This is a genomic window from Myxococcus sp. CA033 (genome assembly GCF_013336625.1).
GTDB lineage: Bacteria > Myxococcota > Myxococcia > Myxococcales > Myxococcaceae > Myxococcus > Myxococcus llanfairpwllgwyngyllgogerychwyrndrobwllllantysiliogogogochensis.
Map to the genome: position 1 here is coordinate 807,403 of NZ_JABUMU010000002.1, position 56,824 is coordinate 864,226.

A 56,824-nucleotide genomic window follows, 5' to 3' on the forward strand; every position below is an offset into this window, starting at 1 on the left:
GAGCATCGACTACTCCTTCTTCGTCGAGGGAAAGCAGGTGGTGGCCGGCAAGCCCAAGAAAGGCCTGGACCTCAAGGCCAACGGCAGGAGCGAGCTGGTCTTCCCCGCCAACGTGAGGTTCGCGGACATCGCCCCCGTCGTCGAAACCTTCCTCAACAAGGACCGCGCCGCCTACAAGGCCCAGGGCAGCGTCGGCGTGCAGACGCCCATCGGCGTGCTGAACTTCCCGCTCGAGAAGGAAGGCACCTTCGACGTGCCCAAGATTCCGCAGGTGTCCTTCCAGCCGCCCCGCATCACCAACATCGGCCTCACCAGCGCCACGGTGGAGTTCCCGCTCTCCATCACCAACCGCAACAGCTTCCCCCTGCCCGTCGCCGGCATCACCGGTGCGCTCAAGGTCGCCGGGGCGGATGTGGGCACGCTGTCCACCGGCAACCTGGGCATGCTCGACGGCAGCGGGACGAAGCAGGTGACGTTGCCGCTCACCATCCACTTCGCGCGGGCGGCCTCCGCGGCCATGGCCCTGCGCTCGGGCGGCAACGCCAAGCTGAGCCTGGATGGCAAGTTGACCTCGGACGCCCAGTCCGTGCCGCTCAACCTGAGCCAGCTCGTCAACATCGTGAAATAACGCCCGTCCGGGCAGCAAGCGGGCGGGAGGCAACCTCGTGGTTGTCCCAGGGCGCCCTTGCCGTTACGGTTGGGCGCCCTTTGGGACACACGCCATGCGCCGCATCCTCTTCAAGTCCAAGATTCACCGCGCGACGGTGACGCAGGCCGACCTGGATTACGAAGGCTCGGTCACCATCGACCAGAACCTGCTCCGCGCGGCGGACATCATCGCCAACGAGAAGGTCGCCATCTGGAACGTCACCCAGGGCACGCGCCTGGAGACGTATGCCCTGGAGGGCGAGCCCGGCAGCGGAGTCATCTGCATCAACGGCGCCGCGGCCCACCTCAACAAGCCGGGGGACCTGGTCATCATCGCCACCTTCGCGGAGGTGGAGGAGTCCGAGGCCCGCGCCTGGAAGCCCACCGTCGTCTTCGTCGATGCGAAGAACCGCATCGTCCCCGGACAGACGGAAGAGATTCCGGGGCCGGCTCGCCGCCTCGCCTGAACCGGCGGTCCAGGCCCTCCGCCGGCTTTCCCCTCCGCGCGCCTTTTGCCATGCTCCGCCCACCTTTAGAGGGGGGCCGATGGCCCCGGAGGAATCACCACGATGAGGCGGATGTGGGTGGGAGCCAGCGTGCTCGCGCTGGGACTCTCCGGTTGTTCCGCAGTGGGCTCTTTCCGGCCCAACCCCAACGATGAGGATCCGCTATACGGAGCCATCCCCGTCGTCAAGGCGCCCCTCCAGGCGCGCTGTGTGGCGCATGGGAAGTCCTCGGTGCGCTCCAGCTGCGACGAGGCGCTCTACCTGGCCACGGAGTACACCCGGCGACTGTCCGTGGGTGACGAAGTCTGCCTGGAGGGTGGCTACGGCGAGGAGCCGGGTTATGCCTGCAAGGCGCGCGCGGCCGTCATCGACACGTCCCCCAACCAGATAAAGCTCGAGGTGCGAGGAGCCAAGCCGGACTCGCGCTGGTTCAACGTGGAGATGCGGCACGCCTGGTACGAAGAAGGCGCGCTGGTGGACCTCTACCTCGCCGAGCGGGGTTATTAGAGGACGCGGGAAACCCACCCCCTGGAGGAGCGTCGACAATGGGCTTCTACGACAGCGTGGCCGAGCGGCTGGCCTTCATGAAGAAGCTGACCCCGGCGGAGCTCAAGAAGCTCGGCTCGGCTCGGCTGTCGGACATCGTCCTCCAGGAGACGAAGCGTGCCCGGGTGCGGGTGGCGGAGCTGGAGAAGCGCTACCCCCGCGCGGAAGTGAAGGAGCTGGCGCAGCGCCTCATTGACGAGAAGAAGAACCTGGCCAGCATGGTGGGCGGAGTCAGCGGCGTCTTCGGACTCATCGCCCTGCCGGCGGACCTGCTGTTCATGGCCTATCTGCAGATCATCCTGCTCACCGACCTGGCCACGCTCTACAAGGTCAACCTCAAGACGGAGCGCGCGCGCGGGGAGATGCTCGACCTGTTCGGCTACGCCAACGGATTGGGGCCCATCCAACGCTCCAGCCCCAAGGTGTTGGGGAAGCTCGCCGCGCTGATGTTGGAGAAGGGCGGCCTGCACACGCTGGGGCGCGCCATGCCGCTGGTGGCCGCGCCGATTACGGCCTACTTCAACAACCAGCACATCCAGCGCGTGGGTGAGCAGGCCGTGCGCTTCTACGAGGGCTTCGACAAGGCCCACGCCAAGGCCAAGGCCCACCGCCCCCAGCAGACGGGCTGACGGCCACACGCGGTGAGGATCCACGGGGGCCTGGTGACGGGCGCCCCGATTAATTCAACGGGTCCGATATGCCCTTTTCACCCCTTCGTTCCCGTTCCCAGGCGGGGCGAAAGCCCCCATCCATGGCGGGCGACCGATGAACCCCCAAGGCCGGACGGGGGCGGCGCCCGAAAGGCGGAGGCACGAAGATGTCCGAGCTTTCGGCGGAAGTGCGTGTGCAGGTGGCGCGGTTGCGGAACCTGGTCATCGACGTGGCGCGCTGCGGCGCCCTCAGCAGCCCTCTGGGCGCCCTGCCTCACCAGGAGCTGGACCCCATGGAGGTACAGGCCATCTGGTGGCTGAAGGCGGAGAGCCTACTGCCCGTCAACGTGCTCGCCGACCGCCTGGGTGGTATCGCCCTGCCCCGTCTGAGCCGGCTGTTGGACCGCCTGGAGGACGCCAAGCTCGTCCAACGTGAGCGCTCGGTGCGGCATGATCGCCGCCGCGTGCGCGTGCGCCTCACCGAGCAGGGCCGCGCCCTGGCGGAGCGCGCGGACACGGTGGTGCAGGAGCGCATGGCGCGCCTCCTGATGCCGCTGGGTGGAGAGCAGCGCAGCGCGCTGATGGACCTGCTCGAGGGCTGGGTGGAAGCGCTGGGCTGCTGGAACCGCGCGGAGGAGATTGCCGCCGAGGAGACCGACGCGGACGGCACGCGCGCCACGCCTCACCCCCGGCTCACCGCCGTGGAGGACGTAGGCGTCACCGCCAACGCGGCCTGACGGTTCGCGTCCCGGCGTGGAGGAACATCGCGGAGTACGCTGGAGGCCCTCGTCGTCCTGGAGTGGCCCATGCGACTCGGCAACGCCTCCACGCCGCCCAACCTGCTCATCATCCTGACGGACCAGCAGCGCCAGTTCCGTCACTGGCCCAAGGGCTGGGCGGAGCAGCACCTGCCCTCGTTCCAGCGCCTCGCGCGCACCGGGCTGAGCTTCGAGCGGGCCTTCACCAACACCTGCATGTGTTCGCCCAGTCGGGCCACGCTGTGGACGAGCCTCTTCCCCGCGCAAACCGGCGTCGTCGACACGGGTGAGCAGTCCCTGCCTCCCGACATCACCACCCTGGCCCAGGTGATGGCGAAGGCGGGCTACCAGGTGGGCTACCGGGGCAAGTGGCACCTGGGCAATCCTCCTCCGACGCACGGCTTCGGGCCCTGGGATGGACCGGACGCGGGCACGTCCCTGCAAGCAGGGAGCACGCAGGGCGCGGGCGGCTACAACAACGACGCGCGCTACCTGGGCACCGTCACCGGCGCCTCGGAGAATCCTCCGGGCACCCCACTCAATGGGCCCAGCATGCTCGACTTCCTCGAGCGCGTGGACCCGAGCGTGCCGTTCTGCCTCGTCGCCTCGTTCGTCAATCCGCATGACGTCTACGTCGCGCCGTTCAACTACGAGGCCGCGGGCTACAACCCCACCGACTGGGAGTCACTGCCCCAGCAGCCCCCGGCGTCGTGGAACGAGGACCTGTCCACGAAGCCCTCGGTGCAGTCCTGGTTCCAGTCGAGCGCGCAGAACTGGAATGTCCCCACCTGGAGCGACGCCGAGCGGACGAGCTACGCGCGCTTCTATGCGTACCTCCAGACGCTCGTCGACCAGGACATCACGACGCTGCTCCAGGCGCTGGAGCGCCGCGGCCTCACCGACAACACCCTCGTCGTCCGACTCGCCGACCACGGGGAGATGGGGCTGTCCCACGGGCTCGTCGAGAAGACCTTCAACGCCTACGACGAAACCATCAACGTCCCGCTCATCATCTCCAACCCCGTGCTGTTCCCCTCGGGCGTGGTGACGAAGGAGCTGGTCAGCCACATCGACCTGCTGCCCACGCTGGCCTCGGTGGCCGGCGTGCTGGGGGACTTCCAGGGCCAGTTCAAGGGCATCGACCTGTCGCCGCTGTTCACCGCGCCCACGACATCCCTCCAGGACTCCATCCACTTCACCTTCGATGACACGGCGCTGGCCCAGGGCATGCCCACGACGACGCCCGGCCACATTCGCGCGCTGCGCACGAAGCAGTGGTTGTACGCCGCGTACTTCACGCAGGACGGCTCCGCTTTCGAGTACGAGCTGTATGACCTGGACGCGGACCCCGATGAGCTGACGAACCTCGCCAACCCTCGGAACATCACCCCGGACAGCAAGCGCCAACTCCTGAAGCTGAATGAGCACCTCATCCGGGTGATGAAGACGAACGGAACCACGCCTCCCGGCTTCACCTGGCCCAAGCAGCCCGTCGTCTGACACGGAAGTGATGTGACTCCGGGCTTCGGATAAGCCCGTCGAGTCGACTCCGGACCGAGCGCTCTTCCTCCGCGGAGAGCGCCCTCCGCCACGCCATCCGCTGTGAGGCCGACGCCGCGACGTGCGCCCGGCCCCCGGACGCACCGCACCGTCCCCATGGGCGCACCCGACCTCGGGAAGGCGCGAGGACCGGCGCGTAAATGCAACTTGATTACTTTTAGATATCAGTTGCATATTTGCGGGGCTCGACGACGAACTGGGGTCGGGCGCGACATCGCGTTACCCGTCAGCCACCGAGCAGGAGCGGCTTTCATGAACAGATTCATCTGGAGCGTGGGCGTGACAGGACTCGCGCTCGCGGGCCTCACGTCCGTGCTCCTTCGCCGCCCCGTGGAGCCTTCCTTCACGCAGGCAGCCACCGCGCGGGCACCGCTCCGTTCCGAAGCTGGCCCGCCTCTGAGCCCCATGCATGCGGCGGAGCCCACGGAAATCCCCGACGCCGACCCGCCTTCCACACTCGCGGCATCCGGGATGGAGGAGCCCCGCGTCCCCTCGCCTCCTGTCCGAGCGCGTCGGCCGACTTCGGAGTCACGCCTTCGCCTCGTCCAGGCACTGCGCGGTGCGCCCTCCGAGCCGGGCGCGCGCCGCGAGGCCGTGCTCGCCTCGCTGGTCGCCTCGGGGGAGAGCCAGGCGCCCTGGACGCATCAGGCTCGCGAGGCCCTGGACCTCTGGCGCCAGCAGGTGACGACGAGCGTGCTGCCCGTCCAGGCCCAGGCGGCGCGCTGCTTCGTCGCGGGCTGCGTGACGCGCGTCACCTTCCCAGACGCCCCCTCCTTCGACGTGGCCTTTGGCCTCACACCCGAGCTGCGGCTCCCCGGTGGAAGCGCGCACCTCCAACTCCCCGCCGAACACCTCGCCTCGGGCGAGGTCTCCGCCGCCTGGGTCGTCCTCCCTCCAGACGCCCCCTGAACCCCTTCGCCACGGATTCACCCCAGCAGTCCCACAAGGAGAAGTCCCTCGATGAAGCCCCAGTCCCTGTTCCAGAAGTCCCTGCTCGCCACCAGTGTCGCGCTCCTTCTCACCGGCTGCGGAACCACCGCCGCCGAGGAGGAGGTCACCCAGTCCGAGCTGTCCACCGACGAGTCCGCGCTGCTCGGCCTGCTGCCCTCCTGCGAGGAGCCCGAGGAACTGGCCGAGGTCGTCGAGCACGCCTGCATCCACGCGGAATTGGGCCCCTTCGAGCCCGTCACCGCCGCCGCCCTGGGCGCGCCCGTGCTGGTGGACGTCAGCACGCCCCACACCGCGTACAACATCACCCTCCCGTCGAGCGCCACCTCGTGGGGCTGGGCGGGCCGCGTGTCCTTCCTCCCCGACGAGTCCGGTGAGTTCGCCTTCCTGCTGTCACGCCATCGCGGCCTGCGCATCTACGACGCGGCGACGGGCCTCGAGGTCGCACGCGAGTGCCGCTACCAGGTTCCCACCGAAGTATGCGGCGCGCTGAAGACGGCCATCGTCGCGGACCTCGAAGCCGACACCGAGTACCACCTGGAGTTCCGCTCCATCCTGAGCCGCAACGCCGCCTTCTCGCTCGTCATCGAGGAGGCCGCGCACCACCACGAGGAATAGCGCTCCTCGTCTCTCCATCCACGCGGGTGCCCGGAAACACTCCGGGCATTCCGCCCCACGCCGCGTCGTCCACGCCACTCCTGGCACACACATGTCTCTCAATGACGTCCTCCCCTCGCCTCCCCATGGAGCGCTCCCGCATGCGATTGAACCTCCGTGCCCTTCTGGCCTCGTGCGCCGTGGCGGCTTCCGCCTGCGGTGGTGGCGAGACGCCCCCGAGCGTCGAGCCCGAACCTCACGCCGAAGACCCGTGCGCTCCCAATGGCCACATCCACCGTGAGGCCGAAGGCGACTGGTGCCACTGCAACAAGGGCCACGTCGCCGCGCCCCAGGGCCTCGCCTGTGAAGTGGACCCCGACTACGTCCCCAGCGAGGGCTTCGACTTCGGCGACGACGGGGAACATGCGTGCTGGCATGTCGCGCACGGCCCCTACGTCACCGTGACGGCCACCACCAGTCGCAACCCTCGCGTGGACGACTTCCACACGCACTACACCGTGAAGCTCCGTGAGGAGAACGGCCAGTACACGGGCACCTTCAGCTACAAGGCCTTCGCCAGCGGCGATTTCGTCGTCTACCTCAGCACCCCCGACGTGCCCGTCAGCCTGGTGGAGACCGCCATCCAGACGCAGCTCACGCCGGCGGGCACCAAGTCCACGGGCGACTTCTGCTCGGGCCTTCGACACATGGTCGGCTACGAGCTGACAGACCGCGTCCAGTACACCCTCACGCTCGGCCCCACCTCGCTCCCCGAGGTCGGCATGGTCATCGAACACCTCGAATAGCCCTGCACGACAGGCCACACCCGGCCGTGGAAAACGTCCGCCCTGTTATTGCAACTCAATTACATTTACGTCATGAGTAACCGCGCCGTGGAGTGGCGGTGGAAGCCCGCTTCGGTGCCCGCGCGTCGCGCCCGGCGTTTGAAAGGAACCCCACAATGAAGATGCTGAAGCAGACCCTTTGCGGTGCGTTGCTCGGGCTGTCCCTGGCGGCCTGCGGCCCCATGGACGAGGCGGAGCTGGAGTCGGTGGGCCAGTTGGAGGCGCCGCTGGAGGCTGGGTGCGTGTCGGTGGACGACACGCTGATGACGACCCATGCCTGCACCCACGCGAGCAACAGCGCGGACAACGTGACAGTGACGACGAGCGCCACGCGCATCGCCACCGCGCCGGACATCAGCGCGCGGCACAAGCACTACACGCTGAATCTGCCGCCCGGAGCCGAGGGCTCGGTGACGTTCACCCCCGTCGCCGTGACGTCGGGCACCTCCACGGTGGAGTCCATCTCGTTCTACCTGTCGCAGAACGTGGCCTTCACGGTGGTGGACACCACCACCAGCGCCACCGTGTCGGCGCTCATCAGCGAGGCCGTGTCGGAAGTCGCCTGCTCGCTGACGCAGGCCCGTGTGTATGACCTCGTCGTGGGCCGCGAGTACATCCTCGCCACGGGCCCCGCGACGGGGAACCAGGTCGGCCTCGTCCCCGAGTATCTCTATGACAACCGGGACCGCTTCTACCGGGACCAGGATGGCGACGGGTACGGCACCAACACGCCCGTGTACCGCTACGCCTGCGAGGCGCCCGCCGGCTACGTGAAGCAGCGGTTCGACTGCGACGACACGAACCCCGCCATCTTCAACTGCTGAGCCTCGTCCCACCGTAGCCCCAGGCCCACCGTGGCCCCTTGGGCGGGGCGTCCTCTGTGTTCGAGGGCGCCCCGCGCTTCACCCGTTCGCCCCGCTCACTTCGCAAGGAAACACCCGAACATGCGTCTGCCCCACGTCGCCGCCCTGCTCACCACCTGCGCTGTCCTGACCCTGACGGGCTGTGACAACGATGACCCCATCACCCCGAGCTCCGATGCGGGCACTCCGACGGATGCGGGCCCGGACGCGGGACCTCCACCAGACGCGGGGCCTTCACCGGATGCGGGCCCGGACGCGGGAGGTGACACCACGAAGCCCCACGTCACCGCGTCCAGCCCCGAGGAAGGCGCGACGAACGTGCTGCCCGTGCAGACCTACAAGGCGGACACGACGAACACGAGCCTGCGGCGGCTCGTCACCGTCTCCTTCAGCGAGCCCATGGACTCCACCACCGCGCAGGTGACGTTGTTGGACGTGAGCACGCCCGCCAACGCCCCGCGAGTCCTCACCGGCACCTGGTCCGAGGACGCACTGACCTTGTCGCTCTCCATTCCGCGTCCGGAGTCCGACCTGCCGCCGCTGGAAGAGGACAACCGCTACTCGCTGGACCTCACGTCGCTGCGGGATGTCGCGGGCAATGCGCTGGACACAGTGCACGCGGGACTCGGCGATGGTCGGCTGGACTTCACCACGGGCGAGCGGGACCGCGTCACGGAGCACGCTTGCGGGCACGCGCTGCTGGAGGCCCCCGTGGCCGTGAGGGCGGGTGCGTCTCCGACGACGATGTATCCCGCGACGGACTCGCCCCACGAGTTCTACGAGCTGACGCTGCCGACGAACGGGACGTCATTCCTCGGCTACTCGGAGGTGGTCTCCGCGGAGCGCGACGAGCCGGTCATCATGTACCTGAGCCACGAGGTCCCCGTGGTCGTGCACGACGTGACGGAAGGCGAGACGGTGATTGCCTCCACGGTGACGCCGGCACCCGCCGTGTGCCTCCCCGCGATTTCCCACACGCTGAAGTTCACCGCGCCCGCCGGAGACCGCTTCCTTCGCCTCACCTACGGCCCGACGCCCCTGGAGAAGTTCACCTTCGTCTTCGAGCGATACTGAGCAGGTTCATCTCCGCGGCGAACGCCCTATGCTGCGGAGATGTTGCGCCGTTTCCGCCAGAGGCCCGACCCGGACGACGCTCCCGACTTCGAGCCTCATCAGCCGCTCGGCGCGCCGATGCCCTGGCCCGACGGTCGTCACGTCGCCGCCAATGCCGGCAAGCACATCTTCCTCTGGGACCTCGCGACTGGGGAGTGCTCGCGGGTGCTCGAAACCAGCGCCATCCACCAGCCACCGATGTTCCGTCTGGCGTGCGAGCCGGTGCTCGGGCGCGTGCTCGGAAGCCACAAGCTTCGAGAGTTCGCGCTGTGGGACTCGACGGACTGGCGCCGCCTCCAGGTTTTCGCGGGGCACGGTGAGCCGGTGCGGGCCGCCGAGGTCATCGCTGAAGACCGGGTGCTCTCCGTCAGTGGCGATGGCTTCGCGCTGCTGTGGGATGCGTGGACGGGTGAGCTCCTGCGCAGGTTCGAGACTTCGCCGCTCTACGCGCTCGCACAGAGCCCGGCGCACGGCCTCGTCGCCGTCGGCGGTGGCAAAGGTGCCATCACCTTGCTCGACGGCCCCACGCTCGAGGTCCGCGCCAGCTTCCAACTGCCCATGGCGACCGCGCGACACGAGCCGCTCAGCGAAGAGCGCCAGCGTCAGCTTGGAATCGTGTGGAACCGCCCGTCCAACACCATCGAGTCATTGACCTGGCATCCCGATGGCGAGCACCTGATTTGTGGAAGCTGGGACTTCATCGCCAGGATGGTGCACAGCCACACCGGACACGTCGTGCGCGAGTGGCACGGCCATGCGCACTGGGTCGACTCCGTCGCCGTCGACCCGCGACGCGGACTCTTGTGCACCAGCAGCTCCGACGGCACCGTGCGTGTCTGGTCGCTCGACTCGACCGCGTGCCTCGCGGTCCACGACGTCGGGCACGCCGACCTCGGTGGCCTGTGCCTGATTGGGGACTCCCTCTATGTGACGGTGCGCAGCGAGCTCGTGGTGATTCCCCTGCCGTGACCGCCCGCTGACGCTCACTCCGTGCGCTTGCGCCTGCGCGACATGATGCGACTCAAGGCCACCTCGGTGATGCCGAGGTAGGCCGCCACGTCGCGCTGCGGTACCCGCCCTCGCAGATGCGGGTGCTCCGCCCAGAAGGTGTCCAGCCGCTCCTCGGCGGACAGCTCCAGGAACTCCTGCTCCCTTCGCTCCTTGAGCAGGAAGTGCCGCTCGGCGACGCGGCGCGCCACGCGCACCCAGCACCCATGGCCCTCTTCCAACGTCTGGAAGTCCTGCGTCCGGAACACCAACACCCGTGCGGGCTCCAGCGCTTCGATGGCCGTCATTGACGGCATGCGTTGGAGCATCTCCGCGTACGCGCCCAGCAGTTCACCCTCGGCGCGAAAGGCCTTCACTGACTCACCGCCTCGCGCCGACACGCGCACCAGCCGGAACACCCCTTGAAGCACGACAGCGAAGCGGTCCGCCGCGTCTCCGGGGCGCAGGAAGTGGGCCTTGCGCTCGACCGACTGCTCCCTGGCGAGCGACTCGGCCCTCTCCCACTCACTCTCGGGAATGGGACCGAGCGGGGACAGCTGCTCGTAGAGCTTCGGGAATCTCACGGGGACGAGGACGGAGGTTAACCCAGGTTAAGGCGGCAATCGAGCCGGGCGCCGTACACCGGGGACATGTCCATCAACGTCTACGCGATTGCCACACCCTTCGTCATCGCCCTGGCGCTGGGCGAGTTCGTCTACTGCGTGGCGAAGCGCAACGGGTACTACAGCTTCCAGGACTCCATCGCGAGCGTGGGCACCGCCGTCCTCAATCAGTGCGTCAACGTGGCGGTGGCGCTGCTGATGCTGCCCCTCTTCACCCTGTTGGGTCAGCTCGCGCCCTGGAAGATTGACGTCGCGTCACCCTGGGCGCTGCTCGGCCTCTTCCTGGGGGTCGACTTCCTCTTCTACTGGTTCCACCGCTTCGGGCATCGCACCAACATCGGCTGGGCGGCGCACTCGCCACACCACTCCACCGAGGAGCTGAACTACGCGGTGGCCCTGCGGGCCAGCGTCACGCAGCGCATCTTCTCGTTCCTCTTCTACTGGCCGCTCGTCGTCGTCGGCTTCTCGCCCGAGGCCGTGCTGGCCATGGTGGCCTTCCACCTGGTGCTCCAGTTCATCCCCCACACGCGCGTCATCCCCAAGCTGCCCCGGTGGATTGAGTCGTGGCTCAACACGCCCTCGCACCACCGCGTGCACCACGCGCGCAATGACCTCTACATCGACAAGAACTACGCGGGCTTCCTCATCATCTGGGACAAGATGTTCGGCACCTACGCCGACGAGACGGAGGAGTGCTCCTACGGCGTCACCTCTCCGCCGAACACCTGGGACCCCACCGTCATCAACTTCCAGTTCTGGGGGAAGCTCGTCAGTGACGCGGTGAAGACGCGCAGTGGGTGGGACCGGCTGCGCCTGTGGGTGATGCCCACCGGCTGGCGCCCCGCCGACTTGCCGGCCCGCGAGTCGACTCCGTGGAAGCGAGATGGCGTGGAGGTGAAGTTCCAGTCCACCGAGCTGCCCAACATCCGCGGTTACCTCGTCTTCCAGATGATTGCGTCGATGCCCTTCATGCTCCTGGTCAGCCACCACGCATCGCCGCTCGTGGGATGGCAGAAGCTGATGCTCAGCGTCCTCTTCTGGGGCATGGCGACCGCGTGGGGCGGGATGATGGAGTCCAAGCGCTGGGGCCTCCCGCTGGAGATGGCTCGCGTGTTCGCCATGGGCGGCGCCGTGACGCTGTGGCTCGTCCAGGCGGGCGCTCCGCTGTCGTGGCGGGCGCTCACCGTGGGCTGGCTCGCCGTCACCCTCGTGTGGATCAGCGTCGCGCGCGCGAGCAGCCGGAGTCCCTCGCCCGTGGCACGCGGCGTGAGCTGAGCCGCGCTGCTCACCCGGCCTTCTCGGGTTCCCATGCACCCGAGAAGGCCGTGAAGCGCCGCACGTTGACGGACAGCGCTCGGTGCACCTGCGTCTCCGGTGTGATGTCCACCGGACTTCCGTCGGCGGGCAGCGTCAGCCGGTCGAAGTGCGCGCCCTCGAACCATTGATGCGGCCGGGCCTCCACGACGAAGAGTCCGTCGTCGTCCAGGTCCGCATCAATCGGCACGAAGTCCACGCGCTGGAGCTCCACGGGCGGCGGGAAGTCGAGCGCCACCCGGAACGGCACCCGTGCCTCTCCCCGGAAGGCCGTACCCGCCAGGAGCATCGAGTGTCCCTGGAGGGACGCCGCTTCGTCTCCGAGAGCCCGTGAAGGAGGCTGGAGCAGCAGCGAGAAGGACCTGGCCCGACCCGCGATGCCCGGTGAGCGCCCCAGGACCTGGGCCTCACCGCCGGCGAGCAGGTCGAACACCACCTCGCGGTCCCATTCCCCGAGCACCGTCCCTCCCGAGAAGAAGTCCCCGTCATGCGCATGCGCCGTGGGCACGAGCGCGTTCAGCAGCGACTTGAAGACGCCGCGCGTCCGCGCCTGGAGCGGAGAGGGATTCTCGAAGAGGTAGATGGGCCCCAGCACCATCCGCGCGGAGGTGAGCCGCACGCTCCAACCCGTATCGGTGGTGAGCTCGCCCACCTGAGCCGCGCCGGGCGCGAGCGCGGTGCGCAGGCCCATGCGGAACACGATGCCTCGCCCGCCCGTGCCGGACAGTCCACACGCCGAGCCACCGCCAACGAGCGCCGCGCCCATGAACAACATGAAGGCGCGACGGGAGCTACGAAGGGCACGTGTCATAGGGCCTTCTCCCGCAGGCACCGACACAGCAAGGCCTCGTCTCGTGGAAGAGAGCACTCGTGTCTCCTGGCGTCCTTCCCGGCGTCCCGACACAACGAGGTGTCGTGTCGTGGACGGGAGAGCGCGGTGTGCTGGGGTCCCTCCGCGAGCCCTCGGCTCAGTACGGCGGTGTGTCGCGCCAGGACTGCCCGCGACGAAGCGGGCCTCTCGGGCGACTGGGACAGGTGCCTCATGGAGCGTCCTCCTCGAAGTCCAGGTACAGCGTGAAGGTGCCTCTGAAGGTGCGCGGTGCTCCCGCGGAGAAGTGGCGCGTGGCCAGCAGTGATGCGGGGGCATCGGGTCCCCGGAAATTGGAGACGTAGTTCAGCTCCGTCTCACGCCAGCGCGCGTCCAGCACGTTCTCCACGGACACGCCCAATTCCATCCAGTCCCAACGCGCGCGCGTTCCCACGTCGAAGAGGAACACGGGGTCGCTGTAGCGATTCAGCGGCAGCGGCCTGGGTCCCACCGCGCTGTGCCCCAGGGCCACGTTCCATCCGAGCCGCTCGCCCGCCACGGTGACATGCCCTCTCACCGAGGCATCCACCCGCCCCAGCAACGCCGGGATGTAGGGCATCACCGCGCCATCCCACAGCTTCCACGCGGACGCACCGGAGGCGGGCAGCGTCGCGCGAGCCCAGGCGACGGAGGCCTGCGTGTCGAGCCAGTCTTCCCATTGCAGTCGACCCGTGGCGAAGGCCCCCAGTCGCTGCGAGGCGCCGATGGGCTGGTTGCGTCCCAGTCGCTCGTCGAAGACGAAGTCCTGGGACACACGCGTGGCGAAGACGGCGCCGCGTGCTTCCAGCGAGTACGGCCGTGACTCGCCCTCCAGCCTCCAACCCAATCCCGTCTCACCCGAGGCGACGCGCGCATACGGCGCCAGCTCCGCGTCGGACAGCGCGGCGGCGTCGCTGGAGCGCGCGCCCAGTCCCGCGCTGGTCAGCCACGTGAGTCGAGGTGACAGCTTCACCTCGGCGCTGGCCCGGGGGCTGGCGAAGAAGCCATAGGCATCCAGGGACTCCTCCGGGATGCGCGGCCCATCACGGTCCACGGCGGGACGGTTCAGGTCCTCCACGCCGAACAGGAACGTATCCAGCCGCACACCGACACGCAGGGCCAGCCAGTCGAGCGGCTGCACTCGCAGGGACGCGTATCCACCCAGGTTGGTGGTGCGCACCTGATTGTCGAACAGGGTGGAGTATGGCACGCCACCGCTGTCCCTCAGCCGACGTGAGCGCGTGCGGACGTCGTCGTAGCGGGCCACATAGCCCAGCTCCAGCGGGCGCGACTGCCCCAGCAGGGTGAGTCCTGGCGTGTAGCGCCCGCGCAGGCCCAGGGTGCTTCCCCGGTAGTAGCCCTCCGTTCCGTCACCGCGCTGCGCGTCCTCGCCGGGAGGCGTGTCCTGGATGAAGCCGGTGAAGTTGTCGCGGATGCGCGTCTGGCGCAGCACCACGTAACCCTGCTGCACCAGCCGTCCGCCGCGCTTGAGCCGAGACTGGAGCTCCGCGGAGACGAGATGGCGTTGGCTCGCGCCTCCCTGGTTCTCGTCATAGAAACAGAAGAACTGCGAGTCCGCGTCCGCCGCGCACGGCAACCGGGCGTCCACCACGTCCGTCTCCCGTACCACGCCCGCCGAGGCGAACCGCGCGCCGTAGCTGGCACCGAGCAGTCGCAGTCGCGTGTCATCTCCCAGTCGCAGCTCCACCTGCGCCATGGCGGTCGCATTGGCGAAGGAGCGATTCGGTCCGAAGCCCTCGCCCTGTCGCAACAACAGCCCCACGAAGGTGGCCTCGCTGGACTCGGGTGGGCCCCACACCAGCGCGAGCCGACGTGAGGCGAAGCTGCCGTAGCTGGCCGAAGCGGTGAGCCCTCGACGCGCGAGGCCGAGCTGGTATTCCACCGTCCCCGCCACGCCGAAGTCACCTTGCGAGGCGTCATAGGGCCCCTCGGTGACTCGCAGTGAGTCCACCAACTCCGGGATGATGAAGTACGTGTCCGCGTAACCGTGGCCGTGGGCATGGGAGACTTCGTTGAGGGGCACGCCGTTGAGGCGCATTTCCACGTCCTTGCCCTCGCCCGCGTCGAAGCCTCGGATGAACACCGTCTCCGCGTGGCCCTCGCCTCCGTGGTTGGCGAGCATCACTCCGGGCGCGAGCAACATCAGGTCGGAGGCCGAGTTGCGCGGGACGTCCGCGAGCTGTCCCACCTCGATGTGAAAGTCTCCGACGGCCACGGGCGGTGGTGCCTCGGCCACACCTCGGACCGTGGTGGAGAAGCCCGGCGACGAAGACCTGGAGGCCGCTTTCTCCTCCTCGGATGAGGCGCCCGACGACGACGCCGAATCGTCCACGGCGAGTTCCGTCATCACGGGTGGCGACGGTGTTGTCCCCGTAGCCCCGTGCGGCGTCTCCGCGACGGCCTCGCGCGCCCGCATGGGAGCGAAGTGGACCGGGACGTCCACCTGCACCTCGAGCGGCACCCCGCTCCGCCGCGCCGGCTCGAACTTCCAGCGCACCGCCGCGCCCATCGCGGCCCTGTCAAACACGGCTCCCGCCGACTCGCGCACCTCCACCCGCGACACCGCGCCCACCTCATCAATCGTGAGGCGCAGCACCACCGTCGCCGTGTCCTGCAACACCGGCGCGTCACCGGGCGTCACCGGCGCCGCCACCTCCACCGGAACCGGCGGCGAAATGGGCGCCTCCTCCAGCGCCCCCACCGCACACAACACCAGCATCGCAATCCACACGGCGAGGACCTCACTCCTGGGTTCGGCGGCACCCGGGACACCTCGCCCCCGGAACGTCGACCGCCCGGAGATACAACACGGACCTCTTGAATTGCAACATGGTTACATATACATCCACGAAACATGAATTTGAAATCGAGCGGACCTGGCCTCCTCGCGGTGCTCGCGCTGACACTGGCGCTCCCGGCCTGTGACTCCGTGCCCCCCGGAGACGTGCGCGTGACGATGAGCGGCGGAGACGGCACCCAGCGGGGTTTGCCGGACACGCTCTTCCAGGACGGTTGGTCCGTGCAATTCACCAAGTACCTCGTCTCGCTCGGAGACTTCACCCTGACCTCCGCGTCGGGCGAGGCGCGTGAGAGCCGCCGCCATGTGCTGGTGGACGTGCAGAAAGGAGACATCCCGCTGACGGAGCTGACGGGCCTGCCGGCGGGCCGCTGGGACGTGGGCTTCCGAGTCAGCCCACCCCGCGACGACACGGAGCTGGCGGACGGCCAGGTCTCCGCCGAGGACCTCGCGATGATGCGCGAGCGCGGCTTCAGCTACTGGGTGGAGGGCCGCGCGGTGAAGGCGGGCGTGGGCATCTTCGACTTCCGGATGGGCTTCCCCGTCGACGCACGCATGGTGGACTGCATCAACGGGGTGGATGGCACCCAGGGCATCATCGTCCCGGAGGGCTCCCGGGCGGACGTGGAGGTCACCATCCACGCCGAACACATGTTCTACGACAGGCTCGGCACCCACAGAGGCGTGCAGCTGCGCTTCGACGCCATCGCCGCGACGGCCACCTCGGACCACCTCATCACCCCGGAGGGGCTTGCCTCACAGCAACTCACCGACTTGAAGGATGCCCAAGGTCGGGAGCTTCGCGACGCAGCGGGTCAGCCCGTGGTGTACCTGCCCGGAGCGCATGATGTGCGCACGCTCCAGCAATTCGTCACCCAGAGCATTGTCGATCAGGCCCACCTCAACGGTGGAGGTGTTTGCACGGTCGCCAAATGACAGGTGGACCCGCGGGCACCCCACCCCCGCTGGACTTGGCCCGCCCCGCGCCGCTAGGAAAGTCACATGGACTCTCCTCTGCACCTGCAAGCCCGCATGGCCCTCTGCCGTCCCGAGCACATGGTGCTCGATTTGTTCGTGCAGAGCCTCCGCGAGAGCATCGCCCAGCGGATGGGTCGGAACCTGGCCCGGGCCGCCGGAGCGCCCATCGCCAGCGTCCCCGTGCGGGGCGCCCCCTCGCACCGCTCCGCCCGCGAGTACCTGGAGTTGCTCCACGAGGGCGCGAGCACCGTGGAGCAAACCCTGGGAGAGGACTACTCCCACGCCGTGGAGCAGCTGTCCTTCACCGCCGCGAGCCACGTCTTCTCCGCGCCCGTGGGCGCCATGGTGATGGCCATCACCGGCGAGGACCCGCACCGCGGCCTGTCCGTGGGCTCGGGGCTCGCGGGCGCCACCAGCACCTTCGGCGAGCGGGAGTACGAGCGCGTCTCCGACACCACCGCGCGCGTGCGCTTCAAGGACGAGTTCTTCGGCCCCGCGTGGTGCAGCGGCCTGGTCCGCAGCGGCCTGCTCCAGACGAACCCGGAGCGGCGCTTCCGCGTGGAACTGGAGACCGGCGAGCCGCCCTTCAAGGACTTCTCGCTGCTCATCCACTGGTAGCCCCCCGCTCCGCGAGGGGACCGCCGACCGGCCGGAAGCACCGTGAGACGCTTCCGGCCAGCGGCGCGGACAGGCACGAAGCCCGCCCGACAGGCGCACCGACTCAGGCCTTGGGGGCTTCCTTGCTCCGGCGCTCCTCGACTTCCTTCTTCACCTGCTCCATGTCGAGCGCGCGCACCTGGCGGACCAGGTCCTCCAGCGCGGCGGCGGGAAGCGCACCAGCCTGCTCGAAGAGCAGGATGCCGTCACGAAACACCATCAGCGTGGGGATGGAGCGAATCTCGAACGCTCCGGACAGCTCCGACTGCGCCTCGGTATCAATCTTTCCGAAGACGATGTCCGCGTGCTTGCCGGACGCCGCCTCGAAAGTGGGCGCGAAGATGCGGCACGGACCGCACCACGACGCCCACCAGTCCAGGATGACGATGCCGTTCTTGCCGACCGTATCCTTGAAGTTGTCCTTGGTGATTTCCACCGTCGCCATGACGGCCCTCGTTTCTCCCCGCCTGGGCGGAGCGTGACTTCAGCGGACTTCCAACAGCTCCACCTCGAACAGCAGGGTGGCGTTGGGGGGGATGACACCACCGGCGCCGCGCGCGCCGTAGCCCAGGTCGGGAGGAATGGTGAGCTTGCGCACGCCGCCAATCTTCATCCCGGCGACGCCGTCGTCCCAACCCTTGATGACCTGACCCGCACCCAGACGGAAGGTGAAGCCCTCGCCCCGGTCCCGGCTGCTGTCGAACTTCTTGCCGCTCGTCAGCGTCCCCACGTAGTGCACGGTGACCGTCTTGCCGGCGGTGGCCTCCGTGCCAGTGCCGACCTTCACGTCTTCGATACCCAGGCTCATTCCCTCTCCTGTTGCAGTGGAAGGTTCCACCTTAACTCGCCAACCCCGCTGGCGCCGCACTGGAAAGCACAGTGGCGCGGGCCCGTTGGCTACCGGGCACCGCGCCACCGACTCACGCCGTGCGTGAAGACTTCAAGACGCCCGCGTCAGAACGTACCACCCACGCTGACGACGCCCTGGTAGCTACCCCCGTTGTCGAAGTCGCCGCCGCCGGACTCGATGCCGGGGGCGAACTCCTTGTCGAAGAGGAAGTTGTAGTTGGCGCGCGCGTCCACCGTGAAGTGACCCACGTGGCCCCGCAGGCCCACGCCCGCCGGGACACTGCCCACGGTGTCATCCCGGTAGCCCAGCGACTGGCCGCCCCGGAAGTTGTAATCGTTGATACCAATGCCGCCCAGCACGTACGGCTGCCACGCGGAGGGGAACAGACCCAGCGTCGCCACGGCCGTGCCACCGTTGCGCACGAGGTCAGGACCGTCCACGCTCACCTCGCCACGCTTGGAATCGATGTCGTTGATGGCGCCGGTATAGCCCAGCTCGATGCCGAACACCTTGGACGGCCGGATGGCCGCCGTCACGCCCGCGGTGGGGCCCGGGTTGAGCTGCGGTGCCAACGCGCCGGTGTAACCCTCCACACCGCCGCCCAGCATCACGCTCAGACCCTTCATGTCGTTCTTGTCCTTCTTCTTCACCTCGAGCGGCTCGACAGGCTCCGCGGCTTCAGCCGAGGGACGAAAGTCCGAGGGCGGAGGCGCGGTGATGCCGCTGCCACCCGTGGCGTCATCCTGGGGCAGCGCCGGGTATGACTCGGAGCGGGGCTCCGCCGCGGGCGCGGCCTCGGGACGAGGCTGGGGCGAGGACTGCGGCGGCGGGGCCTGCAGGCCCTGGATGTCGTCCTGCTGTCCGCTGGAGCCACTGCCACCGGTCCCCTGCTGCTGCTGGGAGTCCTGGTTCGACGGCTCGCAGCGCAGCGGCATGTTCAGGTACACCTCACCCTGCGCGGGTGGAGCGGCCTGGCTGCCTCCGATGGCGGACGAGCTCGAGGACGAGGAGTCATCCTGCCCGCTCTGTCCACTGCCGCCGACTCCCGAGTCGTCATCCGTCCCCATGGAATCGGGCACGGGCTCCGTCTCGATGATGATGTCTTCCTCCTGAAGCGAGTCACCAGAAGAGGTGTCCTGCGATTGAGCCAGCAACACTCCCTGTCCCGGGTTCCCCGCGCTCGCCCGTGGTGGTGGGCAATCGCCGTCCGAGGCCAGTGCCGAGGTGCCGTAAAAGAGCGCCCCGATGGCGCCTGCCAGAATTTTCGCTTTCATCCAACCCTCCGTCGTCGAGTGGCTGACATGAAGGTTGTTTGCGAAGACACATCCGGCAAGGCACACCTGGGTAGCGTTTCCCGCGTGGCTGGCCGCTGAGCAGCCAGCCAGGCGTGGAGCCCGGGAAACACGGTTGCACGAGCAGGCTACTTTTCGCGCATCCACTCCGAGCCGGTGACGACGGGCAGTTGCAGGGCGCGCTCGCGGTCCAGGTCCAGGTTGCCGACGTGCAGCGACAGGGGCGACTGCACCCACTTGTAGATGGACTGCGTGAAGAGGCGGACGAACTTGTCCACGTAACCGCCGAGCCGTGCCGCCTCCACCTCCGGGAACATGGGCGTCAGCGCCTGGAGCATCTCCGAGGGCGTGAGCTTCTCGCTCGCGAACAGGTAGAAGCACGCATCGAGGATGGGGAAGGGCATCAGCTCCTCCTCCCCCACCTGGTTGTGCGCCAGCTCCGGGCCCGCGGGCTTGGCGAGCACCTTGCGGATGCCCTCGTAGCCCGTCACCTCCTGGAGGTAGTCCAAGAGGTACATCACCACCGTCTTGGGCAGGTTGGAGATGACGGCGAGCGCGCCCATCAGGTCTCCACCGATGGTGGTGTAGCCCACGGACTTCTCGCTCATGTTGCCCGTCTGGAGGAACAGGCCGCCGCAGGAGTTGCTCCAGTTCCACATGCGCTGGGCGCGCAGGCGGGCCTGGATGTTCTGCTCGGTAATCGGCGTGACGGGGACACCGCCCAGCATCCGCGCGGCCACGTCGCGCTCGCGCTCGAAGGCCTCGTCGATGGAGACCACCTGGAAGGCCACGCCCAGCTCGCGGGCAATCGTCTCCGCCGCGTCGCGGGTGGAGTCGCTGGAGAAGCGACTGGGCATGTAGAACGCCTGGATGAGCGAGCCGGGGTTCTCCGGCCGCGCGCGCTTCGCGTAGCGGTGGGCGATGAGCAGCGTCAACAGCGAGTCACGGCCACCGGACAGGGCGATGCCCAGCACCTTGAAGGCGCGCGTCTTCTCGAAGTAGTCGCCCACTCCCAGCGACAGCGCGTCGAGGATGTCCTCGCACAGCGCCTCGCGCGCGGGCCTTCGCTTGTCCGGGGTCGGCAGGAAGAAGCTGCGGTGCGCGGGCACGGGGTACGTCAGGGACTCGCGCCGGGTGCGCACCGCGTCGGTGCAGTCCAGCACCGCGGTGCCCTGGCCACCGGTGGTCAGCCACGCCTCGCGGTCCACGCGCCACGTGGTGGCCTCGCCGCGCAGGCGCAGGGTGCGGTCCAGGTCCACGACGGCGGAGGCGAAGCCCTCCTGGAAGCGCGGCGTCTCCATGACGTGGCGGCCGTTCTGGTTGAGGAAGCCGCCGCCGTCGAAGATGAGGCCGTCGTTGCTGCCCACCGCGTTGCAGTAGGCGATGGTGCACTGGTGGTCGGCGGCGCGGGTGGCGATGAGCTCGCGGCGCGTCTCCACGAAGCCCAGCCGGAAGGGCGAGGCGGAGATGTTCACCACCAGCTCCGCGCCGGAGTACGTGCGCCGGCGCATGGGGCCGTCCGCGCTCCAGATGTCCTCGCAGACCTCCGGCGCGACGAGGCCGAAGTCGAACTGGAAGAGGTAGTCGCCCAGCGGCACGCCCCGGTAGCGCTCCTTCATGCCGGGCTGGCCGCGGCCGAACGTCCGCGCCTCATAGAAGACGCTGTAGGTCGGCAGCTTCTCCTTGGGGACGAGGCCCAGCACGCGGCCTCCGGCGACCACCGCCGCGCAGTTGAGGCGCTGTCCCTGGAGGGCCACGCCCACGCCCACCACGAAGACGGTGGAAAGCGCGGCCGTCTCGCGCGCGAAGCGCTCCAGCTCCGGCCACTGTCGGTCGATGAAGCCCTGCCACTGGACCATGTCCTCGGCGGGGTAGCCGGCGAGGAGCTGCTCCTGGAAGACGCCCACGGTGACGCCGTCCTCGGACATCCGCTTCGCCAGGACGAGGGCCCGGTCCGTGTTGCGAACGAAGGCTCCGACGGTGGTGTTGACGCTGGCGATGCCGACTTTCACGAGCCGCATGATTCTCCCGCTCCCCTTTCGCTTCCGACGCGGGGCTCAGCAATGCTCGGAGCGACGCACAAGGCAAGCCCCAAGCCCCGGGGCGCACGGGTGGGTCAGTTCAGCGGGCCCAGGGGCCGCACGGGCTGGAGCCGGGCGATGAGCTCGCCCACGTCCTCCAGCACCGCCTCCAGCCTGCGCTTCACGTCCAGCTCCGCGAGGAGCTGTTGGCGCCGCTCGGCCTCCGGGCTGATGGCGGAGGCCACCACGTCCGCGAGCTTTCCGCCCGCCGCACGGGCCGTCACGGGCAGCAGGTTCTCCGCGAACGTCGGCGGCACGCGCCCGGCCAGCTCGAAGACGGCCTGACGCAGCCGCTCCTCCTCCGGCCCCTGATACGGCAGGTCCGGCAGCGACAGCGCCTGCACCTCTCGGTACGCCTTGTCCGTGGTCAGCTCGGTGACCATGCGGATGCGGCTGACGCCTTGGAGGAGGATGTTGTAGCGCCCCTCCTCCACCTCCTCGTCCCAGACGATGACGCCGGCGCACATGATGGACTGCATCGGTGGCCGGCCCTCGTACTTGCCCTCCCAGCCATCCTCCAACTGGGCCAGCGCCACCACGCGGTCCGTCGCGAGCGCGTCCTTCACCATGTCCCGGTAGCGCGGCTCGAAGATGTGAAGGGGGATGACGGTATGGGGGAAGAGCACCGCTGACGGCAGCGGGAAGACCTTCAGCGCACTGGCGGCGGCGCGCTCGACGCGTTCTTGGGCGGTCATGTCGGGCATCCTTACCCGTGTTGATAAGCCTCTCGGGCGCCCGTCGCACCGCAAACCCGCGTCCCACCGCGGCCCGCACCGGAGGGGCCGGGCACAACCCACTGGATTCGCAGGGACTTTCCGTCGGGACGCCCCTTCGACGACTACCGTGCGCGCGGGCGGCCAGCCCCTCCATTCCAGGCCCGCATCGCCACCTCCACCAGGCCGAGCAGCTCCGCCTCGCTCGCGCCGTCCTGCGCCTGGATGGACATGCCCTGGACGACGGCGCCGAAATACCGCGCGAGGGCCCCCGCGTCCGTCTCCGGGGGCAGCTCCCCGGCGGCGATTCCCCGGGCAATGCGCTCGCGAACCAGCTTCACCGCGTTCGAGCGGAGGCCCGCGACGAGGTCGGCGACGGGCTGGTGGGCCTCCGCGCACCGGAGGACACCTGTCGAAATCATGCACCCGGGCGGCTGCTTGCGGCGGGTGAAGGCCCGGGCCGACTCCCGGAGCACCCGCTCGATGGCGCCCCGCGCGGTCGGCTCCTCGGTGAGCGCCAGCCACGTGTGGGCTCCGGGGCCCTGCTGGTAGCGCTCCAGCACGCGCCGGTACAGGCCCTCCTTGGAGCCGAAGGCCGCGTAGAGGCTGGGCGCGGTGATGCCCATGGCGCCAGTGAGGTCCGCCACCGACGCGCCCTCGTAACCCAGCCGCCAGAACACCTCCACGGCCAGGTCCAGGGCCTTCGTCTCATCGAACTCGCGGGGCCTTCCGCGCGGCCGGGGCCGAGGGGCGATGTCGCTTTTCATAACGCTCACTATTGAAATCAGGAAATGGGCTTCCTATTTATAAAACACTCGCTACATAAATAGGAGTTCCGCCCGATGCATTCCGCCATCGCCACCTTCCTGGTGGCCGCAGGTCTTGGTGTCTCTCCCGCAACGTCCGTGAAGCCGGAGCCGCGCGCCGTCGAGGCGAGCGCCCGACCGAGCGCTGTCGTCGTGAGTCCTGAATCGAGCGCCCTCGCGGCGAGCCTGGACCCGGTCATCGACAAGGCGCTCGCGGACCAGCGCATCGTCGGGGCCGTCGTCATCGTCGCGAAGGACGGAGAGGTCATCTACCGGCGCGCCGCGGGCTTCGAGGACCGCGAGGCGAAGAAGCCCCTGCGAGAGGACGCCGTGTTCCGACTGGCGTCGATGACGAAGCCGCTCGTCTCCGTCGCGGCGCTCGCCCTCATCGACCAGGGCAAGCTGTCCCTGGAGGACCCCGTCACGAAGTGGCTGCCCACGTTCCGCCCCAGGCTTCCGGATGGACGTGAGCCCGTCATCACCGTGCGGCACCTGCTGACGCACACGGCGGGACTGACCTACGGCTTCAACCAGCCAGCACAGGGGGCCTATCAAAAGGCCCAGGTCTCCGACGGGCTCGACAATCCTCCCGGGCTCACGCTGGAGGAGAACCTGCGTCGCCTCGCCACCGCCCCGCTGGCCTCGGAGCCTGGGGAGAAGTGGGCCTACTCGTTGGCCACGGACGTCCTGGGCGCCGTCGTCGCGAGCGCGGGAGGCGCGCCGCTGCCCCAGGTCGTCTCACGGCTCGTCACGCAGCCACTCGGCTTGAAGGACACGGGCTTCCGCGTCAGTGACGTCTCGCGGCTCGCGACGCCGTACGCGGACGGAAAGCCTGTCCCCGTGCGCATGGGCAAGACCTTCGACATCCCCTTTGGCGCGGGCGTGGTCCACTACACCCCGAGCCGGGCCCTGGACGCGCGTGCCTTCCCTTCCGGGGGCGCGGGCATGGTGGGGACGGCGAGCGACTACGTGAAGTTCCTGGAGGCCCTGCGCAAGGGCGGGGCGCCGGTGTTGAAGCAGACCACCGTCGAGCAACTGGGCTCCGTCCACGTGGGCCCGGAGTCGCAACCGCAGGGACCGGGTTGGGGCTGGGGACTCGCCTCGGCGGTGCTCATCGACCCGTCCCCGACCCACAGCCCCCAGTCGGCGGGGACGTGGCAGTGGGGTGGTGCGTACGGACACAACTGGTTCGTGGACCCGCAGCGGGGACTCACGGTGGTGGCGCTGACCAACACCGCGCTGGAGGGCATGTCGGGCGGGTTCCCCGGCGCCGTTCGTGATGCGGTGTACGCAGCCGACAAGGCTCCCTCGAAGAAGCCCTGAGTTGGGGACGGACGCTCCTTCAGGCCTGTCGGCGAAACGCGCCCGGTGTCATGCCCACCCAGCGCCGGAACGCCTTGCCGAAGGAGCTCTCCGTCTCGTAGCCCACGGCACGAGCCACCTCCGCCATCGCGACGTCCCGGCCGCGCATCAGCACCATGGCCCGGTGCATTCGCCACCGGCCGATGTACGCCAGCGGCGCTTCACCCACGAGCGACTTGAAGCGCTCCGCGAACACCGAGCGCGACATGCCGGCGAGCCGGGCGAGCCCCTCCAGCGTCCACGGGGCCTCGGGATTCTCGTGGACGCGCTGGAGCACCGCGCCGATGCGCGGGTCGACGAGCGCTCGCAGCCAGCCGCCCTCCCCAGAGGACGACTCCAGGTGCGCGCGCAAGGCCTGCACGAAGAGGACATCCGCGAGTCGGCTCACCACCGTCTCATGGCCCGGCTGCCTGGCCTCGATTTCGGAGGCCACGAAGCGCAGCGTCGACTCCAGCCACCTCGGGGACTTGGGGTCATCCGCCCGGACGTGGAGCAGCGTCGGCAGGTGCCTTACCAACGGGCTGAGTGTCTCGCCCTCGAAGGTGAAGGAGCCCACCACCAGCGTCACCGCCTCGCCGCCCCCGCCGTAGTGCAACAGGCCTCCGCAGCGAATGGGCGTTCGCGTCGCATAGACCTCCGCGATGGGAAGCACGCGCGTGCCACGGCGGTCCTTCAAGGTGAACTTCACGTTGGCGGGGACGAAGACGAAGTCTCCGCCCGCGAGTGACAGCTCCCGCTCGTCCGTGGACAGCAGGCAGCTGCCGCGCATCACCGCGTAGAAGAGCGGGAGCGGAGAGCCGTCGATGCGCATGCCCCACGGGGCCGTCAGCTCGTAGCGCGCGTGCACACGGCTGCGCAGGTGCACGCCCTGGAGCACGTCCGCGAGGACATCGAGCCCGGGCTTTTCGCCGGACGGTTGGACGAGAGAAACGGACTTCTGGCGCATGTTCGTCCTTTCACCCAGGACTATAGGTCCACTCACGCGGCGGGCGAGGAAGCACGAGCCTCCCTACCCCACGGCCCGCCGTCCAGGAGACAGACCTCATGAGAGCCATTCGCCTGCACAAGTTCGGCGGACCCGAGGAGTTGCGCCTCGACGACGTGCCCACCCCCACCCCAGGAGAGGGCGAGGTGCGCATCCGCGTGCACGCCGCGGGACTCAACTTCACCGACATGGGCCAGCGGGAGGGCCGCATGCCCGGTACGCCGCCGCTGCCCTTCGTCCCGGGCCTGGAGGCCGCTGGAGTCGTGGATGCCGTGGGACCTGGCGTCCAGGGCCTCACGAAAGGAACGCGCGTCGTCGCCGTCCTCCCCAATCAAGGGGCCTTCGCGGGATACGCCATCGCGCCGACGGCGACCGTGCTCGCCCTTCCCGACGCGGTCTCCTTCGAGCAGGCGGTCTGCCTGCCCGCGCAGGCCCCCACCGCGCTGCTCGGACTGAGGGAGGGTGCGCGGCTGCGTGAGGGCGAGTCCGTCTACATCCCGTCGGCCGCGGGAGGAGTGGGGACGTTCCTCGTGCAGTTCGCGAAGCGGATGGGAGCGGCACGCATCATCGGTGGCGTGAGCCAGGACGCCAAGCGGGACGTCGTCCTGCGTCTGGGAGCGGACGCGGTCGTGGACACGTCCCAGCCGGACTGGCCCGCCCGGGTCCGCGAGGCCACGGGTGGACTCGGCGCGGACATCGTCTTCGTGGCGGGCGGCGGAGAGCTTCCCGGCAGGAGCCTTCAGGCCCTCGCCTTCCGGGGACGGCTGGTGCTGTTCGGCGCGGAGAGCATGTTCGACACGCAGTGGAGCCGGGAACAGATGACCGGAATGCTGGCCCAGAACCAGGCCATCATCGGCTTCGCCACCTTCACCCTTCCCTTCGAACTGAGGCAGGCGGCGCTCCGTGAAGCGCTCTCGCTCGTCGAGCGAGGTCAACTCCAGGCGGTCATCGGACAGACCTTCCCGCTCGAAGCAGTCGCCCAGGCACATCGAGTGATGGCGGAGCGGAGCACCACCGGCAAGGTCGTCATCCGCATCGACTGAGCGTCCAGGCCCGCACCAGGGCCCGACTCAATACGGTATCACAGAAACTAGAACATCGCGGCTGCCAGTGTACCTCGCACTCACTCCTGGATTAAACAGGATTTGTATTCCTGTCTGGGAGGTCTCACCTTGAACAAGAAGTTCATCAAGTGGGGGAGCTGTGTCGGCGCCCTGGTGCTGTCGGCTTGCGGCGAAGCACCGGGTGCGGCCGAGGTGTCCTCGAGGGCCTCGGCGCTGGACGATGGGCTCGTCAATGTCACCTTGAACAAGCCCGCGACGGCGTCCCATACCCAGTTGGACCCTCAGCATTTCCTTCCACAGTACGCGGTGGATGGAAACATCACGTCGGACGACTCGCGGTGGTGCACGGGTGAGTACATCTATGCGCCGCGATATCTCGACATCGACCTGCAGGGGACGTTCGACCTGCACCGCGCGGAGGTCTACACGGGCTACCAGAGCACGAAGCCCATCGCGAACTTCGACCTGCTCTACCATGACGGGACGTCCTGGCAGCCCATCCCTGGCGCGGCCAGGACGGGCAACACCAGCGTGGCGGTCTCCACGACGTTCACCCAGGTGGTGCGCGGTCAGAAGGTCCGCTTCCTCTGCAACGAGCCCGGCACCTCGAACTGCCGCGTGAAGGAGGTCTGGGTCTTCGGTGCGCCCGCCACCCCTGGCGCCAATCAAGCGCCCGTGGCCAACGCGGGCGCGGACCGGAGCCTGGTGCTTCCCACGTCCAGCCTCACGCTCACCGGAACGGGTACGGATGCGGACGGCACCATCGCTTCCTACGCGTGGACCCAGGTCAGCGGCACCACCGCGACCCTGAGCGGCGCGAGCACCGCCACGCTGGCCGTCAGTGGGCTTTCGGCGGGGACGTTCGTCTTCCGCCTCACTGTCACGGACGACGACGGAGCGACCCACTCCGACGACGTGACTGTAACTGTCACCAACGCCCCGCCAAACCAGGCGCCCGTGGCCAACGCGGGCGCGGACCGCACCGTGGTGCTGCCCAACGCGGGCATCACCCTCACGGGCTCGGGCACGGACTCGGATGGCAACATCGCGTCCTATTCGTGGACCCAGGTGAGCGGCCCCACGGCCTCACTGAGTGGCGCGAACACCCCGTCACTCTCCGTCAGCGGGCTCGCCGTCGGCACGCTGGTCTTCCGCCTCACCGTCACCGATGACGATGGCGCGACTCACGCGGACACCGCGACGGTGACCGTCACGAACGCCAGCACCCTCACCAACGTGGCGCGACTCAAGCCGGCTGTCGCCATGCACACCAGCGGCTCGAACGTCGCGGCGCGCGCCACCGATGACAACCTCTCCACCCGCTGGGAGTCCGTCTACGCCAACAAGCCAGGCACCTATCTCGACGTCGACCTCCAGGGTGCCTACGAAATCCACAGCGCGGAGGTGCATCTGTCCTTCTCCACGGACTCCTCCGCCGCGATGACGAACTTCGACCTCCAGGCATGGGATGGTGGCTGCTGGAAGACCATTCCCGGCTCCTCCGTGCGGAACAATCCGGGGGCCACCACCCTCAAGAACGTGACCTTCACCGCACCCGTCATCGCCAGCAAGGTTCGCCTGCTCTGCCTGGACAGCGATGGGGACGAAAACGAGCCCTGCCTCGTGCGGGAACTGAAGGTCATGGGCAAGCCCGCCACCACGTCTACGGGCCCCCTTGCCTGCACCGCCGGAGAGCAGATCGCCGTGCGCGACTCGCGCTACTCGTACGCGCTGTTCCTCCCCTCTGGCTACAACGCGGACCGGAACGCTCGCTGGCCCCTCATCATTTCGCTCCCTGGGACCGGCGGCGTGATGCTCACGAATGACCACCTGTCGGTGTCCAGCAACGCGGAGGGCCTCGCCTGGAATCTGAACTCCAGCACCTATCGCGCGAGCTTCGGCGCCATCGCCGTGTCCCTCCACTACTGGAAGGCCGGCCGCAGTGGGGATGCCTACTTCACCGTGAGCACCGTCATGGCGATGCTCGAGGACCTGAAGCGGGACTACCTGGTGGACACGGACCGCGTGTACTTCACCGGCTTCAGCGGCGGCGCCAACGTCCTCTACGACTCCGCCGGCCTTCCCGTCTACATGTCGAAGGTCGCCGCCTTCGTCCCCATCGCCGTCACTGGCACGCCCACGAACGTCGCCAACATCTGCAACCTGCGCACCCTGCCCACCTGGCCCTTCCATGGGGGCTCGGACTCCCAGGGTGGAGCGGACAAGTCGACAGGACTGAAGACGATGCTGGAGACGCAGTGCGGAGGCACCACCAGCGCGATGCTCAGCCCCACCGTCTATCCCGGCGTGGGCCACTCGAACACGCTGTGGCAGAACGCCTACGCGACGCCCGCCCTCTGGACCTGGCTCTTCCAGCAGCGCATCAGCAACCGGCAGTAACCGCTTCCGCCGGGTGGCGCCGCCCTCAGTGGCGTGCGCCGCCCGCGCGGGCGACTACGGGCCCGTCGTCCTCGTCTTGAGCGGCGAGCGTATCCAGCGCCGCGTCCACCGAGGCCATCAGCACCTCCGGCCGCACGGGCTTCTCCAACACGAGGTTCGGCACCGTCTCGATGAAGTCCCGCGTCTCCGCCGTGTACGCCCCGCCGGAGATGAACACCATCCGCCGCGTCAACTCCGGCGCCACCACGCCCAGCCGTCGGTAGAGCGTGGCGCCATCGACCTCCGGCATCTGCAAGTCACACAGGATGACGTCGTAGCGATGCCCCGCCGACACCAGCGCCAGGGCCTCGCTGCCTCGCGTCGTCATCACGACGTCGTGGTACGGCTCGAGCAACAGCCGCATCGACTGCGCCAGCCGGGGCTCGTCATCCACCACGAGCACGCGCCCACGTCGGCCCGTGGAGGGCACCGCGGGCTTTCCACGCGCCACCGGCCGGGGTGGCACCTCCATCTGCACCGGCGCCGCGGGCAGCAGCACGGTGAAGACGGAGCCCTTGCCCTCCTCGCTGCGCACCTCCAGCTCGCCGCCGTGCGTGCGGACAATCTGCTGACAGATGGCCAGGCCCAACCCGGTGCCTTCCCCAGTGGGCTTGGTGGTGAAGAAGGGCTCGAAGATGCGCGCCATCACCTGCGCGGAGATGCCCATGCCCGTGTCCACCACGTCCACGCGGGCCCGGCCCGATGCGTCCGTGCTGGTGCGCACGCGTACCTCGTGCAGCGTCGGATTGCCCTCGGGCACCGCCTGCATCGCGTTGACGAGCAGGTTGAGCAGCACCTGCCCCAGCCGCGCCTCGCTGCCCAGCACCTTCGGCACCGGGCCGAACTCCTCCACCAGCCGCGCGCGGTGGCGTAGCGCATGGCTGATGATTCGCACCGCCGGAGGCACCAGCGCGTTGAGGTCCACCAGCGTCCGGTCCTGGTCTCCCTGACGGCTGAACACCTGCAGGTCGCGGACGATGAGGCGGATGCGCTCGGCGCCCTCCAGCGCGCCGCGCACGCTCGACTGCGCGTCCCGCTGCCCCAGCATCCCGCCTTCCGACAGCGCGCGCGTGGCGGCTTCCAGGTTCAACACCAGGTAGGCCAGCGGGTTGTTGATTTCGTGCCCCACTCCGGCCGCCAGCGTCCCCACCGCGGCGACACGCTCGGCCGCCACCAGTCGCGCCTGGAGTTCCTTGGTGGCGGTGATGTCCCGGTGGGTCGCCACGAAGTGCGACACGTCTCCGCCCGTGGCGCGCACCGGCGACAGCAGCACCTCCGTCGAGACGAGGCGGCCATCCTTGCGCGGCACCGTCACCTCCACGCAGAGCGACTCGCCCGCCAGCAACGCCGCGTTCAGGCGCTGGCACAGCCGGGGGTCCTGCTCCCCATACATCTTGCACGGGTCCTGCTCCACCAGCTCTTCCGGAGGCCGGCCCAGCAACAGGCTCAGCGCCTCGTTGGCGAACACGGTCCGCAGCCTGCCGGGGCCCTCCACCTCCGCGATGAAGACCCCCTCGTGCACACCCCTCACGGTGGTGGCGAGCAGTTGGAGCTTCTCCACCGCGCGCCGTCGCTCCTCGCTCGCCGCCGCCAGCAACTGCCCCGTCACCGCGTTGACGACGACGAAGAGCTGGAGCACGAGCAGGTCCTGCGCCACGTTGCCCGAGGAGAACGGCCCCTGCCCTCGCACCGTGCCGAAGATGGCGACCGTGGAGATGGCCAGGGTCGCCGCCGCCGCGCCCCGAGGCCCGAAGCGCAACGCCGCCATCGCCGACATCGGGAAGAGCAGGAAGCTGGCCGCGTGCGCGAAGCCGGGCTGCGCGTTCCGGAAGAGGAAGACGCTCGCGCCCAGCACGGTGGTCAGCCCCGCCAGCGCCACCGCCTCGCCCAGCCGGTGCGGCCAGGTGGGGCGGCTCAGCAACAAGAGCGGCGGCGCCACGACGAGCACGCCCATCAAGTCCCCCACCCACCACACCCAGACCGCGCGGCCCAACAGCTCCCACGGCAGCGCGCCACCCAACAGCAGGCACAGCGGCCCCACCAGCGAGCTCACACCGGTACAGACCGCACCCGCGCCCACGCAGAGCACGACGACGTCACGGATGCGTGACAGGTCCGAGCCCATGCGCAGACGCCGCGTCAGCGCCGCCCCCAGCACGGTGGCCAGCGTGTTCCCCGCCGCCACCCCCAGGGCCACCGACAGCGGCACCCCCGTGGACGCGGTCGCCAGGAACGCGCCGATGAAGATGCCGGGCCACAGCAGGGGACCGCGCAGAATCAGCGCCGCCAGCGCCACCCCCGTGGGCGGCCAGACAGGGCTGACATTTCCTCCCACGGTGGACAGGGACAGGCCGAGCCGGGCGACGGCGAGATAAACGCCCGCCAGGACAAGCATCTCCAAGAGATGCCGTCCGCGAAGCGCGCGTGCGCTGGCTCGAATCAGCCCGATGATGATGACCGTCCCCCCGGTAGACCCGTCCGCCGACCCGGCGGGTTCACAAAGTGGAGTGCATGGTAGCGGGCCAGGCCCGGTATTGCACCTTCCCCCCGTCGCGCAGGGCAGGCAAGCGTCCAGGAGCCGATAGGTCGGAAGCTCCGGCGGATGCAATCACTTCGGCGGGGGTGCGTAGGGAAGAACAAGGAGGAGGTACCTAGACGATGTCGCGACCCGGAATCGCAGCCCTGCTGTCCTTTCTGATCCCCGGTGTGGGGCAGATCTACAACGGCGACATTCTGCGCGGTGTCTTCTGGCTCATCGTCACCCCGGGCTTCTGGATTGGCACCGGAGGGTGCCTGGGCTGGGTGTGCCACATCATTTCCGCCGCCACCGCGCACAACCGGGCGGAGGACAAAGAGAAATACCGCGTGACCATCGTCTAGCGACGAGGCTCGCGGGGCGCGGGGCGGCTCACAGGGGTGGTCGGCCCGCGCTTTTTTCTTCCGCTCAGCGAGAGAACAGCAGGATGAACGTGGGTATCGCGGCGACCAGCACACCCGCGATGAGCGCGAGCACCTGCTGCACGAAGAACACGTCCTCCAGCGTCTCCACCAGCGCGCCCTCCAGCCGGTCCACGGCGAGCGTCTCCAGTCCTCGCACCGCCGTCGCGGTGTCGGGCGCGGTGAGCACCGTGCGCAGGGCGACGGCGCCCAGGACACGGTAGGACTGCTCCATGAGGAAGCGCTCCAGGCGCTCCGTGCGGGAGGGCGGCCCGGTGCGCTCCTCGGGAAGCTCGCGCAGTTGCTCGGCCACGGAGTGCTCGATGGCTTGGATCAGCTCCTTGCGACCGAGCGGCCCCGTGCTTCGCAAACGCCGGGCGACATGGAGCGCGGCGGGCTTGAGCACCGCGTAGGCGTACCCCATCCAGCCGCGCTCCTGTGCCTCCTGGGCGAGCCGCGAGCCGACCCCGTTGAGCATCAGGGCGTACCCACCCGCCAGGGCCAGCGCGAACGGCGTGAGCCCCAGGCTGAGGGCTTCCAGCCAGCCAGGTGTCGGCGGCATGCCGAGCCAGCGCGGCGCCAGGACGAAGGTCCCCGCCAGGGCGAGCCCGAAGGCGCCGAAGAGGAAGAAGCCCTTCACCGCGCCCCACAGGCCCGAGCCCAGCAACGCGGGCACCACGCCCACGAGCATCCGCAATCCCGCGCGCGCCACGTCCTTCATGACGCGGCGCTGGTTCGTGGGAGGGGCCTCGGTCATTGGGTCCGGCTCGGACGACGTCGACACCGCGTCCAGCGGCTCGGCCGTGGTGCTCACCGCCAGCGTCGAATCACTGGACGGAAGCGCCGTGTCGAGCTGTCCTAAGGGACTCCGCTCCATCGACACCGCATTCACGGCGGCCTCTTCCGCGCCTGGCACTCCCGACGGTGCGGACTGCATCGTCGGAGCCTGGGAGCCCGTGTTCGTTTTCGCGGACGCGCTCACGCCACACGCTCCCGCGGCGACGTGTCCGCGTTCAGCTCCGCCAGGGCCCACCGGTCCACGTCCTCCGGCGACGGAGCCGGTGGCAGTGGCACCTTCACGTCCCGCCGCCTGCGCCACCACAGCAGGAGCGCCGCGCCTCCCAGGAGAACCGCGCCCAGCATGAGCCGAGGCAACAGCCACGCCATCGTCCCGGGACGCGGGGACTCACGCTCCGCCCACCAGGCATTCCAGCTCCCCGAGACCGCGAGCACTGCGGGAAACAGGGCTGCTGTCACCAGCGCCTTCTGCCCGGGGCCCGGAACGAGCGCCATCAGCCCGAGCCACACCGCGGCGATCCACAGCAGCATCCGGCCGAGGCGGAACTTCGACAAACTCAGCAGGACATTCGCACCGGGCGGAGGGCCCTGGGTGTTCAAGTGATGCACCTCACGGCCCCATCGTAAGGGCCGGGGGCGAGGGGTGAAAGCCACGGCCCGTGCACACGGCTCCGGGCCCGGGACGCACCGATTCCGACGCACTCCTCCGTCCAGCCGTCGACGCAGGGCTAGAACCCAGGCGCCTCAGCGCGACGTGACGGCGACGCGCTCCCATGCGGGCGGGTAGCGCGTCACCAGGCCCAGCTCATCCGTCTCCAGCTCGGCGACGAAGCTGCCGCCCCGGCTCTCGTACCGGAAGCGCGTGGGCGACAGCCGCGTGTAGCGCTGCGGCAGCGGCAACAGCGCCAGGTCCGGCATGCGCACCCATGCGGCGGTCACGTCGCTCGACTGCCCCACTTCCAACGACAGCCGACGGATGGGCAACGTGTTCGTCGAGGGCGTGAAGCCCAGGTCCACGTCCGTGCAGCCCCGAAACTGGGGGACCTCCTCGTCGCCGCGCCACCACCGCCGCTGCTCGTCCGCACGGAGGACGAGCGACTGTGACGTGCCGCCCCGGCGCAGCAGGATGCGCGCCTCCCGGGTCAGCCATCGTGAGTCGCACGCGACGGTGTACTCCGCGAGGAAGGGCGCCCCCTCCTCCGCGACCACCACGGAGCCCGCCAGCTCCCAGCCACCGTCGAGTTCACGCAGCTCGCAGTACTCGCTCCCGGGCTGGTCCTGGCGCGTCCATTGCCACGCGCGGAGACACCGCCGCTTCGAGTCCGGGTTCGCATCGCCCAGGGGAAAGGTCATGAGGAGAGCTCGCGGAAGAAGAGCGTCGGCGCCTCGCCGAAGTCGAGTGGACCCTAGGCATCGACGGCCGGGTCGTCTTGCTCATTCTTGCGCTCATTGTTCGCGAGCACACCCCGCCCGTGCTGGCCGTGTCCCCGCCGCCCGAGACACGCGGCCCCGCTCAGACGCTCGCCGAGCGAAGCGCCGTGAGCAGCTCCTGGGCCGTCGTGGCCACCGCACGCGCACCATGCGCATGCAGCTCCTCCGCGTCCCGGAAGCCCCACGTCACGCCCACGCCGTACATGCCCGCCGCGCGCGCCGTGTCCATGTCCACGGCCGTGTCGCCCACGAAGCCGCACACGCCAGGGGCCAGCTCCAGCTCCGCCGCCATCCCCAGCACCGCCGTCGGGTCCGGCTTGCGAGGCACGCCCGGCCGCTCGCCGTACACCCGCGCGAAGGCCACACCCGGCAACAGCCGCTCCACCAGTCGCTTCACGAAGCTGTCCGACTTGTTGCTCAGCACGCCCATCACCACGCCCTCTTCCGCGAGCGTCGCCAGCAGCGCGGGGATGCCGGGGTAGGACGCCGTCCTATCGAAGAGGTGCTCGTCGTAGTACGCGCGATACGTCTCCAGCACCGGCGCGGCCAGGTCCTCGCGGCCCGCGGGCACCGCCCTGCGCGCCAGCTCCCTGACTCCCTCACCGACGAAGCGGCGATAGGCGGACTCTGGATGCGTGGGCAGGCCGTGGTGCGCCAGCGCGTGGTTCATCGCGTCGGCGATGTCCCCCAGCGAATCCACCAAGGTCCCATCAAGGTCGAAGAAGACGGCACGAAGCTGCATGAGATGAGGTCTCCGGAAAAAACAAAAACGCCCCGGCCGAAAGGGCCAGGGCGTTCAGGGCTTCGAGGCCCATTCAGCAATCGCTCAGGGCGTGACGGCCGCGGTGGTGGCGTCGTCCGGTCCGGCGACGGTCATCACCGCGAAGTTGATGTTGTTGTAGCCGGCCGTGGCGCAGCTGAACATCACCCGCTTGATGATGGCGTACTCCACATCCTTGTGCGCCTGGATGTTGATGTCGCCCTTGAACGTGTTGGCGTCGTCGTTCGCCATCGCGTGCAGGTCCTCGAACTGCTTCTTCATGTCCCGCAGCTTCTCTTCCAGCGCGGGGATGTTGAGGTACTCGTCCTTGGAGAAGTCCTCCACGCGACCGACGATGGTGCCGGACACGCTCACCTGCTCGCCGGACACCATGACGACCGGGTGCATCTCCACTTCCTGGACGTGGACCGCCTCGGGAAGCTGGATGTCCTTGGTCATCATCAGCACCTCACCCGTCGCGGAGAAGTTCGCGATGAGGAAGAGCACGATGATGACGAACATGTCGACCAGCGGGGTGATGAGCAGGTCGGCGTAGCCGTTGCGCTTCCCGTGGACGCCGTGCCCGAACACCTTGGAGTGCTGGAGGCGCTTGCCAAACCGCTTGCCTGGAACCTTGATGGCCATGACTGAGAGTGGCTCCGTGCTCGGCTAGCCCATCGCCGCGGACACCGACACCTGGGGCAACCCAGAGCCGATGCACTCGTCGATGATGCGGACCAGGTCCTCGTAGCGGACCTTGTCTTCGGGCTGAAGGGTGATGGCTGTCTGGTCCGGAAGCTGCGCCTTCAACTCCTTGAAGCGCGCCACCAGCTTGGACAGGTCCGTCTTGCCCTTGCCGTCCTTGGTGAGGGGGATGGGGTCGAACGTGCTCTGGTCCGCCGACAGCCGAAGCTCCGACGGGGTGATGAGCAGCGTCAGTTGAACCGTCTTGGTCTCCGTCGGCGGCTGCTCCTCCTCCGTGGAGGGACCTCCCGCCTGGGAAACTTGAAGTCGGCCAATCTGAGTCCAGACCGCCGTCATGATGAGGAAGCTGATGGTCACTGCCATCAGGTCGATGAATGCGGTCAGGTTGATGGCGGTATCGAGCGGCTTCTTGCCACCCTTACCACCTTGCCCTGTGTCCATTCCGCCGGCCATGGCGTTCTCCTCCTACGGCCCCGCGCGGTGAAGCGCGGCAAGAGACTGAAAGGGGCGCGCCGTTGTCCCCACGCTATGTGGGGGACAGGACAGCGCGCCCGGGTTCCGGGTTCCCTCCAGGGAGCCCGACTCAGTCGTCGTGGTGGTCCCGAGCGGCGGGGACGTTCAGGTTCTTGAACTTGTCCTTGTTCGCCACGATGAGGTTCAGCACGGAGACGCTGGTCTCGTTGATGTCGTTCACCAGCGACTGGGTGCGGCCCATCAGCACGGAGAAGGCGATGAGGCACGGAATGGCCGTCACCAGCCCGAAGCCCGTGCAGTTCATGGCTTCGGAAATACCGTTGGCGAGAATGGTCGCCTTGTCGGCCGGGTTCACGTTCGCCACGGCCTCGAAGCAGGAGATGAGACCCGACACGGTGCCGAGCAGACCGGCGAGCATGGCCGCGTTGCCGAGCATCGCCAGGTAGCCGCTGCGGGCCTCCAGGCGGGGCGTCTCGCGCAGGGTGGCCTCGTCCAGCGCCGCCTGCACTTCGTCCTGGCCCTTGGGGACGTTCATCAGGCCGGCCTTGATGACGCTCGTCAGCGGCGTCGACTTCTGGCCCGCCACGTAGTTGATGGCCTTGTCCAGGTCACCCGCGTAGATGTGCTTCTTGAGTCCACGGAGGAAGGCTTCCTTGTTGATGGACGCCTTGCCGAAGAGAATGATCGTGCGCTCGACCATGATGGACAGGGCCACCACGAGACAAGCGGCGATGGGATACATACCCCACTGACCGGCCTCCCAGCGCCTGGCGACCTCTTCGAAGAAGCCCCGCTCGGGACCACCAGCGTTCGCGAGCACGGCCAGATTCGTCAAAAACCCCAGGTTCATCGCGTCTTGCCTCCACGGCGGCTTGGCCCGGCGCTCCGGACCTTCCAGAACCTGTCGCCCCCCCGGGCGTGCGCCCCAGATGTATGGGCGGCAGGAATGGATGTTGAAAACGGTGGTGCCGACTTTAGGAATGGCTGTCTGGGGTGTCAAGGCAGGGGCCCTGGCGTTAAGTGCTGAAATCTCACAGGAATTTTGCGCTGGAGTACCCCTTGCCAGCATGGACTCCAGGCAGCAGTACGGGCCTTTTGGGGGGCTTCCCAAGAAGGGGGCGTTGTGTCAGCGCGCGCTTCCGAGCCCAGGGAACGCATGCTAATGCCGGCGCATGGCGAGGAAGCGCATTGGCGAGCTGCTGCTGGAGCAGCGGGCGATCAGCGTCGCCCAGCTCGAGGCGGGGCTCGCGGCCCACCGGAAGTCAGGGCAGCGGTTGGGGGCGACACTCATCGCCCAGGGAGCGATCACCGAGGCGACGCTTTCGAGCGCGCTGAGTCAGGCGCTCGGGATGCCGCAGGTGGACCTGGCGGCGGTGACTCCGGAGTGGGCGGCGGTGCACATGCTGCGCCCCCGCTTCTGCGAGCAGCACGACCTGTTCCCCATCGCACTGGAGAGCGTGGGCGGGCGGCGGCAGCTCGTCGTCGCGATGAGTGATCCACTCAACGTACCGGCGGTGGAGGAGATCGAGTTCACCACCGGACTCAAGGTGAGCGTGCGCGTGGCGGCGCTGTCCGCCGTGCGGGGCGCCATCCTGCGCTACTACCACAAGGTCCCCGTGGCTCCGGCGAGTGGCACGGCCGCGAAGCCCGCGCCGTCCGCACGCGCGCGCCCCATCGCCGCGCCCGCGGTGAAGCCCGCTGCATCGGCTCCGCCGCCTGGCGAGCCTGGCGAGGACGAGGATGAGGTCATCGTCGGCGAGGAGCTGCCGCCCGGTGAGACGACCCAGCGCACCTCGCTCGCGGAGTTGATCCGCACGCGGGAGGAGCAGCGCAAGCAGAAGCGCGAGCAGGCCGCGGCGAAGCCCAAGCCCGCGTCGGGTGGCGGGGTGCTCGACGACCTGGACTACCTCTTCGGGCAGGCCCGCGAGGACCCAGACCGCGTGGAGGAGCTGGAGCGCAAGTTCTGGGCGCTGATGCGCATCATGGCGCGCAAGGGGCTGCTGTCGAACGAGGAGTTCAGCCGCGAGCTGGACGACGAGGGCGAGGACAAGGGCGGCTGAACCGCGCCGCTCGTGCCCTGGGTGCTGGCGTGACACGGCGGGCTCGGTCGTCCGCCGGCTCGCCTGGGGTATTCGGGGGCGTGGGTGTCGTGGGCTGAAACCGACTTCGGGGCTGGCGCGTAAGGGAGGGAGAACCCCCGCGCGGCGGGCGTGTCCGGAGAGGCTCCAGCCCATGTCGTCCGTCATCGTCACCTCACGCTCTTCCCGTTCCCCTTCCTGGGGCGCGCCAGGGCGCCTGCTGTTATCCATGGCCTTCGCGGTGCTCGCGGCATGCACCCAGGCGAGCGGTGCGGCCACTGGCGGCGCGGGCACGCTCGAAGCAGGGACGCGCTCCACGGCGGGGGATTCCCGCCGCTACGAGAAGCCCGCCGACGCGGAGCTGCGACGCACCCTCTCCCCGACTGCGTACGAAGTGACGCAGAAGGAGGCGACCGAGCCACCGTTCCGCAACGCGTACTGGAACCACCACGAAGAGGGGCTCTACGTCGACGTCGTCACCGGCGAGCCGTTGTTCTCCTCGAAGGACAAGTTTGACTCCGGCACGGGCTGGCCCAGCTTCACGCGTCCGATTGACGCGGCCCACGTGGTGGAGAAGCGGGACTCGAGCCTGGGCATGGCGCGCGTCGAGGTCCGCTCGAGGGCAGGGGATTCCCACCTGGGCCACCTGTTCGACGACGGTCCCCAGCCCACGGGGCAGCGCTACTGCATCAACTCCGCGTCCCTGCGCTTCGTGCCGGTGAACGACCTGGAGAAACAAGGGTACGGCGAGTGGTTGACGCTGTTCGGCCGCAAGCCGGTGAGCGCGACGCCCGCGAAGGTCGACCTGAACAAGGCGCTCGCCGCGTCGGGGGTGACGGAGACGGCGCTGCTGGCGGGAGGTTGTTTCTGGGGGATGGAGGACCTGCTCCGCAAGATTCCGGGCGTGCTCCAGACAGACGTCGGCTACACGGGCGGCGGCCTGGAGAAGCCGACGTATCAAGACGTGAGCTCGGGACGGACGGGACACGCGGAGTCGGTGCGCGTCGTGTTCGACCCGAAGGTGTTGAGCTTCGCCACGCTGCTGGAGGACTGGTTCTTCCGCATGCACGACCCGACGACGCTCAACCGCCAGGGCAACGACGTGGGCACGCAGTATCGCTCGGCCATCTTCGTGCTGTCCGACGAGCAGCGCCGCGTCGCCGAGGAAGTGAAGACCCGCGTCAACGCCTCCGGGAAATGGAAGCGCCCTGTCGTCACCCAGGTGGTTCAAGCAGGCGAGTTCACGCCCGCCGAGAGCTACCACCAGGACTACCTCGTGAAGAATCCAGGCGGATACACCTGCCATTACATGAGGGACTGAGAAACAGGGGCCCCGGCCGAGTGATACAAGTCTCGTATCCCGGGGAAAGCGCGTGGAGGGGCCCGGCTCGCGACACCGAGTCGGGGCGACAGGCGTGTCTCCGAGGCACTCCACGCACGGGGTGATGCTGACTCAAGGCAGGTGATGTGGGAGTGCGGCTATGCTGCGCGGATGATCTGCCCAGTCTGCGCGCGGTTCCGCGACAAGGCATCGGGGGGCGAGTGTCCGGAGTGTGGAGCCACCCTCCAGCCCGTCACCGAGCCGCACTTCGATGCACTCGTCAAGAAGGCCCTCTGGCGACGCATCCAGGACTGGCGTAGCGACGCACTCCTCGATGAGTCGACGGCGCTCCGACTGGAGCAGTCGCTCGACGCGATGGCGACGCCCTTCGATGCCCCCTCTTCCGCGGCCGTTGTCGCCGTGGACGTGCAGGCCGTCGGACACGACACCGTCGTGGCGGAGGCGCAACCACTGGACTCCGCCGCGCGCGTGGAGGCCTGGGCGGATGGCGTCGCGGCATCGGCGCAACGCGCGGGAGGCTGGAGCTTCTTCGGCTGGGGCGCGGCGCTCGCGCGCTCGTTGGATGAGGCCGCGAAGGAGGAGCGAGCGCAGGCGGCGCGGGGGCCGCGAGGAGACAGGGACGCGAGCGAGGACGACCTCGGCTCGGCGCTGGGCTCCGGACAGTCCCTCTTCGCCCGGGACGCCTCGGGTGCGCTCGGTGGCGGACTGGAAGCCGTCGTCGCGCTCGACGCGCAATCGGAGAACACGCCCCGGCTGAACGATTTCATCTGGTGGTTCCTCGGCGCGGTGCTGGTGCTCGGCGGCTCGCTCATGGGCGTCCGCGAGGCGTGGCGGGCGCTGGGTGGCGTGCCTCGACAGCTCCTGGTGACGGGTGCGTTGTGGGGTTACCACGCGGGCTTCATCGGGCTCGGCGTGTTCCTGTCGCGGCGCTCGATGCCCGTGGGCCGCGTCCTGTCGGGCATCGGACTGGCGCTGCTCCCCGTGGCGTTCATCGCGCTGTCCTCGCTGGTGGCGCTGTCGCCCCTTCTGGGCCTTCCCGTCGCGCTCGGGGTCGCCGCGCTGGGGATGGTGCCGTTGAGGTCCGCGGGGAGGCTGTTGCATGGCACGTCCGCGACCGCGCTCGCGGTGGCCCTGTTCCCGTCGCTGCTCGCGGGCCTGCCGCTGATGGGACTCGACGAGGCACCGTGGCTGCGTGTGCTCTGCGCCTCCGCGGGCGTGGTGGCGCTCGGGGCCACGGTGTGGCGTTCGCGAAAGGAGACGTCCGCGAACACGCTGCTCGTCAGCGCGAGCGCGGCGCTCTATGGCGCGCTCTGGCTCGCGGTGTTCGCCGTGTCGAGCGGCCCCTCGGGGTTCGATGACCTGCAACCGGGCGGCGCGCTGTTCGCGGGGATGACGCTCTGGGCACAGGCCATCGCCACGGTCATCGCGGTGGCGGCGACCACGCACTTCGCGCGAGAGGCCCTGCCCCGTGCGAGCGCGGTGCTGGAGACCGTGGCGCACGCGGTGCTGGCCGCGGGCGCGCTCGCGGGAGCCATCACCGCGTTCTCCGTGGGGACCGGTGAAGACCTCCAGGTCGATGGCGCGTCGGCGCTCGCGCCGGTACTCGCCGCCGGGGTCTTCTTCCTGCTGGAGTCGCGGCGTCGGGCCCTGGTGCATCCCGGGGTCATGGCCACGCTCCTCGCGGGAGCGCTGCTCGCGCGGACCCTGGCTCCAGGAGAGCCGGGCTGGTGGGTGTTCGGAGGCGCGGCGGCTGCAGCGGCGCTGATGCTCTCGGCGCGACGAAGCCAGTCCTCGATGCTGAGCATCCGGCTGCTGACGTGGAGCATCGTCAGCACGCTGGTGTCGCTGCCGCTCGTGTCCTGGATGGAGGGCGAGGGCGAAAGCTCACCGTGGCCCCGAGTCTTCACGGGCCTGGTCATCGCCGTGGCCGCGCACCTGGCGGGAGGTTGGCGCTGGCGGGGGCTGCACTACCTGGGCGGAGCCGCCGCGCTGTTCGGCGCACTGGCCTTCGTCGATGGAACCTCGTGGCTCTCGGGTGACTGGAGTCGCCTCGCGGTCTTCGCGCTCGTGAGCGCGCTGTACGGTGTCGCGGGGCTCGTGCAGTACGCGTGGGCCCAGCCGTCGTCGCCCCATGATGCGCTGTTGCCACTGGACGACGTGTCGCTGGTGATGGCCTCGGCGGGAGTGTTCCTCGCCATCGGCGTCGCGCCCGTGCCGCCGGACCTGCTGATGTCCGTCGCCGCGTTGCCGGGCGGGGTGCTCATCGCGCTTCCCACGGCGCTGGTCTCGCTGGAGTTGTTGCTGAGAGCGCGCCGTGACGGCACCCGCATCGTGAGCATCATCGCGGCCACGGGCGTGGCGCTCGTCGTGTCTCAGGTGCTGGGCACCGTCTTCGACTTCGCGTCGGCGCGTTCCGCGCTGGGCTCGGCGGCCGTGGCGTTCGGCTTCGCGCTCTTCGCGACGCTGCGCCCGCCTCCTCCCGTCGTCGACCCGGCGGCGGCTCCTGGCGCGCTTCGCGACTTCTGGGGTCGGGGGGTGTTCGCCCTCGTCCGGTTGCCGCTCGGCGCGCGCGGGCTTTCGCTCTACACGGATGGCTTCGCCACGGCCGCGCTGGTGCAGGCCATCATCGCGACCGTCACCCTGGTCCAGTGGCTCCCCTTCCCCGCCGATGCCGAGCGCGGCACGTGCCTGCTCGCGGGCGGACTGCTCATCCTGACCGCGCTCCTGGCGTTCGTGTCGCGCGGCTTCAAGGACTGGGAGTTGCGAGGCTCGGTGGTGACACTCGCGGCGATGGGCGGGTTCATCGCGCTGACGGCCATCATCAATCGCGCGGGCCATCCCTTGCCGCCGGATGTCGTGGCGCGGCGGCTTCCGCTCATCGGCATCGCGGTCTGGGGCATCGCACTGGCGACGAGGCGCTTCGGCCCGTGGCTGGCGAAGCGGCTGGAGCGACCCTCGCACGGCCCGCTGTACCACGCGGTGCCCCACGTGGGCGTGGCGGCGCTGGCGCTCGTGCTCTTGAAGGGCGCGGTCCTGGTCGGCCTGCCGTCCGCGTCACACGCGCTGGGAATCACGCCTCCGCTGCTGGTGCTCGGCGCGACGGTGCTGGTGCTGCTGCTCGCGACCTCGTTCCGCGCGGTGTTGCTCGCGAACCTGGGGTTGTACCTGGGGCTGGCTGGTGCCGCGCTCTGGGCCGCGAGACAGTCGCTGCTCGGGCCTTCGCTCGTCGCGCTGGCGCCGCCCGATGGCGAGTGGGTGCGCGTGGGCGCCGAGGGCTATCACTGGCTCACGGAAGCGGCGTGGCTCGCGCCCGGCGACAGCGTATTCCTCCTGTGGCAGCGAGCCTTCGCGGGCATCGCCGCCGCGGGGCTCGTCTATGCCGTGGCGTCGCTCAGGGGTCTTCCCGAGCAGTTCCGACACCTGCTGCATCGTCGCTCCGTCACGGCGGTGTGGCTGGTGGGGCTCGCGGCGCTCTTCCAGCCCGGGCTCACCGCGGCGGGCCTCGTCTGCGCGACGGGGGTGGTGTTGTTCGTCGGTGGAGCCCGAGCGCAGGGGCGCGGTGTGCTGGGCGCAAGCATCCTCCTCTTGGTGCATGCGTTGGCGCACCGGGTGGATATCTTCGAGGTATGGCCGGGCCCCGTGCTCGCGCTGGTGGGACTCGCGGTGGTGACAGTGGGCCCGTGGATTGCGCACAAGCGCGGCCTGTCCGAGGGCGCGACGCGCGTCCGCATCCAGCAGGCGATGGCCGTCTATCTCATCGCCGCGACGGTGTACGCGCTGGCGGTGAACGGCACCACGTCGTCGACGCTCGCGGCGCTCAACCTGCTCGGGGAGATGTTCATCGGACTGGGTGGCTCGTGGATGGTGTCGCCGGCCTTCCCGGTGACGCTGTGGCTCATCGCGGCCTCCCTGCTGGTGGCGGCGTTCCGATGGAAGGGCGCGTTCGCATCGCTCGTGGCATCAGCCGGCACCTGGGTGGCGGGCAGCGCGGTGCTGGCTTCGTTCATGGCCGGGTTCACGATTCGCGCGAGCCTCAGCGGCCCCTGGCTGCGCTATGGGGACCTCTTCATCGTCCACGGCGCGGTGCTGGCCCTGGCGTCCGCGGGGGCCGTGGTGGCCCTGCAGACCGCGCAGCGGTGGACACGAGCGCGCCGGGCGGACGTCGCGGTGGGGATGACGTGGGGGCGGGACGCGTGGCTCGTGGCGACGGGGGTGATGCTCGCCGCGCTGGCGGTAAGCGGCAATGCGCCCCAGGAGTCGCTGACGACGGCCATCGCGGCCATCGGGCTGGCGGTGCTGGTGGCGCTGCACTGCGCCTGGGTGGAGCACACCGGGCGGCACGTGTACTTCGTGCAGCTCGCGGTGGTGGGCGTCTACGCGCTCGTGCGCAGCCTGTATGCGCCGGGCCTGCGGGCCGAGCATGACGCCCTCTTCGCGCTGGCGCTGGGCTTCACGCTCGTCGGAGTGACGGTGATGGCGCGACGGGCGGGAGTGCGCCCGGTGGAGGCGGCGACCCGTCGCTTCGCGGCGCTATTGCCCATTGGAATGGCGTTCGTGCTGCCGGGCGAGGCGACGCAGGAGGCGGCGTTGCTCGCGGGTGGCTCGGGGCTCCTGTACGCGGCGCTGGGGGCGGTGGAGCGCAGCCGGATGTTCGGCGCCTTCGCGGCGGCGGCGTGCAACCTGGCGCTGCTCATCGCCGCGCTGGCCTTCGGACTGGAGGGGCTGGAAATCTATCTGGCGCCGCTGGGCTTGTTGCTGCTGATGCTGGGACAGCTCTTCACGGGGAGCCTGCCGCACGCGGCGCGCAACACGGTGCGGATTCTGGGGGGCCTGCTGCTGTACGTGCCCGCGGCGGCGAAGCTGGCGATGCGGGTGGGCGAGTCACCGGACGGCACGTATGCGCTCATCTTCGGCGGCGTCTGCCTGCTGGGCGTCGCGGTGGGGATGGCGTTGCAGATTCGCGCGTACCTCGCGCTGGGCACGCTGTTCCTCACGCTGGACGTGGTGGCCAACCTGCTCGACGCGGGCCTGAGGGACCACCGCATCGGCTTCCTGGTGATGACGCTCACCGGCCTCACCGTCATCGGCGGGCGCGTCCTGACGACCCTGAAGCGCCAGGAATGGGACCTGCTCATGCGAAGGGTGCGCGTGCAGCTCCGGGGATGGGACTGACCGGACGCCTCGCCGCTGTCAGTCCACCGACAGCGGCAGTCGCACGGAGAAGGTGGTGCCCGCGCCCACGGTGCTCGTAACCGTGAGCCGGCCGCCGTGGTTCTCCACGATGCCCTGGCAGATGGAGAGCCCCAGGCCCGTGCCCTTGCCCTCCGGCTTCGTGGTGAAGAAGGGCTCGAAGATGCGCTGCAGGTGCTTGGGGTCGATTCCCGTCCCCGAGTCCCTCACCGACACCACCGCCTCCTGACCCTCGCGCCGCGTCGTCAGGAACACCGCGCCGCCCGGCTGCATCGCGTGGCACGCGTTGGTGATGAGGTTGACGAACACCTGCACCAGGTTGGCGCGCACGGCCGACAGCGGCGGTAGCTCCGTGTACTCCCGGTGCACGCTGACGCGCGCCTGCGCCACCACGTGCTCACAGAAGCCCACCGCCATGTCCACCACGGCGTTGAGCTGTACCCGCTCCGGCCTGTCCTGCGCCGGCCGCGCGTAGCTGACCAAATCCCTGGTGAAGCGAAGGATGCGGTGGCTGCTCTCCAGAATCTTCCGCAGCTTCTCCTGGTCCGCGGGATTCGCCCCCGGCGTCGTCCGCGAGCGCTGGAGCAGCGCGTCCGCGTACGTGGCCACAGCCGTCATCGGGTTGTTGATTTCATGCACCACGCTGGCCGCGAGCTGACCGATGGACGCGAGCTTCTCCGCGTGGATGATGCGCTTCTCCAGCTCCTTCACCACCGTGATGTCCTGGCCGATGGCGATGACGCCGTCCACCTCGCCATGGTGCGCAAGCCTCGAGGACGTGGCGAACGACACCCGCACCTCGTTGCCGTCGCGCGACAACAGCCGCGTCTCGAAGCTGTTCACCGACTCACCGCGAAGCGCGGCGGCGATGACCTGGGACAGCCGCAGGTGCTCGTTCTCCGGCACCAGCCAGAAGAGGTCCTTGCCCAGCACGTCTTCCTTCCGGAAGCCCGTCAGCGCGCTGAGCGCCTGGTTGAACACCACCACCTGCTGCTCCCGGTTGGCGACGAGGATGAGCGCGTTCGCCTTCTCCAGCAGGTCCTCCAGGTACTTGCGCACGAACGTCAGCTCGTCGATGAGCTTCGCGTTCTTCACCGCCACCGCCACCTGGCTGGCGAGCTGGAGCAACACGCGCTCGTCGTGCTGGATGTCCGCGTCCAGCCCCTCCGGATACTCCATGTTGATGGCGCCGAAGAGCTGCCCGCTCGCCACCAGCGGCGCGCTCACGCCGTGCGTGCTGCCCAGGAACAGGAGCGGCACCTCGCTCAGCACCGTCACCCGGCCCGTCGTCGGCAGCGTCGAGCGTCCCAGGTTCAGCTTCTCCACCGCGCGCTGCAACAGCACCAGCGGCTCGTGCGCGCCTTCCTTCATCCGGCCTTCCGCGTAGAGCGACGTCAGCCCGCCGGTGCGCGAGTCGGTGATGCGGATGCAGAACGAGCGCCCGGGGAACAGCTCCTTCACCCCGCGCGCCACCGCCGCCACCAGCTCCTCCTCGCCGCCGACCTCCGCCACGCTGCGGCCCAAATCCAGCAGCACGCCTTCGGTGCGCGCCTGCTCCAGTAGCGCCCGCTCCGCCATCACCAGCCGGCTGCGCGCCAGCTCCGGGTCGTTCCGGGCCCGCACAGCCACCACGTCACCCCGGCGCGACATCGTCAGCACTGCGCCCGGCTTGCCCGCGAGCGGCAGCTCCATGTCGCAGCTGGAGCCATCCACGGGCACGGCCGCCACCGCCAACGCGCGCGCGACATCCTCCACCGTCGCCTGGTGATCCGCGCAGAAGCGATGGAAGGCCTCGTTGACCGCCACCAGCCGCAGCATCGGGTCACACAGGGCCGCGGGGGCGTCGAGCGCCTCGAAGAAGGCCTGGAACGACTCGGGGCCCGGGCCGCCGGGGATTCGCACGGCGCGGATGTCAGTCTTCATGGGAGGTCGCCTTGTCCAGGTCGAGAATCTGCTGCTCCCCCATGTACGCCTTCGTCTCGTAGCGGGTGATCTTCCCAATCTTCCGGACGATCTCCGCCATGCGCTCCGCCTCGCGGTAGATGATGTCCACCGGCTTCCAGGCGAAGTCCTCTTCCTTCAACTTGCGCTTGAGCAACTCCGCGTAGCCCATCACCGACGTGAGGGGCTGGTTGAGCTCATGCGCCGCGGTGCCGGCGAGCGCGACGATGACGGCGCTCTTCTCGCTCTCCTCCAGCCGGGTCTCCGCGTCCGACAGCTTGCGCTCCAGCTTCATCCGGTCGCGCATGTCCGTGAAGATGCCGACGCTGAAGACCTCGCGCCCGCCCTCGTACACGAGCGACGCCGTCATGTTGACCGGCACCCGCTCTCCGGCGCGGTTCACCAGCTCCTCGCGCGTGAGCGACATACGGCCCTTGCCACCGTGCTCCGGCCCTCGGAGCGTGGACATGATTCGCCGCGCGACGCCCTGGGGATAGAGCTGCTCCACGGTGACGCCCGCCATCGCCTCCTGCGCGGTGTAGCCCACCAGTGCCTCCGCGCCCTTGTTGAAGAGGATGATGCGCCCCTTCAGGTCGGCGGCGATGATGGCGTCCACCGACGAGTCGATGAGCCGCTCCAGGAAGTCCTTCGTCTGGCGCAGCTCGTCCTCCAGCCGCCGCGCGTCGGTGACGTCGCGGAACGACAGGATGGTGGCCGCGTCCTCGTCACGCAGCGGAGCGGCCGACATGGACAGCGTCAGCCGACGCCCCGTCGCCGTGCGCACCTCCACGTCCACGCCCGAGCGCGCCTCGCCTCGCGACGCCGCCGTCACCAGCTCCATCAGCACGCCGTCATCCACCGGCTGCGTCACCTGATGCAGATGCCGCCCCCGAGCCTCGGGCGCCGGCAGGTCCAGCATCGCCGCGCCGGAAGGATTCAGGGACAGCACGCTCGCCTTGTCGTCGAGGATGGCCACGCCCTCGCTGACGTGCGCGAAGAAGAGCTGGTAGGGCTTGAAGGAGGCCGCCTGCTCCTCGGCGGCCAGGCGCGCCGTCTTCTCCGCCTCCGTCTGCCCCCTCACCGACTGGAGCACCGAGGCGTTGCGCAGCGCCACCGCCGTGGCATGCGCCACCGTGGTGAGGAAGTCGATTTCCCGCGAGGTGAACGTGCGCCGACGCCCCGCCGCGCGCAGCAGCAGCACGCCTCGCACCTGCCCCCGGATGGGCAGGGGCAGCGCGGCGATGGCGTGGATGCCGCGCGCCGCCACGGCCCTGCGCTCCACGTCGCCCAGCAGCGGATGCGTGGGCGCCTCCTCCATCACCACCGGACGACCCGTGCGCATGACTTCGCGAATCTCCGGGTAGCGCGACAGCTCGATGCGCAGGTCCTTGAGCGTCGGGTCATCGCTGGCCGCGACGATGACGCCCTCGTCCGCGTTGCGACCGAGCATCACCAGCGTGGCGCGCGCGATGTCCAGCTTCTCCGCCAGCCGGCGCGTGACACCATGCAGCAGCGCCTCCACGTCGGACGTCTCCGCGTAGTCCGCCGTCAGCTCCAGGAGGAGCGCCAGGTCTTCCTGTCCGCGCTCCTGTCCCTCGCGCTCCAGGTGACGCCCGGCGGCGCGGTGGAGCCGGAAGACCAGCTCGTGCGGCGACACCGGGATGGTGAGCACGTCCGCGGGCCTCAGGGGCTCCGCGGCGGAGAAGCCCTGCTCGGTCGGTTCCACCAGCGCCACCAGCGTGATGTGCGAGGCGCGAGGTGAGTCGAGCAGGGTGCGAAGCGCGGGGCCACTGTCTGGCGAGGTGAGGTCCACCAGCGCCAGCGCGGCCCCCTCCACGCCATCCACCACGCGGAGACCCGCACGCGCGGCAGCGGCCGCGAGCAGCTCACGTGCGGGTGAGGCCGGAGGCACCAGGGTGATGCCGAGAGCGAATTCCAGCGAAGACGGCACGTGGAGGGTCGGGGCGGAAGGGGGGAGCGGAGCCCACTCTACACGCCCCGCCGCCTCAGGGGCAGTCCGACTCGAATGCCCCCAGGTCCGGGGCTGTGCCGCAGAAGGTCAGTCCCAACCCCAGGCCCGCGTTGCGACCCGCGGAGCCCGACCCCAGCCGGAAGTCCCCGGTGTCGATGTTGACGAACCCCGGCGACTTCTCCAACGAGCGTTTGTCCAGCCCGCTGCGAGAGCGCCACTCCGTGAGGTTCACGCTCTCTCCATTCAGCAAGAAGGAGATGGAACCGGAGGAGCGGAACAAGAGGTTGCCATCCATCACCGTGCCGGAGCGAGCAGCCCCCGCGCGCGCGGAGACGCCACAGCCGGCGAAGACGTTGTTGCGCACGTCCAGACTGGCGCTCGGCCCCGTGTCGCCGTGGCCGAAGGTGAGACAGGGCCCGGGCATGTTCCACACCGTGTTGTGCTGCACCTTCACGTCGGTGGACGTGTCCACGCGGATGCCACCGCCGTCCTCGCTCCCACCCAGGCCATCCCGGATGAGGTTGCGACGGATGATGATGCGGGTGGGCGGCCCGTTCACCCGGTTGCCACCGATGTTGATGGCCCGGCCGTTTCCATAGAAGACGTTGTCCTCCAGGGTGACATCCGACGCGGACAGGTGGACGACGACCCCCTCGCCTCGCGACGTGGACGTGGCCTTGTGGCCCCAGATGATGTTGCCGCGCAGGGTGACGTGCGTGCAGGTCTTCACGTCCACGCCGTTCTCCCGGTTCTCGTGCAGCTCGTTGTCCTCCACGAGCAGATTGTCGAAGGGCGTGCCGGACACGGTAGCGCCGGCCTCCGGGCCGATGCATTGCACCGCGTCGCCGGAGTTGTGATGGATGTCATTGCCGCGCACCACCACGTTCTTCGACGTGGTTTGCACGATGATGCCGTGGCTGTCGCTGCCGCCCCGGCTGAAGTTCGAAATCGTGTTGCCCTCGATGAGGATGTCGTGGGCCTTCTCCGACACGTTGAGCCCCGCGCCCGCCGTGCCATTCTTCGCCACGCAGTCGCGCAGCACGCCGTGGTGCGCGGCGGTGCCTCGCCACAGCACCGCGAAGGCAGCGGAGCCCGCGGCATCCAGCGTGAGCCCCTCGACGCGCCAGTACGCGCCGCGCACGTCCACCAGCGCGGACTCGCCGCCAGGCTTCACCACGGGCGCGCTGCCCGGCGCGGCCTTCACCGTGAGCGGCTTCGCCTCCGTGCCACCGCGCTCCTCCAGCTTGAGGCGCTCCGCGTAGGTGCCCGTCTTCAGATAGATGGCCTCGCCCGGCGCGATGAGCGTCAGCGCCCGCGTCACCGTGCGCAGCGGGGCGCTCTCCGTGCCGGAGGCGCTGTCACTGCCCGACGGCGCCACCCAGAGGATGCGCGTGTAGGTCGGCTTCGGCGGCTCCGGAACGGGCTCGGGCTCGGGCTCCGGCTCGGGTTCCGGAGTGGGGGTGGGCTCCGGCTCGGGCGTCGGCGTGGGCTCCGAGGGCTGCTCGGATTCATCCGGCTCCGTCGGTGTCGGCGCGGGAGTCGTGGGGGATGGCGCGGGCGGGTTGCCCGTCGAGGGCGCCTCATCGGTGGACGGACGTGAGCCCGTGGTCTGGGTCAGCTCGCTCTTTCCATTGCAGGCAAGCAGGGCAAGCAAGGCAGCGGAGCAGTAGGCCGTCAGCAGCGGTGAGCGTTGGCGCATCCTGTCAGACTCCATGTGTGGGTCGCGGCGTATGGGGCGCTCGCGAGGACGGCCGCCAATCGGGGCGCGCGTCCTGTTCATTCCCCGACCCGATGGCAACCCAGACTCGCCAGGCCGCAGGGCAAGAAGGCAGGAAATGGGATTTCGGGCGGTTACGTTGAGCGCGAAGAAGTCAGGCTGATGTGCGCGGGCCCGAACATTCGTGCTGCTGCCTGTGCAGGTGTGCGGATGAAGGCGGTTTCATTCCCGACGCGGGTGGGCGGGACTTCACTCGGAGAGAAGGTCGCTCCGAGCGGGAGCATGCGGACGGGGGCGCGCCGAGAAGGCGTCTCCGACGAGCTGTGGACTGTCGGGTCGGCTCTGGGGGCACCGCGCGGCGAGGGCCTTTCCCCGTGCGCGGGCCGGGGCCTCGTGCCATTTAGCGCGCGAGGCATCGCATCCAAAGGGAACGCCATGAACGTGCTGGTTACGGGAGCCACAGCCGGGTTCGGCCTGGCCATCGCGCGCCGCTTCATCCAGGAGGGTGCGCGGGTCATCGCCACCGGGCGGAGGACGGAGCTGCTGGAGAAGCTGCGCGCGGAGTTGGGTGAGCGGCTGCTGCCGGTGACGCTCGACGTGACGGAGCGCGAGGCGATGGCGCGGGTGCTCGGCGCGCTGCCGGCGGACTTCGCCGAGGTGGACGTGCTGGTCAACAACGCGGGGCTGGCGCTGGGGTTGGAAGCGGCGCAGTCGGCGCACCTCGACGACTGGGAGGTGATGGTCGACACGAACGTGAAGGGGCTCATGTACTGCACGCACGCGGTGCTGCCCGGCATGGTGGCGCGCAACCGGGGCCACATCATCAACATGGGCTCGGTGGCGGCGGACTATCCGTACCCGGGTGGCAACGTGTACGGCGCGACGAAGGCTTTCGTGCAGCAGTTCAGCCTCAACCTGCGCGCGGACCTGCTGGGCACGGCCGTGCGCGTGACGGACATCGAGCCAGGGCTCGTGGGCGGCACGGAGTTCTCCAACATCCGGTTCAAGGGCGACGCCGCTCGGGCCGCGGCCCCCTACGCCAACACGCAGCCGCTGACGCCCGAGGACATCGCGGACGCGGTGCACTGGGTGGTGTCGCGTCCAGCGCACGTGAACATCAACGTCATGTCACTGATGCCGGTGGCCCAGGCCTTCGGGCCGCTCGCGGTGAAGCGACAGGGCTGAGCGAGCCACACGGTGGGCACCCGACGGGGTGCCCGCCCGCTCCACTGCCTGGTGGCGTCACACCCCGACCCACCGCAACTCCAAGGAGGGAGAAGCCTCGCGCCCCTCGCCGGAGTCCCGGCGGGCCGATGTTCGCGAGGCAGGGGGAAGCGCGATGAAGCGCTACGGCACGACCTGGTCCATCATCCTCGCGGTCTTCGGCGTGTATGGGCTGGTGATGTTCGGGGTGTCCTTCGCGGGCCTGACGGGAGAGACGCCCATGGTGCTCTCCTCGGTGCTGGGCCTGCTCGTCTGGGCCGCCTTCGTCGCCTTGGTCATCCACGCGCTGCGCTTCACGCTGCCGGTGGCCAAGGGGAACGACGACAAGGTCGACGAGAGCCTGCGCTGGACGTCCCGGACCTTGCTGGCGGCGGCCATCGCATCGCTCTTCACCGCCGTCGCGCTCGCGCCGGGAGCGTTCGCCGCGTGTGGCCCCACGTTCCTGGCGAACCTCTACCACTGGGGCGGGATTGTCGGCAGCATCGCCGCCTTCGCCTTCTGGTTCGCCTTCCCGCACATCGCGCGCGGCATGCTCGAGGAGCGCGCGGCGAAGGTGGAGCTGCACCGGGTGCGCAACATCGTGCTCACGGGCGCCGTCGTCTACGGCCTCATCGGAGTGTTCTGGCTCGGCGCGTGGCTGGTGCTGCGCGGCTCCATCGACTCCGGCGAGTACCCCAGCGCGGCGAGCTCGCCCTACCGGCTGCCCTACCCCGAGGGAGACCGCTCCTGGGTCATCCAGGGCAACAACTCCCACCTGAACCACAACGACGACGAGGAATACGCCTGGGACTTCCGTCGACAGTGCGGCACCCCGGTGCTGGCGGCGCGCGCGGGCACGGTGTCGCGCGTGGTGGACACGAACAGCGGCAACGGCGGCGACAAGCCGAACAACCGCATCGAGGTCGAACACGGCGACGGCACGGTGGGCCGCTACTTCCACATCTCGAAGGGCACCGCGAAGGTGGGCGTGGGCGACACCGTGAGCCAGGGACAGCAGCTCGCGGAGGTGGGCAACGTGGGCAACAGCCTCACCGGCCACATCCACTTCGATGTGGAGAAGGGCGGCGACAGCATCCCCGTCACCTTCAACAACGTGGACGAGGACAAGGGCATCCCCCGGACCTTCGAGGGCTACGCCTCCACGAAGTAGCGGGCACCGCGTGACGCGGTGCTTCCCCGCCCGCTTCAAACATGAACCACCATTCACTTTTTGGACAGGGTCCCCTGCGTCCCCGGCACGGCTTGGGTTAACGTCGCGGGCATGAGCGACTCGGACCGCCCGCCTCCACCCAGGGGACTCCTCGCCCGGGGATTGAAGCTCCTGGGCCACCTCACCCATCCGGAGACTCGAACGGGCCAGGTGTTCACCCGCGCCGAGCAGCGCCTCACCCGCGTCCTCACCCGCGTCTCCGAGAGCCCCACCTACCTGCGCGCCAGCGGCACCGTGCTGCGCCAGGGCCTCAACGCCCGCATCCGCCGCAACAGCTTCGTGGAGAGCGCGCTGCACACGCTGCGCCTGCCCACGACGTCCGAGGTGGAGAGCCTCCGCGACCAGCTGCGCCGCGTGAATGACCAGGTCGAGGCGCTCGGCTCCCAGCTCGAGGTGGTGGTGGACCTGCTCCATCGCCAGGAGTCCGACAGCCCTCCCACCAAGCCCGGCGCCTGAACATGACCGCGTCCACCCAGCGGCTGCGCTCCTTCGTCACCGGCCAGTTCGAGCTCACGCGCGCTGTCGCTCACGCGCTCAAGGCCCGTCCCTTCAATCCCTACCCGTACCTCAAGCCCTTCATCGAGCGGGCCTCCGGTGTGCGCGAGCCGCCCATCAGCGCCACGCCCCACACCGTCGTGTACACGCGGGGCAGCATGCGGCTGTTGCGCTACGCGGCGCCCCGTCGGCGCCACCGCACGCCCATCCTGTTCGTCTACTCGCTCATCAATCGCTGGTACATCCTCGACTTCCTGCCGGGCCGCAGCCTCATCGAGCACCTCACCCAGGAGGGCTTCGACGTGTACGCCATCGACTGGGGCGTGCCGGGCCAGGACGAGGAGCGCCTCACCTGGTCGGACCTGCTCGGCGGACTCATCCAGACGGCGGTGCGCTGGACGCTGCGGGTCAGCAAGAGCCGGGACCTCACGCTCTACGGCTACTGCATGGGCGGCACGCTCGCGCTGGCCTACACGTCGCTGCATCCCGAGGGCGTTCGCAACCTCGTCGCGCAGGCCACGCCCGTGGACTTCAGCAAGGGCGGTGTCTACACGCTGTGGACCGCCGCCAACCACTTCGACGTGGACTCGCTCGTGGATGCCTACGGCAACGTTCCCACGCCCGTACTGGAGAGTGGCTTCCTCATGGTGGCGCCCGTGCAGCGCCTCACGCGCTGGCTGGAGGTGTGCCGCCGCATCGACGACCCGGACTTCGTGAGCACGTTCCTCGCCATGGAGCGCTGGGGCTCGGACCCCGTGCCCTTCCCCGGTGAGGTGTATCGCCAGTACATCAAGGACTGCTACCAGCAGAACCTCTTCCACCAGGGACGCATGAAGGTGGGCGGAGAGGCCGTGGACCTGGGCCGCATCCAGGCCTCCGTGCTCAACGTCATCGCCGAGCATGACACCATCGCCTTTCCCGCCATGAGCGAGCCGCTCGTCGACCTGGTGGGCACGAAGGACGCCCAGACGCGGCGCTATCCGGTGGGCCACATCGGGCTGTCCGCCTCCAGCAAGGGCCCCACCCACGTCTGGCCCTCCATCTCCGAGTGGATTGCCACGCGCTCACAAGCGATGGAGCCCTGATGCACTCCGTCTCGGAAACCACCTCGGGCTCCGGCGTGCAGGTCCGTGAGGGCGTGCTTCGGCTGAAGGATGGACGGCGGCTCGCGTACGTGGAGTCGGGAGACCTGGACGGAGTCCCGGTGTTCTTCGTCCACGGCAACCCGGGCTCGCGCTACATGCGGCATCCGGATGACCGGCTCACCCATGGCCTCGGCGTGCGCCTCATCACCCCGGACCGGCCCGGCTATGGGCTGTCCGACTACCAGTCCGACCGCACGCTGTTGGACTTCCCGGACGACCTGGAGCAGCTCGCCAACGCCCTCAAGATAGGCCGCTTCTCCCTCTTCGGTGTGTCCGCGGGAGGCCCCTATGTCGCCGCCTCCGTGTGGCGACTGGGCGAACGAATCATCCGCTCCGCCATCGTCTCCGGCGCCTCGCCGCTGAAGCGGCCCGGTGGCATGGAGGGCGTCAACCGCGACTACCGCAACGCCTACGCCATGGCCGCGTGGCCGGAGTGGCTGCTGCATCCGTTGATGGCGATGCATGACCGGCAGGTGCGCTCGAATCCAGAGCGAGCCCTGGCGGCGCTGCTGGCGCATGCGTCGGAGGATGACCGGCTCGTGCTGTCGGACCCGCACATCGCCGCGCAGGTGCAGGGCTGGCGACGAGAGGCCACGCGCCGAGGCGTGGCGGGCATGCGCCGCGAAGCCCACATCCTGGCGTCGCCCTGGGACTTCGCGCTAGAGGAGATTCGAGGAGAGATGGACCTCTGGTACTGGGACGGCGACAGCATCGTCCCGCCGCAGATGGGGCGCTATCTCGCCTCGCGAATCCCGCGCACCGTGCCCCACTTCCTCTCCGGAGGCGGACACTTCTCCCTCTACTCGCACTGGCGCGACATCCTCGCTCCGCTGGCACGGCGGGGCTCGTGAGCCAGGATGGGCGGTGGCCCTCTCGGGCCTTCATCGAGGAGGAGGCACACGGGCGAATGGAGCCGGAGATGCGGCTACTCCTCGAGGGCCTGCGCGCGAAGGGCATCCCCACCGAGTGCTTCACCGCCAAGCGCCTGGAGCGGCGCCAGCTCCCGCTGACGTCGGACACGCTGGTCGCGGGCTACGTGCCCACGGTGCTGGGCGCGCTGAAGCAGTTGGGCATCGAGCCCCCTCCGACGAACGACTACCCGCCCAGCCTCACGCCCTTCCTCCATCGCCGGCTGTGGACGAGCACCGTGCGACAGCTCACCTCGCACCTGCACGACGTCGCGAGTCCGCCCGTGTTCGCCAAGCCCCAGGGACGCAGGAAACGTTTCACGGGCCGGGTCTTCCAGAGCGCCAGTGACCTCCTCTTCCTGGAGCGGGCGTCACAGGGCACGCCGCTCATCTGCTCGGAGGTGGTGCGGTGGCTGAGCGAGTACCGCGTCTTCATCGTGCACGGAAGGCCCGTGGGTACGCGTCACTATGCGGGAGACGTGACGGTGCCCCTCGACGAGGCGCGAGTCCACGAAGCGCTCCGCCTCCTGGAGTCCTCCGGTGAAGCGACCGCGGGCTACTCCGTCGACTTCGGCGTGCTGTCCACCGGTGAAACAGCGCTGGTGGAGTGGAATGACGGCTTCTCGCTGGGCGCGTATGGACTGGAGCCGGAGCGCTACACCGCGCTGACCGTCGCCCGCTGGTGTGAGCTGACGGGACTCGCTCAGCCACCGCCGCGAAGCACCTGACAACGTTCAGTGTCCGACGCGGGCCTTGCCTCCGGGAGCACCACACCCCAGCTTCGCCTCCGGCCGGAGGGTGAGCGGACTCGCGGAGAATGAACATGGGACGGTGGCGGGCAGGCACTGCGGGGCTGGTGCTGAGCGTGTGGACAGCACTCGGCTGTGGTGGGAGCGGCGCGTCCACGGAGGCCCCTCCCCCCGAGGAAGAAGACCCAGGCTCCACGCCACAACCCCCCAAGCCTCCGACGCTGGAGCCGGGGGATGCGAGGTGGACCGTTCACTCGCGAACCCTGGGACGACAGGACGCGGTGGCCGTGGCCTCGGACGGCCTGGGCGGCAGCGTGCTGCTGGGCACCACCACCGGCGCGACAGGCACACCGGATGCGTCCTCGACGGATGGCGGCGGCACGGCTCTCACCCTCGCCCACCATGACGGCGCGGGGCAGGTGCTCTGGACGCGGAGCTTCATGCCCGAGCCGTCCGAGAGCGGAGCGGCCCAGGCCCACGCGCAGTTCCTCGCCGTCTCCTCCGGGGGAGAGCTCTTCGTCGCTGGCAAGCTGGAGGGCCGGCTGCGCCTCGGTGAGACGCTCATCACCGACAGCCACTTCGTGGCGAAGCTGGCCTCGGACGGCACGCCGCTGTGGGCTCGCGCGACGGGCACCGTGAAGGCGCTGACAGCGGACATCGAAGGCGAAGTCGTGGTGGCGCACGGCCGGCTGGTGACGCGCTACGACACCCGAGGCACGGCGCGCTGGTCCCAGGAGATGCCCGCGCTGGCCTCCGCGTCCGTCGTGGCGCTGGACTCGGATGGCGGCGCGGTGCTCGCGGGGCAGCGCCCGCTGGCCCCTTTCGAGAGCATCGGGTTCATCGCACGGCTGTCGCCCGTCGGTGAGGTGTACTGGGAGCTGGAGGTGGGACCGGACGC

50 protein-coding genes (2 of these 50 running past the window's edge) are annotated in these 56,824 nt (G+C 69.2%); 29 read left to right on the forward strand and 21 right to left on the reverse strand.

Annotated elements, in window-relative coordinates; genetic code table 11:
• The 12 genes from HUA78_RS09110 to HUA78_RS09165 form a co-directional block, all read left to right on the forward strand.
• Positions 1-628: the 3' portion of an LEA type 2 family protein gene (locus tag HUA78_RS09110; RefSeq protein ID WP_141642143.1), read on the forward strand. Its footprint begins 215 nt before the window's first position; only the last 628 of its 843 coding nucleotides appear in the window; its start codon lies off the left edge, out of view; it ends in the stop codon at positions 626-628.
• Positions 629-722: 94 nt separating this feature from the next.
• The gene (panD, locus tag HUA78_RS09115) at positions 723-1,115 is read left to right on the forward strand and encodes an aspartate 1-decarboxylase (RefSeq protein WP_141642144.1); all 393 of its coding nucleotides are present in this window, start codon (positions 723-725) and stop codon (positions 1,113-1,115) included.
• A 102-nt stretch (positions 1,116-1,217) separates the two neighbouring features.
• The gene (locus HUA78_RS09120; protein ID WP_141642145.1) at positions 1,218-1,661 is read left to right on the forward strand and encodes a hypothetical protein; all 444 of its coding nucleotides are present in this window, start codon (positions 1,218-1,220) and stop codon (positions 1,659-1,661) included.
• A 38-nt stretch (positions 1,662-1,699) separates the two neighbouring features.
• Entirely contained in the window at positions 1,700-2,329 is a 630-nt protein-coding gene (locus HUA78_RS09125; protein ID WP_174454022.1) for an EcsC family protein, read from the forward strand.
• 188 nt (positions 2,330-2,517) lie between these two features.
• Positions 2,518-3,087 (forward strand): MarR family winged helix-turn-helix transcriptional regulator, encoded by a 570-nt coding sequence (locus HUA78_RS09130; protein WP_141642147.1) that lies wholly within the window; start codon positions 2,518-2,520, stop codon positions 3,085-3,087.
• 69 nt (positions 3,088-3,156) lie between these two features.
• Positions 3,157-4,608, forward strand: a complete 1,452-nt coding sequence (locus HUA78_RS09135; protein WP_174476082.1) for a sulfatase-like hydrolase/transferase — start codon at positions 3,157-3,159, stop codon at positions 4,606-4,608.
• Between the two features lie 312 nt (positions 4,609-4,920).
• Positions 4,921-5,577, forward strand: a complete 657-nt coding sequence (locus tag HUA78_RS09140) for a hypothetical protein (protein ID WP_174476083.1) — start codon at positions 4,921-4,923, stop codon at positions 5,575-5,577.
• Positions 5,578-5,628: 51 nt separating this feature from the next.
• Positions 5,629-6,234 (forward strand): hypothetical protein, encoded by a 606-nt coding sequence (locus tag HUA78_RS09145; protein ID WP_217442390.1) that lies wholly within the window; start codon positions 5,629-5,631, stop codon positions 6,232-6,234.
• Positions 6,235-6,374: 140 nt separating this feature from the next.
• Entirely contained in the window at positions 6,375-7,019 is a 645-nt protein-coding gene (locus HUA78_RS09150) for a hypothetical protein (RefSeq protein ID WP_174454019.1), read from the forward strand.
• Between the two features lie 155 nt (positions 7,020-7,174).
• Positions 7,175-7,882: a hypothetical protein gene (locus HUA78_RS09155; protein ID WP_174464578.1), complete on the forward strand. Its 708-nt coding sequence runs from the start codon at positions 7,175-7,177 to the stop codon at positions 7,880-7,882.
• 120 nt (positions 7,883-8,002) lie between these two features.
• A complete protein-coding gene (locus HUA78_RS09160) occupies positions 8,003-8,995 on the forward strand; it encodes an Ig-like domain-containing protein (protein ID WP_174476084.1) in 993 nt (330 codons plus the stop codon).
• Positions 8,996-9,034: 39 nt separating this feature from the next.
• Positions 9,035-10,003 (forward strand): WD40 repeat domain-containing protein, encoded by a 969-nt coding sequence (locus HUA78_RS09165; protein WP_254623613.1) that lies wholly within the window; start codon positions 9,035-9,037, stop codon positions 10,001-10,003.
• Positions 10,004-10,017: 14 nt separating this feature from the next.
• Here the strand turns inward: HUA78_RS09165 and HUA78_RS09170 are convergent, their stop codons facing one another.
• Positions 10,018-10,605 (reverse strand): Crp/Fnr family transcriptional regulator, encoded by a 588-nt coding sequence (locus HUA78_RS09170; RefSeq protein ID WP_141642153.1) that lies wholly within the window; start codon positions 10,603-10,605, stop codon positions 10,018-10,020.
• Between the two features lie 66 nt (positions 10,606-10,671).
• Between HUA78_RS09170 and HUA78_RS09175 the strand changes: the two genes are divergently transcribed.
• On the forward strand, positions 10,672-11,919 hold the full coding sequence (locus tag HUA78_RS09175; RefSeq protein WP_174476085.1) for a sterol desaturase family protein: 1,248 nt from the start codon (positions 10,672-10,674) through the stop codon (positions 11,917-11,919).
• 10 nt (positions 11,920-11,929) lie between these two features.
• Here HUA78_RS09175 and HUA78_RS09180 read toward each other — a convergent pair whose 3' ends face one another.
• Both HUA78_RS09180 and HUA78_RS09185 read right to left on the reverse strand, forming a co-directional pair.
• Positions 11,930-12,769, reverse strand: a complete 840-nt coding sequence (locus tag HUA78_RS09180) for a hypothetical protein (RefSeq protein ID WP_174476086.1) — start codon at positions 12,767-12,769, stop codon at positions 11,930-11,932.
• A 229-nt stretch (positions 12,770-12,998) separates the two neighbouring features.
• Entirely contained in the window at positions 12,999-15,557 is a 2,559-nt protein-coding gene (locus HUA78_RS09185; RefSeq protein WP_371745530.1) for a TonB family protein, read from the reverse strand.
• Positions 15,558-15,680: 123 nt separating this feature from the next.
• Between HUA78_RS09185 and HUA78_RS09190 the strand changes: the two genes are divergently transcribed.
• A complete protein-coding gene (locus HUA78_RS09190) occupies positions 15,681-16,559 on the forward strand; it encodes a hypothetical protein (protein ID WP_174454013.1) in 879 nt (292 codons plus the stop codon).
• Between the two features lie 66 nt (positions 16,560-16,625).
• Complete coding sequence (locus HUA78_RS09195) at positions 16,626-17,219, forward strand: DUF2378 family protein (RefSeq protein ID WP_141642156.1); 594 nt, start codon at positions 16,626-16,628, stop codon at positions 17,217-17,219.
• A gap of 103 nt (positions 17,220-17,322) precedes the next feature.
• Here the strand turns inward: HUA78_RS09195 and trxA are convergent, their stop codons facing one another.
• The 6 genes from trxA to HUA78_RS09225 form a co-directional block, all read right to left on the reverse strand.
• Positions 17,323-17,703 carry a thioredoxin gene (gene trxA / locus HUA78_RS09200; RefSeq protein WP_141642157.1) on the reverse strand — a complete coding sequence of 127 codons (381 nt, stop codon included), beginning with the start codon at positions 17,701-17,703 and terminating at the stop codon, positions 17,323-17,325.
• Positions 17,704-17,742: 39 nt separating this feature from the next.
• Positions 17,743-18,066, reverse strand: a complete 324-nt coding sequence (locus HUA78_RS09205; RefSeq protein ID WP_141642158.1) for an FKBP-type peptidyl-prolyl cis-trans isomerase — start codon at positions 18,064-18,066, stop codon at positions 17,743-17,745.
• 146 nt (positions 18,067-18,212) lie between these two features.
• Positions 18,213-19,382 (reverse strand): outer membrane protein, encoded by a 1,170-nt coding sequence (locus HUA78_RS09210; RefSeq protein WP_174454012.1) that lies wholly within the window; start codon positions 19,380-19,382, stop codon positions 18,213-18,215.
• A 146-nt stretch (positions 19,383-19,528) separates the two neighbouring features.
• On the reverse strand, positions 19,529-21,421 hold the full coding sequence (gene nadE / locus HUA78_RS09215; protein ID WP_174476088.1) for an NAD(+) synthase: 1,893 nt from the start codon (positions 21,419-21,421) through the stop codon (positions 19,529-19,531).
• 95 nt (positions 21,422-21,516) lie between these two features.
• Complete coding sequence (locus HUA78_RS09220) at positions 21,517-22,176, reverse strand: LON peptidase substrate-binding domain-containing protein (RefSeq protein ID WP_174476089.1); 660 nt, start codon at positions 22,174-22,176, stop codon at positions 21,517-21,519.
• A 143-nt stretch (positions 22,177-22,319) separates the two neighbouring features.
• Complete coding sequence (locus tag HUA78_RS09225; RefSeq protein ID WP_174476090.1) at positions 22,320-22,961, reverse strand: TetR/AcrR family transcriptional regulator; 642 nt, start codon at positions 22,959-22,961, stop codon at positions 22,320-22,322.
• 75 nt (positions 22,962-23,036) lie between these two features.
• Here HUA78_RS09225 and HUA78_RS09230 point away from each other — a divergent pair, with 75 nt between their 5' ends.
• Positions 23,037-24,323, forward strand: coding sequence for a serine hydrolase (locus HUA78_RS09230; protein WP_174454009.1), 1,287 nt, complete (start codon positions 23,037-23,039; stop codon positions 24,321-24,323).
• Between the two features lie 19 nt (positions 24,324-24,342).
• On the opposite strand, the gene HUA78_RS09235 is transcribed toward HUA78_RS09230, so the two are convergent.
• A complete protein-coding gene (locus HUA78_RS09235) occupies positions 24,343-25,308 on the reverse strand; it encodes an AraC family transcriptional regulator (protein ID WP_141642164.1) in 966 nt (321 codons plus the stop codon).
• Between the two features lie 98 nt (positions 25,309-25,406).
• On the opposite strand from HUA78_RS09235, the gene HUA78_RS09240 reads away from it, so the two are divergent.
• Together HUA78_RS09240 and HUA78_RS09245 are read left to right on the forward strand one after the other, a co-directional pair.
• Entirely contained in the window at positions 25,407-26,390 is a 984-nt protein-coding gene (locus tag HUA78_RS09240; RefSeq protein ID WP_174460788.1) for an NADPH:quinone oxidoreductase family protein, read from the forward strand.
• A 129-nt stretch (positions 26,391-26,519) separates the two neighbouring features.
• The gene (locus HUA78_RS09245; protein WP_174476091.1) at positions 26,520-28,811 is read left to right on the forward strand and encodes a discoidin domain-containing protein; all 2,292 of its coding nucleotides are present in this window, start codon (positions 26,520-26,522) and stop codon (positions 28,809-28,811) included.
• Between the two features lie 25 nt (positions 28,812-28,836).
• On the opposite strand, the gene HUA78_RS09250 is transcribed toward HUA78_RS09245, so the two are convergent.
• Positions 28,837-31,245, reverse strand: coding sequence for an MASE1 domain-containing protein (locus tag HUA78_RS09250; RefSeq protein WP_174476198.1), 2,409 nt, complete (start codon positions 31,243-31,245; stop codon positions 28,837-28,839).
• Positions 31,246-31,508: 263 nt separating this feature from the next.
• Between HUA78_RS09250 and HUA78_RS09255 the strand changes: the two genes are divergently transcribed.
• On the forward strand, positions 31,509-31,730 hold the full coding sequence (locus HUA78_RS09255) for a hypothetical protein (protein ID WP_141642167.1): 222 nt from the start codon (positions 31,509-31,511) through the stop codon (positions 31,728-31,730).
• 64 nt (positions 31,731-31,794) lie between these two features.
• Here the strand turns inward: HUA78_RS09255 and HUA78_RS09260 are convergent, their stop codons facing one another.
• The 7 genes from HUA78_RS09260 to HUA78_RS09290 form a co-directional block, all read right to left on the reverse strand.
• The gene (locus HUA78_RS09260; protein ID WP_371745531.1) at positions 31,795-32,769 is read right to left on the reverse strand and encodes a hypothetical protein; all 975 of its coding nucleotides are present in this window, start codon (positions 32,767-32,769) and stop codon (positions 31,795-31,797) included.
• Complete coding sequence (locus tag HUA78_RS09265) at positions 32,766-33,185, reverse strand: hypothetical protein (protein WP_174464589.1); 420 nt, start codon at positions 33,183-33,185, stop codon at positions 32,766-32,768. Before HUA78_RS09265 ends, HUA78_RS09260 begins: the two co-directional genes overlap by 4 nt.
• A gap of 144 nt (positions 33,186-33,329) precedes the next feature.
• Complete coding sequence (locus tag HUA78_RS09270; RefSeq protein ID WP_174464590.1) at positions 33,330-33,938, reverse strand: putative glycolipid-binding domain-containing protein; 609 nt, start codon at positions 33,936-33,938, stop codon at positions 33,330-33,332.
• Between the two features lie 160 nt (positions 33,939-34,098).
• On the reverse strand, positions 34,099-34,758 hold the full coding sequence (locus HUA78_RS09275; protein ID WP_141642170.1) for an HAD family hydrolase: 660 nt from the start codon (positions 34,756-34,758) through the stop codon (positions 34,099-34,101).
• Between the two features lie 84 nt (positions 34,759-34,842).
• Positions 34,843-35,421, reverse strand: coding sequence for a biopolymer transporter ExbD (locus HUA78_RS09280; protein ID WP_141642171.1), 579 nt, complete (start codon positions 35,419-35,421; stop codon positions 34,843-34,845).
• A 24-nt stretch (positions 35,422-35,445) separates the two neighbouring features.
• Positions 35,446-35,934, reverse strand: coding sequence for a biopolymer transporter ExbD (locus HUA78_RS09285; RefSeq protein ID WP_141642172.1), 489 nt, complete (start codon positions 35,932-35,934; stop codon positions 35,446-35,448).
• A gap of 130 nt (positions 35,935-36,064) precedes the next feature.
• Complete coding sequence (locus HUA78_RS09290; RefSeq protein ID WP_141642173.1) at positions 36,065-36,805, reverse strand: MotA/TolQ/ExbB proton channel family protein; 741 nt, start codon at positions 36,803-36,805, stop codon at positions 36,065-36,067.
• A gap of 322 nt (positions 36,806-37,127) precedes the next feature.
• Between HUA78_RS09290 and HUA78_RS09295 the strand changes: the two genes are divergently transcribed.
• The 3 genes from HUA78_RS09295 (at position 37,128) to HUA78_RS09305 (ending at position 44,547) form a co-directional block, all read left to right on the forward strand.
• Positions 37,128-38,015, forward strand: coding sequence for a general secretion pathway protein GspE (locus tag HUA78_RS09295; protein ID WP_174454006.1), 888 nt, complete (start codon positions 37,128-37,130; stop codon positions 38,013-38,015).
• 247 nt (positions 38,016-38,262) lie between these two features.
• Positions 38,263-39,354, forward strand: a complete 1,092-nt coding sequence (locus tag HUA78_RS09300) for a bifunctional methionine sulfoxide reductase B/A protein (RefSeq protein WP_174464591.1) — start codon at positions 38,263-38,265, stop codon at positions 39,352-39,354.
• 171 nt (positions 39,355-39,525) lie between these two features.
• The gene (locus HUA78_RS09305; RefSeq protein WP_174476092.1) at positions 39,526-44,547 is read left to right on the forward strand and encodes a hypothetical protein; all 5,022 of its coding nucleotides are present in this window, start codon (positions 39,526-39,528) and stop codon (positions 44,545-44,547) included.
• A gap of 18 nt (positions 44,548-44,565) precedes the next feature.
• Here the strand turns inward: HUA78_RS09305 and HUA78_RS09310 are convergent, their stop codons facing one another.
• From HUA78_RS09310 to HUA78_RS09320, 3 genes are read right to left on the reverse strand one after another with little or no spacing between them, the layout of a single operon-like run.
• The gene (locus HUA78_RS09310; RefSeq protein WP_174476093.1) at positions 44,566-46,488 is read right to left on the reverse strand and encodes an ATP-binding protein; all 1,923 of its coding nucleotides are present in this window, start codon (positions 46,486-46,488) and stop codon (positions 44,566-44,568) included.
• On the reverse strand, positions 46,478-48,457 hold the full coding sequence (locus HUA78_RS09315) for a PAS domain S-box protein (RefSeq protein WP_141642178.1): 1,980 nt from the start codon (positions 48,455-48,457) through the stop codon (positions 46,478-46,480). Before HUA78_RS09315 ends, HUA78_RS09310 begins: the two co-directional genes overlap by 11 nt.
• A gap of 55 nt (positions 48,458-48,512) precedes the next feature.
• Positions 48,513-50,177: a nitrous oxide reductase family maturation protein NosD gene (locus tag HUA78_RS09320; RefSeq protein WP_174464593.1), complete on the reverse strand. Its 1,665-nt coding sequence runs from the start codon at positions 50,175-50,177 to the stop codon at positions 48,513-48,515.
• A 453-nt stretch (positions 50,178-50,630) separates the two neighbouring features.
• Here HUA78_RS09320 and HUA78_RS09325 point away from each other — a divergent pair, with 453 nt between their 5' ends.
• From HUA78_RS09325 to HUA78_RS09355, 7 genes are all read left to right on the forward strand, one after another.
• Positions 50,631-51,380 carry an SDR family NAD(P)-dependent oxidoreductase gene (locus HUA78_RS09325; RefSeq protein ID WP_174464594.1) on the forward strand — a complete coding sequence of 250 codons (750 nt, stop codon included), beginning with the start codon at positions 50,631-50,633 and terminating at the stop codon, positions 51,378-51,380.
• Between the two features lie 154 nt (positions 51,381-51,534).
• The gene (locus tag HUA78_RS09330) at positions 51,535-52,569 is read left to right on the forward strand and encodes a M23 family metallopeptidase (protein ID WP_174464595.1); all 1,035 of its coding nucleotides are present in this window, start codon (positions 51,535-51,537) and stop codon (positions 52,567-52,569) included.
• Positions 52,570-52,680: 111 nt separating this feature from the next.
• Positions 52,681-53,085, forward strand: a complete 405-nt coding sequence (locus HUA78_RS09335; protein ID WP_141643637.1) for a hypothetical protein — start codon at positions 52,681-52,683, stop codon at positions 53,083-53,085.
• Positions 53,086-53,087: 2 nt separating this feature from the next.
• Entirely contained in the window at positions 53,088-54,209 is a 1,122-nt protein-coding gene (locus HUA78_RS09340; protein WP_174454000.1) for an alpha/beta fold hydrolase, read from the forward strand.
• On the forward strand, positions 54,209-55,120 hold the full coding sequence (locus HUA78_RS09345; protein ID WP_141643639.1) for an alpha/beta fold hydrolase: 912 nt from the start codon (positions 54,209-54,211) through the stop codon (positions 55,118-55,120). Before HUA78_RS09340 ends, HUA78_RS09345 begins: the two co-directional genes overlap by 1 nt.
• Before the next feature lie 68 nt (positions 55,121-55,188).
• Positions 55,189-55,905, forward strand: a complete 717-nt coding sequence (locus HUA78_RS09350) for an ATP-grasp domain-containing protein (protein WP_254623614.1) — start codon at positions 55,189-55,191, stop codon at positions 55,903-55,905.
• A gap of 95 nt (positions 55,906-56,000) precedes the next feature.
• A protein-coding gene (locus HUA78_RS09355; protein WP_174464597.1) for a hypothetical protein crosses the window boundary here: on the forward strand, positions 56,001-56,824 show its 5' portion. The gene runs 493 nt beyond the window's last position; the window shows 824 of its 1,317 coding nt (coding positions 1-824); its start codon is at positions 56,001-56,003; the stop codon falls past the right edge of the window.

What these genes read in the sequence shown, in the direction of transcription:
- HUA78_RS09350 (WP_254623614.1), top strand. Translation starts at nt 55,189, where the DNA reads ATGCGGCTACTCCTCGAGGGCCTGCGCGCGAAGGGCATCCCCACCGAG.
- HUA78_RS09330 (WP_174464595.1), top strand. Translation starts at nt 51,535, where the DNA reads ATGAAGCGCTACGGCACGACCTGGTCCATCATCCTCGCGGTCTTCGGC.
- HUA78_RS09140 (WP_174476083.1), top strand. Translation starts at nt 4,921, where the DNA reads ATGAACAGATTCATCTGGAGCGTGGGCGTGACAGGACTCGCGCTCGCG.
- HUA78_RS09195 (WP_141642156.1), top strand. Translation starts at nt 16,626, where the DNA reads ATGGACTCTCCTCTGCACCTGCAAGCCCGCATGGCCCTCTGCCGTCCC.
- HUA78_RS09230 (WP_174454009.1), top strand. Translation starts at nt 23,037, where the DNA reads ATGCATTCCGCCATCGCCACCTTCCTGGTGGCCGCAGGTCTTGGTGTC.
- HUA78_RS09285 (WP_141642172.1), bottom strand. Translation starts at nt 35,934, where the DNA reads ATGGCCGGCGGAATGGACACAGGGCAAGGTGGTAAGGGTGGCAAGAAG.
- HUA78_RS09345 (WP_141643639.1), top strand. Translation starts at nt 54,209, where the DNA reads ATGCACTCCGTCTCGGAAACCACCTCGGGCTCCGGCGTGCAGGTCCGT.
- HUA78_RS09130 (WP_141642147.1), top strand. Translation starts at nt 2,518, where the DNA reads ATGTCCGAGCTTTCGGCGGAAGTGCGTGTGCAGGTGGCGCGGTTGCGG.
- HUA78_RS09190 (WP_174454013.1), top strand. Translation starts at nt 15,681, where the DNA reads ATGAATTTGAAATCGAGCGGACCTGGCCTCCTCGCGGTGCTCGCGCTG.
- HUA78_RS09340 (WP_174454000.1), top strand. Translation starts at nt 53,088, where the DNA reads ATGACCGCGTCCACCCAGCGGCTGCGCTCCTTCGTCACCGGCCAGTTC.
- HUA78_RS09290 (WP_141642173.1), bottom strand. Translation starts at nt 36,805, where the DNA reads ATGAACCTGGGGTTTTTGACGAATCTGGCCGTGCTCGCGAACGCTGGT.
- HUA78_RS09135 (WP_174476082.1), top strand. Translation starts at nt 3,157, where the DNA reads ATGCGACTCGGCAACGCCTCCACGCCGCCCAACCTGCTCATCATCCTG.
- HUA78_RS09295 (WP_174454006.1), top strand. Translation starts at nt 37,128, where the DNA reads ATGGCGAGGAAGCGCATTGGCGAGCTGCTGCTGGAGCAGCGGGCGATC.
- HUA78_RS09305 (WP_174476092.1), top strand. Translation starts at nt 39,526, where the DNA reads ATGATCTGCCCAGTCTGCGCGCGGTTCCGCGACAAGGCATCGGGGGGC.
- HUA78_RS09210 (WP_174454012.1), bottom strand. Translation starts at nt 19,382, where the DNA reads ATGAAAGCGAAAATTCTGGCAGGCGCCATCGGGGCGCTCTTTTACGGC.
- HUA78_RS09220 (WP_174476089.1), bottom strand. Translation starts at nt 22,176, where the DNA reads ATGACCGCCCAAGAACGCGTCGAGCGCGCCGCCGCCAGTGCGCTGAAG.
- HUA78_RS09325 (WP_174464594.1), top strand. Translation starts at nt 50,631, where the DNA reads ATGAACGTGCTGGTTACGGGAGCCACAGCCGGGTTCGGCCTGGCCATC.
- HUA78_RS09300 (WP_174464591.1), top strand. Translation starts at nt 38,263, where the DNA reads ATGGCCTTCGCGGTGCTCGCGGCATGCACCCAGGCGAGCGGTGCGGCC.
- trxA (WP_141642157.1), bottom strand. Translation starts at nt 17,703, where the DNA reads ATGGCGACGGTGGAAATCACCAAGGACAACTTCAAGGATACGGTCGGC.
- HUA78_RS09205 (WP_141642158.1), bottom strand. Translation starts at nt 18,066, where the DNA reads ATGAGCCTGGGTATCGAAGACGTGAAGGTCGGCACTGGCACGGAGGCC.
- HUA78_RS09125 (WP_174454022.1), top strand. Translation starts at nt 1,700, where the DNA reads ATGGGCTTCTACGACAGCGTGGCCGAGCGGCTGGCCTTCATGAAGAAG.
- HUA78_RS09120 (WP_141642145.1), top strand. Translation starts at nt 1,218, where the DNA reads ATGAGGCGGATGTGGGTGGGAGCCAGCGTGCTCGCGCTGGGACTCTCC.
- nadE (WP_174476088.1), bottom strand. Translation starts at nt 21,421, where the DNA reads ATGCGGCTCGTGAAAGTCGGCATCGCCAGCGTCAACACCACCGTCGGA.
- HUA78_RS09275 (WP_141642170.1), bottom strand. Translation starts at nt 34,758, where the DNA reads ATGCAGCTTCGTGCCGTCTTCTTCGACCTTGATGGGACCTTGGTGGAT.
- HUA78_RS09270 (WP_174464590.1), bottom strand. Translation starts at nt 33,938, where the DNA reads ATGACCTTTCCCCTGGGCGATGCGAACCCGGACTCGAAGCGGCGGTGT.
- HUA78_RS09335 (WP_141643637.1), top strand. Translation starts at nt 52,681, where the DNA reads ATGAGCGACTCGGACCGCCCGCCTCCACCCAGGGGACTCCTCGCCCGG.
- HUA78_RS09150 (WP_174454019.1), top strand. Translation starts at nt 6,375, where the DNA reads ATGCGATTGAACCTCCGTGCCCTTCTGGCCTCGTGCGCCGTGGCGGCT.
- HUA78_RS09175 (WP_174476085.1), top strand. Translation starts at nt 10,672, where the DNA reads ATGTCCATCAACGTCTACGCGATTGCCACACCCTTCGTCATCGCCCTG.
- HUA78_RS09180 (WP_174476086.1), bottom strand. Translation starts at nt 12,769, where the DNA reads ATGACACGTGCCCTTCGTAGCTCCCGTCGCGCCTTCATGTTGTTCATG.
- HUA78_RS09310 (WP_174476093.1), bottom strand. Translation starts at nt 46,488, where the DNA reads ATGAAGACTGACATCCGCGCCGTGCGAATCCCCGGCGGCCCGGGCCCC.
- panD (WP_141642144.1), top strand. Translation starts at nt 723, where the DNA reads ATGCGCCGCATCCTCTTCAAGTCCAAGATTCACCGCGCGACGGTGACG.
- HUA78_RS09280 (WP_141642171.1), bottom strand. Translation starts at nt 35,421, where the DNA reads ATGGCCATCAAGGTTCCAGGCAAGCGGTTTGGCAAGCGCCTCCAGCAC.
- HUA78_RS09155 (WP_174464578.1), top strand. Translation starts at nt 7,175, where the DNA reads ATGAAGATGCTGAAGCAGACCCTTTGCGGTGCGTTGCTCGGGCTGTCC.
- HUA78_RS09235 (WP_141642164.1), bottom strand. Translation starts at nt 25,308, where the DNA reads ATGCGCCAGAAGTCCGTTTCTCTCGTCCAACCGTCCGGCGAAAAGCCC.
- HUA78_RS09255 (WP_141642167.1), top strand. Translation starts at nt 31,509, where the DNA reads ATGTCGCGACCCGGAATCGCAGCCCTGCTGTCCTTTCTGATCCCCGGT.
- HUA78_RS09320 (WP_174464593.1), bottom strand. Translation starts at nt 50,177, where the DNA reads ATGCGCCAACGCTCACCGCTGCTGACGGCCTACTGCTCCGCTGCCTTG.
- HUA78_RS09165 (WP_254623613.1), top strand. Translation starts at nt 9,035, where the DNA reads ATGTTGCGCCGTTTCCGCCAGAGGCCCGACCCGGACGACGCTCCCGAC.
- HUA78_RS09240 (WP_174460788.1), top strand. Translation starts at nt 25,407, where the DNA reads ATGAGAGCCATTCGCCTGCACAAGTTCGGCGGACCCGAGGAGTTGCGC.
- HUA78_RS09225 (WP_174476090.1), bottom strand. Translation starts at nt 22,961, where the DNA reads ATGAAAAGCGACATCGCCCCTCGGCCCCGGCCGCGCGGAAGGCCCCGC.
- HUA78_RS09250 (WP_174476198.1), bottom strand. Translation starts at nt 31,245, where the DNA reads ATGCTTGTCCTGGCGGGCGTTTATCTCGCCGTCGCCCGGCTCGGCCTG.
- HUA78_RS09145 (WP_217442390.1), top strand. Translation starts at nt 5,629, where the DNA reads ATGAAGCCCCAGTCCCTGTTCCAGAAGTCCCTGCTCGCCACCAGTGTC.
- HUA78_RS09160 (WP_174476084.1), top strand. Translation starts at nt 8,003, where the DNA reads ATGCGTCTGCCCCACGTCGCCGCCCTGCTCACCACCTGCGCTGTCCTG.